The sequence below is a fragment of the Lysobacter hankyongensis genome, from assembly GCF_039543145.1.
Taxonomy (GTDB): Bacteria; Pseudomonadota; Gammaproteobacteria; order Xanthomonadales; family Xanthomonadaceae; genus Lysobacter_I; species Lysobacter_I hankyongensis.
This window is the reverse complement of sequence record NZ_BAABJE010000001.1, coordinates 780,195-834,823: the sequence shown is the minus strand read 5'-3', so window position 1 is coordinate 834,823 and position 54,629 is coordinate 780,195. Positions and strand designations below refer to the sequence as shown.

The following is a 54,629-nucleotide window of genomic DNA, read 5'->3' as shown; positions in this document are numbered from 1 at the left end:
GTCGGTCACGACTACGTCGGCTTTCGTCGGCTGGCGTCCCGCAGCAGCGGCGGCGGGTTCGGCACGCTCGGCACGTCCGGCAGTTGCAATGTCGACGTCGCATGTCCGGAAGGCGACGCCTGGCGCGACCAGATCCGCTCCGTCGCCGCGATCTCGACCGGCGGCAGCCTGTTCTGCACCGGCAGCCTGCTCAACAACACGGCGAACGACCGGAAGATGTATTTCCTCACCGCCAATCACTGCGGCATCACCGCGTCGAACGCGGCCTCGCTGGTGACCTACTGGAACTACCAGCACTCGGTGTGCCGCGTGGTCGGCAGCACCGCCAACGGGCAGAACGGCAACGGCGTGCTCACCCAGAGCCTCACCGGCGCGTTCTTCCGTGCGTCCTACGCCGCCAGCGATTTCACCCTGGTGGAACTCGACGATCCGGCGCCTGCCGCCTACAACCTGTTCTGGAACGGCTGGGACCGCCGCAGCATCGATTTCACCGGCGCCACCGGCATCCATCATCCCAACGGCGGCGAAAAGCGCATCACCCATTCGACCACCGCGACCCGGACCACGAGCTACGGCGGCGCCAGCACCAATCCGACGTCGCCCGGCGACGGTACGCACATCTTCGCGCGCTGGATCCCGGGCATCGGCGTGACCGAGGGCGGTTCGTCGGGCTCGCCCCTGTACAGCCCCGAGAAGCGCGTGATCGGTCAGTTGCATGGCGGCCCGTCGTCCTGCTCGGCGGCCGACAACGCCAAGGCGGACTACTACGGTCGTGTATCGGTGTCGTGGACGGGCGGCGGCACCAATGCCACCCGCTTGAGCAATTGGCTCGATGCCGGCGGCACCGGCGCGCAGACCCTGGACGGCGTCGGCGGCAGCGGAGTCACGTATTCGATCTCCGGCACCGTCACCACCAGCGCGGGCGCCGGCATCGGCGGCGTGACCGTGGGCACCGGCAGCGTCAGCGCCACCACCAACGCCTCGGGCGCCTACACCCTCACCGGCCTGGGCAACGGCACCTACACGCTGACGCCATCGCTCGGCGGCTACACGTTCTCGCCGACCAGCCGCAGCGTGACCGTGAGCGGCGCCAACGTCACCGGCCAGAACTTCACCGGCACGCCGGGCAGCGGCGGCACGCAGACCTACACCAACACCGCCGACTATGCGATCGCCGACAACGCGACCGTCAATAGCCCGATCGTCGTGTCCGGCCGCAGCGGCAACGCGGGCTCGGCCGTGCCGGTCGCGGTGAACATCGTCCACACCTACATCGGCGATCTGAAGGTGGATCTGGTGGCGCCGGACGGCAGCGTGTACGTGCTGCACAACCGTACCGGCGGCAGCGCCGACAACATCGTCACGACGTACACCGTGAACCTGTCGACCGAGGCGCTGAACGGCACGTGGAACCTGCGCGTGAACGACAACGCCAATGCCGACACCGGCTACATCAACAGTTGGAGCGTGACGTTCTGATCCCGGATTGCCGGCGCTGAACCACGGAACCCCGGCATGCGCCGGGGTTCCTGCGATCGGATTCGATCCTCGGAACGCGCGCACCGCGATTGCTGCGGCGCACAAGACCCGCGAGCAGGCCGATCGGCAGCGCATGCCGTCCGTCTCGGAGGCGAATCGAATCAATCACTTCGACAGTATCGATGCGTATCCGCAGGCCGTTGGGCGGGACGCGATTGACGGCAGGGCGCGCTGCCGTATACGTTCGAAGAGTGTCGGCGGAACGGGGGTTCGCCAGCCGACCATCGAAGTCGATCGTATTGCTGCATCTCATGCGCGCGGCCATCCGTGCCGTAGGCGCGTGTTCGTGATGTCTGGTGATTGAATCCAAGGGGAGTTCCGATGAAGTCAACGATGTTCTCCGCTTCCGCGAAAGCGGCGGCGATCCTGCTGCTGGCGCTGCCGTGCATCGCCGCGGCTGCACCGATCAAGGGCAAGCCCGCACCCTCCAGCCGACCGATGGTGGGCAGCCCGGTCACCGCGCACAGCGTCAACGTCGACGTGCGCAATCTGCCGAAGGCGGAGGAGTGGCGCCCGGGCATGCCGATCCGCGAAGCCCATCGCCGCCAGTACACCCCGCTCGGCAGCAAGTTGCCGCACGCGCCGGAGACCAAGGCCACGGCTGTCGACCGTCTGCCCGAACTGCAGCGGATCTTCGACGACAGCATGCCCAGCCGCCTGCGCACCAAGAGTGCGGGCAGCCGCGTCAGCATCAACAATCCGAACACCGGCGTCAGCCCCGGCGATCCGGTGGTCGAAGTCGGCACCAACCACGTGATCTATGCGGTCAACGGCGTCACCACGACCTTCAAGATCTACGACAAGGCAGGCAATCTGGTCGCGGGTCCGACCAACTTCGGCTCGCTGGCCCCGGCCGGCAACGCCTGCACCAGCGATCGCGGCGACCCGCTGGTCTACTTCGATCGTCAGGCCAGCCGCTGGTTCATGCTGACCATGGACGACGGCGGCGTCTGCACCTTCGTCTCCAAGACCTCCGACCCGGTGACCGGCGGCTGGTGGTTCTACCGCTACGCCACGCTGGCCTTCCCGGACTACCCGCACTGCGGCATCTGGAACGACGCCTACGTCTGCACCACCAATGAAGGCAGCATCGCGGGTGCCGACGTTTACGCGTTCGATCGCGCGAACATGCTCAACGGCGCCACCGCGCGTGCGGCCCAGCGCTTCAACAGCGTGCCGACGCTGCCGGGCTACGGATTCCAGATCCTCACGCCGTCGACCTTCTACGGCAGCACCGCCGCGCCGGCGGGCCGCAAGCAGATCCTCGCCCGCCATCGCGACGACGAGGCCCACGATGGCGCCAGCGCCAGCGGCACCCAGGACTTCATCGAACTGTTCGAGATCAACATCGACTGGAACACGCCGGCGAACAGCGGCATCACCGCACTGCCGCGGATTCCGATCACCGAGTTCAACAGCTGGTTCGTCGACTATTCGACCTTCGCCACCGTGCCGCAGCCGACCACCAGTCGTTCCAAGCTCGATCCGATCCGCGAAGTGATCCTCAATCAGCTGAGCTATCGCAACTTCGGCACGCACGAGTCGATCGTCGGCAGTTTCGCGACCAATCAGGATCCCGGCCGTACCCGCCGCAGTCTGGTGAATTCGGGCATCCGCTGGTTCGAACTGCGTCGCGTGGGCAGCGGCAACTGGGCCCTGCATCAGGAAGGCACGTTCGGCCCGGGCGATGCCAATACGCATCATCTGCTGGGCACTCTGGCGATGGACAAGTTCGGCAACATCGGCATGGGTTACAACGTCACCAAGACCAGCAGCCCGACCGTGTTCGCATCGCTGCGCTACACCGGCCGCACCGCGTCCGACCCGCTGGGCGTGATGTCGCTGGCCGAAACCACCGTCGCCGCCGGCGCCGCGGTCGAGGGTTCGGGCCGCTGGGGCGACTACTACCAGACCACGGTCGATCCGGTCGACGATTGCACCTTCTGGTTCGTCGGCATGTACCGTCCGAACGGCAGCTGGCAGACCCGCATCCAGGATTTCAAGTTCCCCGGTTGCTGAGTCGCGCTCGATCGTTTGCGACACCCGGAACCCCGGCTTCGGCCGGGGTTCTTCTTTCGCGGTCACGGGTTTGCTGTAGGCTGTCGGTGCGCCTGCCGTTCGCGGCATCGCGTGCAGTCCCTTCCCCCAGGGCTCGAGTCAGCGATGAATACCCGATTGAAGCGTTCGCCAAGTCGTACGCAGGACCGCATCGCGGTCCGGCCGCTCCAACGCACCATCAGTGCCCAGATCGCGAAACTGGTGCGGCAGCGGATCCTGTCCGGGCACTACGCCGGCGGCGCGCAGTTGCTGCAGGACGCCATCGCCGCCGAATTCGGCGTCAGCAAGATTCCGATCCGCGAAGCCCTGGTGCAGCTCAGCGCCGAAGGGCTGGTCGACATCCAGGCCCATCGCGGCTTCCAGGTGCGTTCGATGTCGCTGGCCGAGGCCGAGGAAGTGCTCGGACTGCGATTGATGATCGAGCCCCAGATCTGCGCCGAGGGCGCGCGTCTGGCGCGCCACGAGGATCGCGTCGAGGCCGAGGCCGCGCTGGACGCGCTCAATCGCCGGGTGACCAGCCGACGGATGGACGAAGCGGGCGAACTGAATCTCGCGTTCCATCTCGCGTTGACGGTGCCGCGGCTGCAGCCGATCGCGACCGAGATCGTCAGCCGCCTGCTCGCGATCTCGCAGCGCTATTCGCAGGTACACATGGCGGTGCCGGGCCGCGCGACCCGTTCGATCGAGGAACACACCGCGATCTTCAAGGCCTGGGAAGCGGGGCGCAGCAAGGATGTCGCGCGCCTGATCCGCATCCACATCGAGGAAACGCGGGACGATCTGGTCGAAATGCTCAAGGACAGCGGTTGATCCACAGTCCGAAGCTTCGCTCCGTACCCGCACGAAAAAACGCCCCGGAGATCCGGGGCGTTTTCGTGTCGGGTACCGCATGCCGCATGCCGCATGCCGCGATCAGCCGAGCACCAGACTCAGGCCGTAGGCGCTCAGCAGCGGATTGATGCGCTGGTAGTAGCTCACCGGATTGGCCACGCCGCAGTTCGAGTACGGCGGCGCCGAACCGTAGAGCTGGCCACCGGAACTGACGCCCTGCGCCTGGTTGCCGGAGATCCACGAGCCGCCGGAATCGCCCTGGGTGAGGCAGGCGTTGGATTGGCGCAGGCCGTACACCGGGCCGGTCGAGTAGTTCACGGTGACGTTGGTCGCGGTGATGGTGCCGCAGCGCCAGCCGGAGGCGTACCCGGAACGGCAGACCGCGGTGCCGACGCCGTATTCGGTGCTGCCGCGCACGGCGACATTCGTGCCGTTGTAGCGGTTCACCCCGCCGACCAGCGTGTCGCTGCTGCGCACGGTCGCCCAGGCGCGATCGTTGGTCGGGAAGCTGCTCGACTGCACCGAACCGACGGTGACGCCGCCGATGCGCACCGTGGTGCCGGCGGCGCCGCAGTGGCCGGCGGTGGCGAAGCCCTTGGTGGCGCCGCGGGTGACCGAGAAGCCGATCGAGCAGGAACCGCCGCCCGACTGGTACTGGTTGCCGCCGACGACGCTGGCGGCCGGCATCGCGGTACCGGCATCGATCTCGAAGCGCACGGCAGCGACATCGGCGCTGCTGACGGCGACGAAATCCGCCGCTTTCAGCATCGCGCCCGGCGAGACCTTCACCACCACGCTGTTGCTCGGCAGGTCGATGTACCAGGACTGCACGCCCTGCAGTTTGCCGGCGTCGCGCGCGCGGGCGCGGACATCGTTGAGGCTGGCCAAGCTGTCTTCCAGCTGATGCAGCGAATGGCGGAACTGGCGGACTTCGGCGCCGGACACCCGGGCCGCCTTCGCGGCGGACGTGGTGGCGACCACCGGACGGAATTCACCGTCCGCGCCGCGCTCCAGCCACGTGCCGGCGTAGTGCGCGCCGAGCGCGCGCTCGGCCTGCGCGGCCTTCGTGCGCGCCTGTTCCTGCGCGCGGAAATAGCCGGGCAGTTGTTCCGCGGAGATGCCGAGATCGCGCTCCATGGCGGCGGCGAGTCTGGCGTCGATGCGGGCGCCGCGCTCCGCGGCGCCGGTGGTGGCGGAGAAGGCGATGGTGGCGAGGGCGACGGCGATCAGCGTCTTGCGACCCACGTATTTCGATGCGGACATTGAATCACTCCCGATGCAATGAAATGGATGAATGGAACGTTCGGATTTCCTGAACGTGTTCCCTGAACTCTTTCCCTGAACTTCTCGATCGAACGCGTGCCCGGTGGTCGTACGCCAGCGGGGGAGCCGGGCGTCGGCATCATGGGTATATCGTATACGTCAATATCTTGAACGCCGTCTAGGAATCCGAATCCAGCGCGCAGCGCGGGTATGACGATGCGGAATATCGGCGACGCCTGCGGAATAAGGCTTTTTGCGCTGCATCAAGTGGGCGGCGTACGGTATCGGGCGGCATGTCCGCGCGATCGGAAGCGCCGATCGAAACGTATACGTCAATGGAGATCAACGCGAAATTCAGATCCTGTGCCGCTGCCGACCCGGGCGGCACGGTCGATCCACCGCGATGCGGCGTATCATCGCGCAGCGACGGACGGGCGCTCCGCGGAAGCGGAGGCGCCACGCCGATGACGCACCGGAGAAACGGCACCGGAGAGACAAGATGATCATGCGCAGACTCGCTTCCATTTTCGCCGTCGGCGTCCTCGCGTTCGCGATGCCCTGCGGCGCGCAGGGCCTGCGCCAGCAGGCGAATCGCGACGCCGCCGACGCGCACGCGAGGCGCCATGCCGAAAGCGATCTGACCTCACTGCGCCTGGAGCGCGACCCGACCGCTGCGGTGCATCTGGTCATGTCGCGTCGCACCTACGAACAGATGCCCGATCTGGTGCGTGGCGGCCTGGCCAAGCGCGACAGCACCGGCGCTGCGCTGATGCTGGTCGAAACCCAGGCACGACAGCTCAGCCGCATCTCCGAACGGATCCACCAGCGCGAGCGGCGCTGCGGCGGTTATTTCGCGTTCGCCAGCCGCGCCGATGCCGAAGCCTTCATCCGTGCCGATCTTTCGCAACAGGCCAAGAACAGCCCGGCGGCGAAGATCCGCTACACCATCGACAACGCGACCACGGTCGCGCCCTGGCTCGATCAGGTGCAGCACGCCAACATCCACGCGACCATCACGCATCTGTCGAACTATCAGAACCGCTATTACGCCAGCAGCTACGGCCGGCAGTCGGCGGAGTGGATCCAGAGCACGTGGATGGCGCTCGCCGCGGGCCGCAGCGACGTGACGTCCGAGCTGTTCGCCTGCGCCACCTGTTCCACCCAGCCTTCGGTGATCCTCACCATCCGCGGTCGCGAGATCCCGAACGAGGTCGTGGTCCTGGGCGGGCATCTGGATTCGATCAACATCAGCGGCGGCGGCGTGGGCCAGCGCGCGCCCGGCGCGGACGACGACGCCTCGGGCATCGCTACGCTCACCGAGATCCTGCGCATCGCCATGGCCAGCGGCTGGAAGCCCAGACGCACGGTGAAATTCATGGGTTACGCGGCCGAAGAAGTGGGCCTGCGCGGCTCCAACGCCATCGCGCAGGCGCACCGCGCCGCGAGCGCGAACGTGGTCGCGGTGCTGCAGTTCGACATGACCAACTACCGGGCGTCGAGCAGCGTCGACATGCGTCTGGTCACGGATTATTCGAACCTGCCGCTGCAGACGTTCCTCAACACGCTGTTCGATACCTATCTCGCGCCGCGCGGCCTGACCCGCGGTCTCGATACCTGCGGATACGCCTGTTCCGATCACGCCTCGTGGACGTCCGCGGGTTATCCGGCGGGCTTCTTCTTCGAGGGCGGCGGTGCCGATGGCCGCGCGTTCCCGCTCATCCACAGCACCAGCGACACGCTCGCGAACATGGGCAATTCCGCGCAGAACAGCGGCAAATTCGCGATGCTGGGGCTGGCCTTCCTCGGCGAAACCGCCAAGACCTCGGGGCTCAACACGCTTCCGGCGCGCGCCGCGGCGAGCGGTCGGTAGAGACCTTCAGACCGCTCTACCGAAACCCCGAGAATTCATTTGCACCAGCCGCAGGCGCGGCCCGGATGGCGTCGTGCTTGATGTGCTGCATGGGCCGGCCTTCAGGCCGCTGCTCTTCGCGAACAATGCAGCGACCTGAAGGTCGCTCTACCAAGGACGGGGGTTCATCATCACCGGCCGCCGGCATGGCCTGATCGTCGCGCTTCTGGTGCTGCGCTCAGCCCGCCGCTTCGAAGCGGTTGGCGGCGACGTTCTTGCGCACTTTCAGCGGATCCCAGATGCGGCCGTTCATCGCGATGTAGACGCCGGGCGGCAGCGACTGCACCGCGCCGACCGCGGTGCCGATGTTGAATTCCGCGTCGGAGCCGCGGAAGCGCGCCGGATTCAGTGCGCCGGTGAGGACGATGGTCTTGTCGGCGATGCTGCTCAGCACCTTCGCGGTGTCGACCATGGTGTCGGTGCCGTGGGTGACCAGCACATGGCGCGTGGGCTGCGCCGCGATCGCGGCGCGCAGCAGCTCGCGATCCTCGGCGGTGATGTGCAGCGAATCCTTGCGGATGATCGGGATCACGTTGAAGCGGAAGGCGACGCCGAGTTCTTCGAGGATGCGGCCGATCTGCGGCTCGCCGACCTGATAGTCCGACTTGTCGTCGAAATAGATCTTGTCGATGGTGCCGCCGGTGGTGACGATGAGCAGCTGTTCCATGGGGCGCCGTGACGGTCGGTTCGTGAGCGCGGAAGTATAGACCCGGCCCCGGTGGCGGTCACCGTACGCTGCGGTCAGCGTCGGTCAGCGGCGTTTCGCGAAGCGTCCGCGCAGTCCCGAAGCGTTCGCGGCGAACACCGTCACGAGGGCCAGCACGACTTCGATCAGCGCGAACGCGCGGGTCTCCGGATGCGTCCAGGCCGACATCACCCCGTGCGAGAACCAGGCCAGCGCGAACACGCCGGCCCAGAACGGCGCCGTGCGCCGGCGCGCCAGCGCGCCCAGCGCCAGCAGCAGCGGCGGCAGCGCGAACACCACCAGCGCCGCGACGCGGTGCCTGTCGTCGTGGAACCAGGCCGCGTACAGCGCGACCAGGCCGAGGAGGGCGCCGATCAGCGCAATCCGCTCGTGGCGGCGGGTGTTGTCTGTCATGGCGGTCGCCTCAGGCCAGTTTCAGCGCGAGCTGGGCGATGCGCCGGCCCAGCGCGCGGGCGAGGGCGGCTTCGTCGTCGGTCAGCTGCGGGTCGTCCTTCGCGCCGGCGACATGGCTGGCGCCGTAGGGCGTGCCGCCGCTGCGGGTGGTGCTCAACTGCGGTTCCGTGAACGGGATGCCGGCGACGACGCAGCCGTGATGCAGCAGCGGGACCAGCATCGTCAGCAGGGTCGACTCCTGACCGCCGTGCTGGGTCGCGGTGGAGGTGAACGCCGCCGCCGGCTTGCCGACCAGGGTGCCGCTGGCCCATTCCGCGCCCAGGGTGTCGAGGAAATGCTTCACCGGCGCGGCCATGTTGCCGAAGCGGGTCGGGCTGCCGAGGATCAGGCCGGCGCATTCGGCCAGATCGCGCGTCTCGACGTAGGGCGCGCCGTCCTCGGGCTCCGGCGGTGCGGTTTCACGCGTGACCGGGGCTACCGGCGGCACCGTGCGCAGGCGTGCGGCCATGCCCTCGACTTCGCCGACGCCGCGCGCGATCTGCCGCGCCAGCCGTGCGACCGAGCCGCCGCGGCTGTAGTACAGAACCAGGATCTCGGGCATGGGCGGTCCGGGCGGCGTCGTGCGGAGAGGGCCGACAGGGTAAGCCAAGCGCCGGCCGGGTGCGAAGGCCGCGATGCCGGCGCCGGGCCTGCTACCCTTGCGCGGCCATGGCATTCATCGAGACATTGCAGCGATGGCGCACGCGCGGCTGGGATCGCGCCCGCGCCGGCACCTTCTTCCGCTTCCTGTGGCTGCGGTTCCTCGACGACCGCCTGCTGCAGGCGGCCGGCGCGCTGGCCTTCACCACCGCGTTCGCGATCGTCCCGCTGAGCATGGTGGTGTTCGGCGTGCTGTCGGCCTTCCCGGTCTACCAGGAATGGAGCCAGCAGCTCAGCACCTACATCTTCTCGAACTTCGTGCCGTCTTCGGCGCGCTCGGTCGAAGCCTATCTGCTCGATTTCTCCGGCAACGCCGGCAAGCTCACCGTGGTCGGCGTGATCGTGCTGGTGGTGTCGCTGCTGATCACGCTCACCAGCATCGAGGCCACCTTCAACCGGATCTGGCGCGTGCCCACCGCGCGGCCGCGGTTCGGCCGGCTGGTCGTGTACTGGACGGTGATGACCTTCGGCGCGCTGCTGGCGGCGGCCAGCCTCGCGATCTCCGCGCGCTTCTTCGCGCTGTCGATCTTCCAGACCGAGCCGGGACAATGGCTGGAGCACTGGCTGCTCAGCGGCAGCCCGATCGTCATCGAGTTCGTGGCGCTGGCGGTGGTCTACCGCGTGGTGCCGCATCGCACGATCCGCTGGCGTCACGTCGCCCCGGGCGCGCTGCTGGCGGTGGTGATGATCGAGGTCGTGAAGATCGCGGTCGGTTCCTATCTCGGCAGTTTCGGCGCCTACGAAAAGATCTACGGCACGCTCGCGCTGATTCCGATCTTCCTCGGCTGGGTGTATTTCAGCTGGGTCTCGATCCTGTTCGGCGCATCGCTGGCGTCGTCGCTGTCGGCGTTCCGCTATCAGCCTGCGGCGCAGCGCCTGCCGGTCGGTTACGAATTCCACGGGTTGCTGCGTTTGATCGGCCGCTTCGACGAATACCGGCAGCGCGGCAAGGGTCTGCATCTGGACGACATCCGCCGGATCGAGCCGGTGCTCACCGACGGACTGGTGCAGCAGATGCTGAGCCAGCTGTGCGAGATCGGGCTGATCGTGCGCGCCGAATCCGGCGAATGGCTGCTGGCCCGCGATCTCGACGATCTCACCCTCGGCGAACTCTACGAGGCCTGCCGGCTGCGCATCCCGGTGGCCGAGGCCTGGCTGCCCGCGCGCGACGATGCGCTGGGCGAAGCCGCGGTCGCCGCGCTGGACGAACTCCGGCTTCCCCTGCGCGATCTGCTGAAACGGCCGGTCGCCTCGATCTATCGCAAGGATTCCTGATGATTCCGAAGTACTGCGTTCTGCCGCTGCTGCTCGCGCTGGCCGCCTGCCAGCCCGCGTCGACCGATGCGGCGTCCACCGACGCCAAGCAGGCGGACTCGAAGCAGGCCGATCCGAAGCAGGCCGATGCGAAGCCTGCCGACGCGACGCCTGCGGCGGACGCCGAAAGGCCGACGCTGAAGATCGCCACGCTCGAAGGTGCGCAGTACGACCTCGCCTCGAAGCGCGGCGGCTGGGTGGTGGTGAACTTCTGGGCGACCTGGTGCGCGCCCTGCATCAAGGAAATGCCCGAACTGGATGCGTTCGACGCCGAGCGCGCGGACGTCGAGGTCATCGGCCTGGCCTACGAGGAAATCGCGGTCGAGGAGATGCGCGCGTTCCTCAAGCAGCGTCCGGTGCGCTATCCGATCGCGCTGGTCGACACCTACGATCCGCCGGCGGATTTCCCGACGCCGCGCGGTCTGCCGATGACCTATGTGATCGCGCCCGACGGCCGCATCGCGAAATCGTTCATGGGGCCGGTCACCGGCACCGAACTCGCCGCGGTCATCGATGCGCCCGCCGGCGCGCCCGCGGCCAAACCGGAAGGCTGATCCGCGATGGTTGCCGCGCGCTTCTTCGTTTCCGGGCGCGTCCAGGGCGTGACCTTCCGCGCCCACACCCGCGCGCAGGCGCTGGCGTTGGGCCTGCACGGCCACGCCCGCAATCTCGACGACGGTCGCGTCGAAGTGCTCGCCGTCGGCGACGGGGCTGCGATCGAACGGCTTGCCGACTGGTTGCAGCACGGCCCGCCGCTGGCGCGGGTGGACGGCGTGGTTCGCGATGCGCCCGACGTGCCCGACATGCCCATGTCATCGCAGGGATTTTCGGTCGGCTGAAGCGGCCCGGTCCGGTCGCTATCAGGATATGACCGCCGGGCATTAGACCCGTTCCCGGGGCTGTGGCATCAATTCCTACGGTTTCGATAGGAATAACGCCGCGACATGCTCTCGATGAAGGCCAAGTACGCACTGCGGGCGATGAGCGAGCTGGCGCGCGCCGGCGAGGCGCGCGTGCAGGCGCACGAACTGGCGCAGCGCTGCCGCGCGCCGGGCAAGTTCCTCGAGACCATCCTGGTCGACCTGCGCATCGCCGGTTTCGTCGACAGCCGCCGCGGCCAGCACGGCGGCCATGCGCTGGCGCGATCGCCGGAGCAGATCATGATCGGCGATCTCATCCGCGTCATCGACGGACCGCTGGCGCCCGTGCGCTGCGCCAGCGTCACCGCCTACGAACCCTGCCGCGACTGCCCCGATCCCGACGCCTGCGCCCTGCGCGCGCTGATGCGCGAATCGCGCGATGCGCTGTCGCGCGTGCTCGACCGGCGCAGCCTGCACGATTTCGCCAACGCCGAAGTCGAGGCTTCGGCGGCCGCGGCCATGTCCCCCGTGGCCGTCCATCCCTGAGGAAGCAGTCATGAACGAACGACGGACCACCGACGACGTTTCCGATTCCGATGCGCCCCGCGAGCGCGACGGCGACGCCCGCAATGTCGCCGGCATTCCGCCGGTGGGCGCGCGTCTGAACGATCACGAGCGCGCGGTGATCGCCGCGCTGCGCGACATCGCGTTCGGCGAGGTCGAGGTCGTGGTCCACAACGCGAAGATCGTGCAGATCACGCGCAGCCAGAAATTCCGATTCGCCGACCGTTGAACGGTCGGTCCCGCCCATCCCATCCCAGCGCAGACCGGACCGCCGGACGCGCGTCAATCCTCACGGAGTCGACGATGTCCAATCATGCCAGGCGCGCTGCGACGCGCCACCGATACACGGCAGCGGTCCCGCTCGCCATCGCGCTTTCGCTCGCGCTGCCTTCCGCCCAAGCGCACGATCCCGATCCGGCCACGCGCGCGCTGATCGAACGTCTCGAAGCGGTCGAACGTCGCCTCGGCGTCGCCGCCGACGGCGAATCCGCGGCGTCCGCCGCCGATCTCGATCAGCGTCTGCGCGTGATCGAACGCAAACTCGAACTGCAGGCCGAAGAGCTCGCCGCGAAGGCGGCGAAGGATCCGGTGATCTCGCTGACGCCCGCGAAGGGCCTGTCGGTGAAATCGCCGGATGGTCTCGAGCTCAAGGTCCGCGGCCTCGTGCAGGCCGACGGTCGTTTCTTCGTCGGCGACGACGCCGCGCCGCAGAACGACACCTTCCTGTTCCGTCGCATCCGGCCCACGCTGGAAGGCACCTGGGGGTCGCTGGTCGGCTTCCGGCTCACCCCGGAGTTCGCCGGCGACAGCGCCACCATCGTCGACGCCTACGTCGACCTGAAATTCGATCCGCGCGCCACCGTGCGCATCGGCAAGGTCAAGGGTCCCGTGGGTCTGGAGCGCCTGCAGTCCGGCGGTTCGATCGCGTTCGTCGAACGCGGCTTTCCGACCGAACTGGCGCCGAACCGCGATCTCGGCGTGCAACTGCAGGGCGAACTGTTCGACACCCGTCTGAGCTACGTGGTGGGCGCCTACAACGGCGCGCCCGACGGTCGCGATGCCGCCACCACCAATCCCGACAACGAGTTCGAGTACGCGGGCCGGGTGTTCTGGGAACCGTTCAAGAACGCGGCGAACGGCTGGTCCGGCCTCGGCATCGGCGTCGCCGCCAGCGTCGGCGACACCTTCGGCACCGGCAACAACTTCCTGCCGCGCTATCGCACCCCCGGGCAGGCGCAGTTCTTCGCCTACAACACGAACGTCGCCGCCGACGGTCTGCACCGCCGCTTCTCGCCGCAGGGTTATTTCTATCGCGGCCGCTACGGCCTGCTCGGCGAATACATCACCTCCGAACAGGAAGTGCGGGTGACCAGCGGCGTCAACGCCGGTCGTCGCGACCATCTCGTCAACGAGGCCTACCAGCTCACCGGCAGCGTCGTGCTTACCGGCGAGGACGCGAGCTATCGCGGTGTCGCCAAGCCCAACAAACCTTTTACGTCCGATGCGGCAGGCTGGGGCGCGTTCGAACTGGTCGGCCGCTTCGGCGAACTGAAGGTCGACGACGAAGCCTTCCCGCTGTTCGCCAACGCCGCGACCTCCGCGCGCTCCGCGAAGGCGTGGACGATCGGTCTCAACTGGTACCTCAACAGCAATCTCAAACTGGTCGCGAATTACACCCAGACCACCTTCGAGGGCGGGGCCGCAGCCGGCGCCGACCGCGAAGACGAGAAATCCTTCTTCACCCGCGCGCAATTGTCCTTCTGACCCGGAGCGAATGCCATGAAACGCCTCCTCAAACCCCTCCTCATCGGCCTGCTCATTGCGCCGATCGTTGCCGGCGTCGCCCACGTGCGTCCGGCGCAGGCCGCCGACGGCGAACTGCTCAATGTCTCCTACGATCCCACCCGCGAGTTCTACGCCGAAGTGAACGAACGCTTCTCCGCGCAGTGGAAGCAGCAGACCGGCGAAACCCTGAAGATCCGCGCGTCGCATGGCGGCTCCGGCAAGCAGGCGCGTTCGGTGATCGACGGCCTCGAAGCCGATGTCGTGACCCTCGCGGTCGCCGTCGACATCGACGCCATCGTGCAGAACGGCAAACTGCTGCCCGCCAACTGGCAGTCGCGGCTGCCGCACAACAGTTCGCCCTACACCTCGACGATCGTGTTCCTGGTGCGCAAGGGCAACCCCAAGAAGATCGCCGACTGGGGCGACCTCGCGAAGCCGGGCGTCGCGGTGATCACGCCCAACCCGAAGACTTCCGGCGGCGCGCGCTGGAACTATCTCGCGGCCTGGGCGTGGGCGTCGAAGGAATACCGCGACGGCGACAAGGTCGTGGGCTTCCTCACCCGGTTGTTCAAGAACGTTCCGGTGCTGGACACCGGTGCGCGCGGATCGACCACCACCTTCGTCGAGCGCGGCATCGGCGACGTGCTGATCGCGTGGGAGAACGAAGCGCTGCTCACGCTCAACCAGGCCGATACCCGCGGCAAGTTCGAGATCGTGGTGCCGAGCCTGAGCATCAAGGCCGAGCCGCCGGTGGCCTGGGTGGACAAGAACGTGGCCAAGCACGGCACCCGCAAACAGGCCGAAGCGTATCTGCGCTTCCTCTACTCGCCTGAAGGGCAGCAGCTGGCGGCGAAGCACTTCTATCGTCCGGCCGAGCCCGACAAGGTGCCGGCCGCCGCGCTCGCGCGGTTCCCGAAGGTGCCGCTGGTGACCGTCGACGCCGCGTTCGGCGGCTGGAAGAAGGCGCAGGCGGATCATTTCGCCGACGGCGCCTTCTTCGACAGCATCTACAAGGCGTCGCGATGACCGCGGACGCCGGCACCGCGGCGACCGCGCCGCGCGCGCGAAGACTGCCGAACCCCTTGCCGGGGTTCGGCATCAGTCTGGGTCTGGGCATGGCCTGGCTCGGCGCGGTGGTGCTGTTGCCGCTGCTGGCGCTGAGCGTGCGTGCGGCCGGCCTCGGAACGGAGGGCTGGCTGCGCGCGCTGCGCGACGAGCGTGTGCAGGAAGCCCTGAAACTCAGCTTCGGCGCCGCGCTGGTCGCGGCGCTGATCGCGTTGCTGGTCGGCGGTCTCATCGCCTGGGTGCTGGTGCGTTACCGTTTTCCCGGCCGGCGTCTGGTGGATGCGCTGGTCGATCTGCCGTTCGCGCTGCCGACCGCGGTCGCCGGCATCGCGCTGACCGCGATCTACTCGAAGAACGGCTGGGTCGGGCGGGTCATCGAGCCGATGGGCCTGCAGATCGCTTACACCTCGATCGGCATCGTGCTGGCGCTGGTGTTCATCGGCCTGCCGTTCGCGGTACGCACGGTGCAGCCGCTGCTCGAAACCCTGGGGCGCGAGCCGGAAGAAGCCGCGGCCTCGCTCGGCGCATCGCGCTGGACCGCGCTGCGGCGCGTGGTGTTCCCGGAATTGCTGCCGGGCCTGCTGACCGGGTTCTCGCTGGCGTTCGCGCGCGGACTCGGCGAATACGGCTCGGTGATCTTCATCGCCGGCAACCTGCCGTACAAGACCGAGATCGCGCCGCTGTTGGTGACGATCCGTCTGGAGGAATACGACTACAACGGCGCGATCGCGATCGCCGCGCTGCTGCTGGCCGCGTCGTTCGCGTGCCTGCTCGCCATCAATGCGATTCCGCTGCTGTTCGCGCACGAGCGCAAGGGAGGCCGTCGTGGCTGAGGGTGCGAAGATCGACGATGCCGTGCGCGAGCCGGCCTGGCTGCGCTGGCTGCTGATCGCGTTGGCGGTGCTGGCGATGCTCGGCCTGGTGGTGTTGCCGCTGCTGATGGTGCTGGTCGCGGCCTTCGGCGACGGCTTCGTCGGCTGGATCAAGGCGCTGTCCGAGCCGGATGCGCTGGCGGCGCTGAAACTCACCCTGTTCACGGTCGCCATCGTGCTGCCGATCAACGCCGTGTTCGGCCTGTTGATGGCGTGGGCGGTGACCCGTTTCGAATTCCGCGGCAAGCGCGTGCTGCTGTCGCTGCTGGACCTGCCGTTCGCGGTGTCGCCGGTGGTGGCCGGCCTGTGCCTGGTGCTGCTGTTCGGCACCCACGGCTGGTTCGCGGAATGGCTGGCCGAAAACGATATCAAGATCCTGTTCGCGCGCCCGGGCATCGTGCTGGCGACGCTGTTCATCACGTTTCCGTTCGTGGTCCGCGAACTGATTCCGCTGATGCAGCAGCAGGGCGCGGACGAAGAGCTGGCGGCGCGCTCGCTGGGCGCCGGCGCCTGGTCGATGTTCTTCCGGGTCACGCTGCCGAACATCCGCTGGGGCCTGCTCTACGGCGTGCTGCTGTGCGGCGCGCGCGCGATGGGCGAATTCGGCGCGGTGTCGGTGGTGTCCGGACATATCCGCGGCCTCACCAACACGCTGCCGCTGCACATCGAGATCCTCTACAACGAGTTCGACACCACCGCGGCGTTCGCCGCCGCGTCGCTGTTGTCGGGGTTGGCGCTGGTGACGCTGGTCTTGAAGTTTTGGTTGGAATCCAAGCACGGCGACGCGCTGGCCGCATCGCACAGGAAGCATTGACATGAAGCGCTGCCTTTTTCTGCGTTCGTCGCCCGGTGCGCCGGTGACAGTCGCGCCGCACTCCTGGGGCGTCCGGGCGCGGCTCGAATCCAAACACGGCGACGCGCTGGCCGCATCGCACAGGAAGCATTGACATGCAGTTGCGCATTCTCGAATTGAACAAACGTTATCCCGGCGTCGCCGCCCTCGATGGCGTCGATCTGACGATCGCCTCGGGCGAGCTGATCGCGCTGCTCGGACCGTCCGGCTCCGGCAAGACCACGCTGCTGCGGGTCATCGCCGGCCTGTTGTCGCCCGACAGCGGCCGGGTGCTGTTCGGCGAACGCGACGCCACCCGCCTGAGCCTGCGCGAACGCAATGTCGGCTTCGTGTTCCAGCATTACGCGCTGTTCCGGCACATGACCGTGGCCGAGAACATCGCCTTCGGCCTGCGCAGCCGTCCGCGCGCGCGCCGCCCCGCGAAGGCGGACATCGCGAAGCGGGTGGAGGAACTGCTGGGCCTGATCCAGTTGCCCGAACTCGGCGGACGTTATCCCGACCAGTTGTCGGGCGGGCAGAAGCAGCGCGTGGCGCTGGCGCGCGCGCTGGCGATCGATCCGAGCGTGCTGCTGCTGGACGAACCCTTCGGTGCGCTCGATGCGAAGGTGCGGGTGGAACTGCGCCGCTGGCTGCGCCGCCTGCACGACCAGACCGGGCAGACCACGGTGTTCGTCACCCACGATCAGGAAGAGGCGCTGGAACTCGCCGATCGCGTGGTGGTGATGCGCGCGGGCCGGATCGAGCAGGTCGGTACCCCGGCCGAGATCTACGAAACGCCGGCCTCGGCCTACGTCTTCGATTTCATCGGTCGCGGCAATGCGCTCGATGGCGCGGTGCGCGACGGCGTGTTTTCGACCGCCGATGGCGTGGCCGTGTTCGCCGCCCCCGGCTGCGCCGATGGCCCGGTGGTCGCGCATCTGCGGCCGCACGAACTGGAAGCGCAGGGCGACGACGGTGCGGCGAGAGAGGGCATCCGCGCGCGCGTGCTCGCTTCGCATCGACGTGCGGACCGCATCACCATCGATCTCGCGATCGGCGAACACCCGAAGCCGTTCGAGTGGGACATGATCGCGACACCCGGCCTCGTGCCGCCGGTGCCCGGGCAGGCGCTGCGCCTGCAGCCGTCGCGGGTGCGTTTCTATCCGCGGGACTGACGATCGCAGACGGCTCACTGCACGATCAGTTCGCGCTCCGACACGATCTCGCCGTGCCCGAAATCGTGCGCGGCCTTCAGCCGGTAACGACCCGGCGCGGGCGCGGTCACGAGCGCAAGCAACTGCTCCGGTTGCTGGCTGAGCAGGATGCCCCGTTCGTTGCGCTGCCCGGTACGCGCTTCGCCCTGCACGATCCGGCGACCACCCGCATCCTCGATCCAGACGCGGATCGCACGGACGTTCGACAGCGGCGCGCCGTTGTCGGTCGCCAGGACTTCGATGACGGCGCGTTCGTGCGCGCGCATCGGCACGGGCGACATCGGCAGCAGCAGTTCGAATCTTGGGCGTAGCGAGTAGGCGCCGACGATGCGACCGCGCCTGCCTGCGACCGGGACGAAGCGCAGGCGCCACGTCCCGGCGGTCGCTTGACGAACTTCGTCCAGCCGGTACACGTCGCCGCGCTCCGGATGCGCGGCTTCTTCGGCGGGCAGCAACTTCAGTGCGTCGCCGCGCTCGTGCCACGCGATGCGGCCTGCGGGATCGATGAGCTCCACGCGCGCGAGCGGTACGGTGGATCGCAGCGACGAGAACACGATGCGTGTCGATCCGCCTGTGGGCACCTCGATGCGGGTTTCCACCGCCTGTGCCGGCGCCGTCAGCGTGAAGGCACGCGTCGTCGCCTGCGCGCCCGCGTGTCCTGCGGTCAACACGCCTGCGATGAGCAGGGCCGCAATCCGCAGCGGATGGCCGTAAAGGCGCTGCCGGGCGAGCGCGGGTCGTTGTGGCGTGTCGTGGCCGTGCATGTCGATCCTTCCTGGTTGTCGTCCGTGCGCTCGTCTCAGCCTGGCCCCGGTGTCGCGACCCAGCGGCCATGTCGCCACTCGCGTTCGCCGGATGTCAGCCCCGCGCTGTCGAGCCATTCGAGAATCGAACGCACCGTCACCACCGGGTAGTCGCCGCCGAGCCGGGTCGCGACCGGATGATCGGTGAACACCAGATGCGCGCCGAACAGTCCGCCGACGATCCGCTGCGTGTAGGGAATGTGGATGCGGCCGGGACTGAAACCGTGGCCGACGGCGAGCGTATAGGCCTGCGCGCGGGTGCGTACGGACGTCTTCGGCGGCAGCGAAGCGGCGATGTGTTCGAGCACCCACGCGGTCGAGTTCTGGTATTTCGCGCTGCCGGGGCGGGCGATCAGGTTGTATCGTGGCGTGTACAGCGCATCGCGCGGCAGCGCGATCAGTCGTGCGGCCAGACGCGTCGCGACCTCCTGCGGCAACCAGGTGATGCGCGCATCCTGATTGATCAGATCGTCGGCGAAGAAATTCACCAGGCCCTGCGCATACAGGCCGGAGCCGTCGCTGCTGCAGTCGTTGAGCAGATGGACCACCGTCCAGCGGCCGTCGGGGTGGTCGCGCACCGCGAATCCCGCGTGGCTGTAGCGCAGACCGTGTTTCGACAGATCGGTGCCGACGCGCGACACCAGCGCCACCGGCGCATCGGCCGCGTCCAGCGCGGAGGCGACGGCCAGTGCGGTGGCCGCGGCATCGGCGATCGCGTGCGGCGGCATCGGCCGGGCGTCGCAGTCGGTGCCGGCGCGCGCCGCGGGCGCGACGGTGAGCAGCAGCGCGGTCAGCGCGGCCAGCATCAGCCCCAGCAGACCGCCCGCGATCCGCGCGCTGCGTCGGCGCTGGCAGTGTCCGGGCGGATGCCGGCAGGCCGTGCGTGGGGTCGTGCGTGGATTCATGTGTCGATCTCGCGCGAATGCACGTGCGCGCGGGCGTGTTCGTCGGCGACGAAACACAGCGCCTCGCCCGCGGCCATCAACAGCCAGCCTCCGCTGACCGCGACCGCTTCCACCGCCGTGCCGCTGGCGATCGCCAGCGATTTGGCCGCTTCCGCGGTGAGATGGACCACGAACGAGGCGCCGAGCCCCACCACGGAGACCGTCACCGCCACCGCGCCGCCGCTGACGGCGACGCCGGTGACCAAGAATTTCCCGCCCGCGACCAGCGCGCCCACCACCGCCACCGGCACTTCCACCGACGCCATCACGCTCGCTTCCGAATGCCGGCCCGATGCGTCGGACTGCGCGTCCGCCGGCGGCACCAGCAGGCAGGCCAGGGCGACGGTGAGCGCGGCGAAGCGGAAGGACAGGCGGGAGGGGGAAGCGGGCATCGATGGCGTCGGCGACATGGCGTGGACTCGGTGGGCGATGGCTCGCGGGGGCTGCGGCGAAGAGACACCCGCGGCGCCCGGCGTTGCAATCCGCGTCGACCGAGTGTAGATAACGGGCATCCTCCGGTATTGGAAAAATAGACCCATGGCCGTTTCCGTCGAGCTGATCGATGCGCTCAAACGTCTGCTGCGCGGTCAGGGACTGACCTACCGTGAGCTGGCCTCACGCCTGAAGATGAGCGAGGCCGCGGTGAAGCGGATGTTCTCGCTGCGCGCGATGAGCCTGCAGCGGCTGGAGCAGATCTGCGACGTGCTGGATGTCGGCCTCTCCGAACTGGCCGCCGAGGCGTCGCGCGGCCGCGAAAGCATGGCCGCACTCACCGAGGCGCAGGAAAAGGCGCTGGTGTCCGAGCCGGCGCTGCTGCTGGCGCTGTTCCTCAGTCTGAATCGCTGGCGCCAGCAGGACGTGCTGGCGCAGTTCGCCTTCACCGAGGCGCAGTGGACCGGGTTGCTGGTGAAGCTCGATCGCCTGGGCATCATCGAACTGCTGCCCGGCAATCGCGCGCGTGCGCTCACCGCGCGCAATTTCCGCTGGCGTCGCGGCGGGCCGATGGAACGTTACTTCCGCGAGAAGCTGCTCACCGACTATTTCGCAGACGCCTTCGACGGCGAACAGGACGGCCTGTTCCTGCTCAGCGGCAGTCTCAGCGTCGACGGCGTGCGCCAGATGCGTCAGCGCCTGGAGGACGTGGTGCGCGAATTCGATGCGCTGCTGATCCGCGACGCGACCCTGTCGCCGAAGGAGCGCATCGGCATGAGTCTCGTGCTCGCGCAGAAACCGTGGCTGCTGCAACTGTTCCAGGGCTATCGGCGGGCGCTGGACAAGAGTTGATGCGTGCGCTGCGCGGCGTGCGCATACGGTGGCGCATGTCGGCATGCACGGTCTGGCCGCACGCCGGCGTATGTTGACTGCATACTCGTGCGAATGGTCAAAACCACTTGAAAACAAGTCGTTTCCATACGCATGCGAATGCGGAAAACGATCTCTCGCGTTCACGGTCGAGGACATTTTTCCGGCGATAATGATGGGCTCCGCCGCCGTGAGCGTTCCGCATGTCGCTGCCTGCTTCGTTCGATCATTCGCAATTGCTCGTCTGCGCCGATGGCGCGATGTTCGGTCCCGGGAACGCGCGGTTGCCCGCGCCGCCGATGTTGATGTTCGATCGCATCACCCATGTCGACGACACCGGCGGCGCATACGGCAAGGGCCAACTGGTGGCGGAACTGGAGATCCGTCCGGACCTGTGGTTCTTCGATTGCCACTTCGAGAACGATCCGGTGATGCCCGGGTGTCTCGGCCTCGATGCGATGTGGCAACTCGCGGGTTTCTTCCTGCCCTGGCTGGGCGAACCGGGGCGCGGGCGCGCGCTCGGCGTCGGCCAGGTCAAGTTCAGCGGCCAGGTGTTGCCGACCGCGAAGCTCGTGCGCTACGAAATCGACGTGCGCCGGGTGATGCGCGGCAAGCTCGCGCTGGTGATCGCGGACGGTCGCACCTACGTCGACGATCGTCTGATCTACGAAGCCGAGCATCTGCGCGTGGGCCTGTTCCGCTCGACGGAGGGCTTCTGATGCGTCGCGTCGTCGTTACCGGCTTCGGCATCGTCTCGCCCATCGGCAACGATGCGCAGACCGTCTCCGACGCGCTGCGCAACGGCACCAGCGGCGTGTCGGCGGTGCCCGAATACGCCGAGAAAGGCTTCCGCAGCCAGGTCGCAGGCGTGCCGCGGATCGATCTGGAAGCGATGGTGGATCGCAAGTTGAAGCGCTTCATGGGTGATGCCGCGGCCTACGCCTACGTGTCGATGCGCGACGCCATCGCCGACGCCGGATTGGACGACGCACAGGTGCGCAGTCCGCGCACCGGCGTGATCGCCGGCTCGGGCGGTGCCTCGGCGCAGTGGCAGATCGAGACCGGCGATCTCATGCGCAACAAGGGCGCGCGCAAGGTCGGCGCGTTCATGGTGCCGCGCACGATGTGCTCGACGGTGTCGGCTTCGCTGGCGACCGCGTTCGGCATCCAGGGCGTGAGCTATTCGATCTCCGCCGCCTGCGCGACCTCCGCGCACTGCATCGGCGCCGCGGCCGATCTCATCCGCTACGGCGCGCAGGACATCGTCATCGCCGGCGGCGGCGAAGAACTGCACTGGGGCATGTCGGTGCAGTTCGACGGCATGGGCGCGCTGTCCAGCGCATGGAACGACACGCCGGAGCGCGCCTCGCGTCCGTACGACGAAGGCCGCGACGGCTTCGTGATCGGCGCCGGCGGCGGCATGCTGGTGCTGGAGGATTACGATCACGCGGTCGCGCGCGGCGCACGCATCCACGCCGAACTCGTCGGCTACGGCGTGACCTCCGACGGCGCCGACATGGTCGCGCCCACCGGCGAAGGCGCGGTGCGCTGCATGCGCATGGCGCTGGCCGGTTTCGCGGCCGATGGCACGCCGGTCGGCGAGATCGATTACCTCAATACCCACGGCACCGCGACGCCGCTGGGCGACATCGTCGAATTGAAAGCGGTGCGCGAAGTCTTCGGCGACGCGATGCCGCCGCTGTCGTCGACCAAGGGCCTGACCGGGCATTCGCTCGGCGCGGCCAGCGTGCACGAAGCGATCTACAGCCTGCTGATGCTGCGCGACGGGTTCATGGCCGCTTCGGCGAACATCGACACGCTCGATCCCCGCGTCGGCGATGCGCCGATTCTGCGCGAAACGCGCGAGGCGCCGCTGCGCACGGTGATGTCGAACAGCTTCGGTTTCGGCGGCACCAATGCGGCGCTGGTGTTCAGGGCGGTGTGAGGCCAACCGTCATCGGGTGCGCTGAAGCGCACCGATGGGTTTCACATGGATCGAACACGGTGCGCTGAAGCGTGCCCCATGCGCTCCGCGATGGTTTCATGGCCGCGACATCTTCGGCCATACGCCGGCACGTCGCGCGCATCGTGCCGATTGCACGATGCCGAGCAAAAAAAGCCGCATCGCATGCGATCCCCACGGCGACATGCCGCGAATCGCTGTCCAAACTGAATTCCGCCTTGCCCGCAGCCGTCCGATGCAGGCCGCTCCGCGGGCCACCGTGGTTTCGGGATTACCGTGGTCGCACGCAGCGAAAGGCTGCGCGACGCGTTTGCACGGAGAACGACATGGCGACTGCGAAAAAATCGAAAGCGGGAAAGGGCAGTGCGGGCAAAGCCGATCCGAAAAACCGCACGACGCGCATCCCCGGTGATGCTGTCGGCAGCGGTGGCGAATTCCAGCAGCAGGCCGGCGGCGCGCATCCGATGCTCACCACCGCGCAGGGCATCGCGATCGCCGACAACCAGAATTCGCTGACGTCGACCCCGCGCGGTCCGACGTTGCTGGAAGATTTCATCCTTCGCGAGAAGATCACCCACTTCGATCACGAGCGCATCCCGGAGCGGATCGTGCATGCGCGCGGCAGCGCGGCGCACGGTTACTTCGAGCTGACGCATTCGCTGCAGCGCCAGACCACCGCGGCGATACTCAGTCGAAAGGGCGTCAGGACACCGGTGTTCGCCCGGTTCTCGACGGTCGCCGGCGGCGCCGGCTCGGTCGACACGCCGCGCGATGTGCGCGGTTTCGCGGTGAAGTTCTACACCGAGGAAGGCAACTGGGACCTGGTGGGCAACAACATCCCGGTGTTCTTCATCCAGGACGCGATGAAATTTCCCGATCTCATCCATGCGGTCAAGATGGAGCCCGATCGCGGCTTCCCGCAGGCCGGAAGCGCGCACGACACCTTCTGGGATTTCGTGTCGCTGATGCCCGAGAGCATGCACATGATCATGTGGGCGATGAGCGACCGCACGATTCCGCGCAGCCTGCGGACGATGGAAGGCTTCGGCATCCACAGCTTCCGCCTGTTGAACGCCGAGGGTCGCAGCACCTTCGCCAAATTCCACTGGCGCCCGACGCTGGGCATCCAGTCCACGGTGTGGGACGAAGCCGTCAAGTTGCAGTCGGCGGACAACGACTTCCATCGCCGCGATCTGTGGGAATCGATCGACGCCGGTCAATTCCCGGCCTGGGAGCTGGCGGTGCAACTGTTCACCGAGGAGGACGCCGCGGCGTTTCCGTTCGATCATCTCGATCCCACCAAGCTGATCCCCGAGGAATTGGTGCCGTTGCAGGTGATCGGCCGCATGGTCCTCGACCGCAACGTCGACAATCTGTTCGCCGAAACCGAACAGGTGGCGTTCTGTCCGGCGAATGTCGTGCCGGGCATCGACTTCAGCAACGACCCGCTGCTGCAGGGGCGGCTGCATTCCTATCTCGATACCCAGCTGTCGCGATTGGGCGGGCCGAATTTCCATCAGATTCCGATCAATGCCCCGAAGTGTCCGTTCGCCAATCACCAGCGCGACGGACACATGCAGATGGCGGTGCCGAAGGGGCGGGTGGCCTACGAGCCGTCCAGCCTGGATCCGGAATCGCCGCGCGCGAGCCGCGAACGCGGTTTCCGCCATTTCGCCGAGACGCCCGACGACGGCGCGAAAGGCCGTGTCCGGCCAGAGAGTTTCGCCGACCACTACAGCCAGGCGCGGATGTTCTTCCGCAGCCAGAGCGCGCTGGAACAGGCGCACATGGCCTCGGCGCTCGTGTTCGAGCTGTCGAAAGTGGCGACTGCGCACGTGCGCGAAAGCGTCGTCGGGCATATGCGCAATATCGACGAAACCCTCGCCGCGCGGGTCGCCGAGGGCCTGGGCATGGAGACCTTGCCGGATGCGCCGGCACCGGCGGCGCCGGTGCAGGATCTGCCGTCCTCGCCGGCGCTGCGGATCATCGATCGCATGCGCGACACGCTGGAAGGACGCTGCATCGGCATCCTGGTCGCCGACGGCTCCAACGCCAAGTCGATCGATGCGATCCGCTCGGCGGCGATCAAGGCCGGCGCGCGGGTCAAGATCGTCGCGCCGAAGCTGTCGGTACTGTTGTCGAACGGGAAGCGACTGGATGCGGACGGCCAACTGGCGGGCACCTCGTCGACCGTGTTCGATGCGGTCGCCAGCGTGCTCGATCCGGCGCAAGCGGAAACGTTGGCGAAAGACAGCGCCGCGACCGACTGGTTCCGCGATGCGTTCGGTCATCTCAAGGCGATCGCGGCCTGCAAGGGCACGCACATCATCCTGAAGGCTGCCGGCATCAAGCCCGATGCAGGCGTGGTGCCGCCCGAGGACGTCGATGCATTCCTCGCGCTCGCGCGCACGCGTCAGTGGGCGCGGGAGCCGAAGGTCCGCATGTTGGCCTGACGGACGGTTTCTGTCTGGCCTCTCGACGCTCTGGGCTGCACGAATGCGTAGCCCGGGTAGCGCGCAGCGATACCCGGGGCTTTTCAAGATTCATGGAACTGCCGTTTTTCAGGCGAAAATCCCCGGGTATCGCTGCGCGCTACCCGGGCTACGGGTTACGGTGATGCCTGGAAGTCGTCGATCGGCTTCACCACCGAATACTTCTCCTTCGCCGGCTTGCCCAGCAGCGGGGGGAAGTCGATCGGTTCGGGTTTGATCTCGGTGTCCGGCAGGCGGTCGAGCAGGTCGCGGATCAGGGTGAGGCGGCCGCGTTTCTGGTCGTTGAAGTCGACGAGGGTCCAGGGCGCGTGTTCCGTGTGCGTGGCCTTGAGCATCGCTTCGCGGGCCTTCGTGTACTCGCCGTATTTCGCGCGGGCTTCGATGTCGATCGGCGAGAGCTTCCAGCCTTTCAACGGGTCTTCGCGGCGTTCGGCGAAGCGCTTTTCCTGCTGCTCCTGGTCGCAGCACAGCCAGTACTTGAACAACTGGATGCCGTCGTCGACGAGCATCCGTTCGAACACCGGCGTCTGTTTCAGGAATGCCTTCACCTGTTTGTCGTCGGCGAAGCCCATCACCTTCTCGACGCCGGCGCGGTTGTACCAGCTGCGGTCGAACAGCACGATCTCGCCGGCCGCGGGCAGGTGGGCAGCGTAGCGCTGGAAGTACCATTGGGTTTTTTCGCGATCGTTCGGTTTGGGCAGGGCGACCACGCGGCACTGGCGCGGGTTGATGTGGGCGCGGATCGCGTCGATCGCGCCGCCCTTGCCGGCGGTGTCGCGGCCTTCCAGCAACACCAGGATGCGTTGCCCGGTCGTCGAGGCCCAGCGCGCCATCATCGCCAGCTCGCGCTGCAGGGGTTCGAGCAGGGCTTCGTACTCTTTGCTTTTGAGTTTTTCTGGACGTTTCATCGAGAACTCCGTCACTCCGGAATGTATTGTTGTGCGGACCACATGTCGCCGAGATCTTCCATCGTGCCATCGAATTCGAACGGCTCGAGGAAGTCGTTCATTGCGCTCGGCGGTTCGCCCCGGAGCATGCTGGCACGCATTTCGAGCAGGCGTGCCAGGCATGCGCCAGAGTGATGGGTCTTGTCCCAGATCTGCGGAGGTCCGTAGGCGTCGATGCGCCTTCGCAGATCGTTCTCCGCGGCACTCCAGAACGCTTCCCGGTCCTCGGGAACCAGCCCGCGCATGTCAAATCCATCGAAGATCGCGTATCCATGCTCACACTTGTCCTCCAGCCACCGTGCGAGTTTCGCCCCGGAGGGTGGTAGTTGCTCGGCGATCTTCTCCAACATCCCGGTCATGCCGAGATTGGATCCCCACAGAACCCGTCCATCCTCCAGCACGAGGGTCATGCTCACGGGGGACGCTCATGCGGAGGTCTTGCGTGCGCGCTTCGCGGCAGCGCGCTTTCGTGTGGACCGCGCCGGTGCGTCGTCTTCGTCGCGGGCGCCGGCGGCCATGCTGCGGGCGACTTCCAGCAGCGCGCCCTGCTGCTTCGTGTTGAGCGCGCGGTAGGCGGCGAGCAGGCTGTGTTCGCCCTTGGTACGGGTGGGGTCGAGGGTGCTGGCGACTTCCGAGAGCAGCGCGCCCGCGGGCACGCCGAAGGTGCGGGCGAGGGCGTCGATCTGGTCGCGCCCGGGCATCTTCTCGTCCTTCAGCCAAGCGCTGACGGTGTTGACGCCGGCGCGCGGGATCGCGGTCGCCAGGTCGGTCACGCTCAGGCCGGTGGCCTTGGTGAGCAGGCGCAACGTATTGCCGATGGACATCGAATCACTCCTTGAGCCGCGGACGCAGCGTGGCGAGATTGCAGGGGCGGGTGCGCGCGTCGAGCTGTGCGCGGACGATCTTCTCCCAGGCGGTGCGGCACGCGGAGGTGGAGCCGGGGAGGGCGAACAGGAAGGTGCCGTTGGCGAGACCGGCGAACGCGCGCGACTGCAGCGTCGACGTGCCGATCTCCTCGAAGCTCAGCGCGCGGAACAACTCGCCGAAGCCGGGCATCTCCTTGTCGAGCAGCGGCAGCAGGGCTTCGGGCGTGGAGTCGCGGCCGGTGAAGCCGGTGCCGCCGGTGACGAGGATGCCGTCGACGCCGGGATCGGCGATCCACTGCGAGACCTGCGCGCGCAGCCGGTATTTGTCGTCGGGCAGCAGGGCGCGGTCGTGGAGGCGATGGCCGGCGTCGGCGAGGGCGGTGGCGAGATAGTCGCCGGAGCTGTCTTCGGCGAGGCTGCGCGTGTCGGACACGGTCAGCACGCACAGCGAGAGGGGGATGAACTGTAGGGCTGCGGTCATGGGCCGCAGGGTAACGCTTTCGTCCGCGACGGGCGATGCCCCGCGGTGCGACTCAGGCCAGCGGCAGGCGGAAGCGCAGGGTCTCGTCGTACGGGCGCCAGCCGTGGCCGCGATACAGGGCCTGGGCGTCGTGGTTGTCGGGCATGGTTTCGAGTTCCAGCCGGATCGCACCCTCGCGCTGGCCGTACTCGGCCGCCGCCGACAGCAGCGCCAGCGCCACGCCGCGACGGCGGGCGCGTTCGGCGACGTAGAGGTCGTTGAGGACGAACACCTTCGCCGCGCGCACCGAAGAGAACATCGGATAGAGCTGGGTGAAACCGGCCGGCGCGGTGTCCATCACGCCGTCGAGATGGGCGAGGAAGATCGTCGATTCGTTGCGGCTCAACCGCTCGTGCAGGAAGCGCCGCGCGGTGTCGGGGTCCTGCCGCTGTTCGTAGAAGCTGCGGTAATCGGAGAACAGCGGGACGAGGTCGCCCAGGTCCCCGAGGGTCGCGCGGCGAACGACGACGGTCAAGGCACTTCGCTCAGTTCGACCAGATAGGTCGTGGTGCCGCCGCCGATGTCGATGCGCCAGCCCTTGGTGAATTCGCTGGCATCCGTGGTGTTCCAGTTGCGCAGCGTGATGGTGGCGTTGGCAGGCTCCAGCACGCGCACACGCAGGCGGCCGGCGGTGACGGTGCTGCCGCTGACCGTGGGCTGCACCGGCACCTGCACCTGGAAGAAGGCGGTGGTGCCCGCGGCCAGGACGAAGTTGTCGCGCACGGTGAGCTTGCGGTTGGCGAAGTCGAGGTTGCGCGTCCAGCGGGTCAGCGCGGGATTGCCGCGGTAGGCGGGCGTGAGATCGGAGGCGACCGTCAGCGCGCCGTTCGCGCCGGGGGTGACGGTCATCGTCGAGGTGCTCGGCTCGCACTGGTGGACGATGCGGTCGTTCGCGGGGCTGCCGCACTGCTGCGCGCTGGTGTTGCTGCGTTCGAAGCGCAGCATGTTGTGCACTTCGGTGCCCTGCTGGATGCCGCTGCGGCTCCAGATGTTTTCGGTGACGGCCAGCCAGTCGTTCGCGAACAGGGTGAACGCACCCTGGTCCTGGTGGGCGTGGCTTTCGTTGTATTTGCCGGCGACGTAGGCCATCCACATCGCGTTGGCGTCCCAGCCGGTGCGTGCGAACAAGTGGCCGGTGCCGGTGCCGTTGTAGTACAGCTCGCTCGGCGGCGCGCCGTTGCTGCCGACCGGCAGCAGGTCGTAGCGAAAATTCGCGCCCTGGCCCATCTGCTGCACCGGAATGCCGGTCAGCCACCAGGTCGCGATGCGCTGGGCGGTGGCGTCGTTGGTCAGGTGGCGCGCTTCGAGGATCAGGCGGCGGTGGTAGTCGTAGATCTCGGGCACCGAGTTGCGCGACTGGTCGCCGATCGGCGCGAAATGGGTGCGCGTCGGCACGGTGCCGTGCACCCACCACTTGATGGTGTTGGTGGCGTGCGGATTGGCGTTCGCCAGATCGATGCCGGTGGCGTCCTTCCACATCCGGTACAGCTCGAACAGGCGCATCTGCGCGGTGCCGTAGCCGGTGCCTTCGAGGCTGCCGCCGGTGGGCATGGCGCGGTAATAGGCTTCGAGCTTCGGCAGCTTGTCGCTCTGCAGCAGGCTCATCCAGGTGGCGCTGCGCGAGGCCAGCGCCCACGACATCGTCGCTTCGATGAAGCTGTAGTGATAGTTGTTGCCGGGGTTGTCGACCGACCAGCCGCTCCACGGATGCGAGACCGCGCCCCAGCGGGCGTTCTGGTAGTTCCAGACGTTCCAGATCGCCTGTTCGGCGTATGCGGCCCAGCGCTGACGCTGGCCGGCGGTGAGGCGCGCGCTGCAGGTGTCGTAGGTCATCGCCAGGTCGGCGATCATCGGGCCGACTTCGAGATACGAATCGGCGGCGATCTCGGGGCGCTGCCCGGCCGCGATCGCGGTCTCGGCCTGCGCGACCTGCTGTTCGACCATCGTGACCGCGTGGTTGCAGTACTTCACGTCGCGGGTGATGCGGAACATCAGCGCGGAGTCGCGGGCTTCGTAGGCGTAGCCCGGGCTGCCGTTCACCGCGTTGTCGACCCAGGTGCGGAACCGCGTGTACGGCGTGCGCGCGGTGTCGACGTAAGTCAGGTTCATGGGAATGTGCAGCACTTGAGACGCCGACAGGCGTCCGGTGGTGCGGTGGGGCGCTGCGGTGCGCACGCCCGGGAGACGACCCGCGATGCGTTCGACGCCGGCCAGCGGCGTGCGCTCGGCTTCGGCGAATCGCGCGCGGAGCTCGCGCATCAGCGTCATCGGCCCGGCGATGGCGATGCCGGCGGTCGCGACCGCGACGGCGAGAAGCGCCAGCCTGCCGAGTCGGCGGGAGGCGGCAGGGCGGGCGACGGCATCGGGGGAGGGGCGGCGGTTGGGCATGGCGTGGGCTCGAATCTCGCATCCGTGGCGATCGTGTGTCGTTCGCGCCCCCTGATGCACCCGGTCCTGTCCTGTCGCGACCGGGGTGCAGCGCGTCCTGCGGAACGGCCGGCGGACCGGACGTTCCGGCAACCGCTCCGATCCGGCTGCGGCAACCTGAATCGAGTATGGCGATGCGTTCTGCGCCGAAGTGTGACGGGCCGGACTGTTGCGACAGCCTCCGACAGAAAGTGTGAATTCTGTCTCAGGCGAAAGTCAGGCCGTGTTCAGTTTGAGCTGTCTTCTTCGAGCTCGACGACGTAAGTGTCCGTCCCGCCTGCGATATCCAGCCGCCAGCCACTGCGGAATTCGGCACTGTCGACGCTGCGCCAGTCCATGGCGGTGAGGGTGGCCCCGGCCGGGGCGACGACCCGGACCCGTAGCCGGCCGGCGACGGCGGTCTGCCCGTCGATCCGGGGTTCGGACGGCAACTGCAGCTGGAACACCGCGCGGGTCCCGGCTTCCAGCGCGAACCGGTCTTCCACCCGCAGCCGGCGGCCGCCGAAATCGAGACGCCGGGTCCAGCGCCGCACCGGCGATTCCGACCCGTAGGCCGCGGCGAGGTCCGCGTCCACGCGCAGGCCGCCGTCGGCAGCGGGCGTGACGGTCATCGTCGACCGCGTGGGTTCGCACTGGTAGACCACGCGGTCGTCCGGCGGCGCGTGGCACTGCCGGGCGATCGGCGTCGCCCGTTCGAAGCGCAGCACGTTGTGGGTTTCGGTGCCCTGCTGGATGCCGCTGTGGCTCCAGATGTTCTCGCTGACCGTGAGCCAGTCGCGCGCGAACAGGGTGAAGCCGCCCTGTTCCTGGTGCGCGTGGCTTTCGTTGTAGGGGCCGGCGACGAACGCCAGCCACATCGCGTCGCGGTCCCAGCCGCTGCGCGCGAACAGATGCCCGGTGCCCGCGGCCTGATGGAACAGGGTCTCGGGCGCAGGCGCCTTCGCATCGCCCGCGGGAAGCAGATCGTGCGCGGTGTTGAAGCCGTTGCTCATCTGCGGTATCGAGATCCGCTGCAACCACCACGACGCCAGCGCCTGCGACGATGCATCCCGGCTCAGCGCGCGCGCTTCCAGCACCAGGCGGCGATGGTAGTCGTACAGCTCCGGCACCGAGTTGCGCGATTGATCGCCGATCGGCGCGAAGCGATCCAGGGTCGGCACCGTGGCGTGGACCCAGTAGGCGATGGTGTCGTTGGCGTGCGCGCTGGCGTTGGCGATGTCCTCGCCGGTGGCGTCGCGCCACAGCCGGTACAGCGCGAACAGGCGCATGTGCGCGGCGCCGTAGCCGGTGCCTTCGAGACTGCCGCCGCCGGGCAATCCTGCGAAGTAATCGATCAGCGGCGGAATCTTCTCTTCGTTGAGGAAGGTCATCCATTCGTCGTTGCCGCCGGCCAGCGCCCAGTACAGCGTCGCCTCGACGAAGCTGTAGTAGTAGTTGTTGCCGGGATTGTCGACGGACCAACCGGTCCACGGCCGCGGACGGCCGCCCCAGTGCGCGCGCAGGTGGTGCCACACGTTCCACACCGTCTGTTCGGCGAACGCCGACCAGCGCTTGCGCTGCGCCTCGTCGATGCTCGCCTTGCACGTATCCAGCGTCATCGACAGCGCGGCGATGCGCGGGCCGACTTCCAGATACGAATCGCCGGCGATCTCCGGCGCGCGGCCGTCGGCGATCGCGGCTTCGGCGTCGGCGACTTCCTTTTCCACCATCCGGATCGCGAGTTCGCAGTACTTCGGTTTCGGATCGAGCCGGTAGAGCAGCGCCGCGTCGTAGGCGGAGAAGGCGTAGCCGGGCTGGCCGGCCACCGCACTGTCGACCCAGCGCCGGAAGCGATCGTAGGCCGGCGAGGTTCTGTCGACATACGCCAGATCCAGCGGGATGCCGGGTTCGATCGGCGGCAGCGGTTTGCGCGCGGCGGATGCAGTGATGGCGGAGGCCGCAGCGGCGCCCGCCGCGTGCGCATCGCCGACCGCGGCGTTCGCGCCGGTTCGCGGGTTGCAGGCGGCCGCGAGCGCGCCGATCGCGAGCGCCGACAGCAACCGCAGCGCGAGCGTCGCCGAAGGGAACCAAGGGTCTGCGCGCATGGTCAGCGGTTGCTGTAGCTGAAGGTGAGGTTGAACACGTTCTGATCCGCATCCTGGCCGCTGGCGGTGCTGCTGCGCTCGTAGCGGCCGAGGTTGAGCATCGCGCTCCAGTGACGGGTCCAGTCGAGACGCGCGAACACGCCGTAGCGACGGGTTTCGTCTTCGCGCGACAGACGGATGTATTCGTTGTGATCGAGCGCGGCCGACACGCCGAGCATCAGGTTGCGGCGCGCGCGCCACGACGCTTCGAAGCCGCTGCCGTAGCCGTTCTGGTCGAACTGGTCGGTGTCCTCGTAGCGGATCCGGTCGAGATACGGCGAGACGTTCACGGTCCAGCGCGTGGCGGTCCACGTGTATTCGGTGTCGAGCCTGCGTTCGAGATAGGGCGAGGCGTTGACCACGGTGTCGCCGGCGACCACGCCCGCCGGCGGTCCGGTGTCTTCGCCGATCTCGGCGAGACTGTCGGCGGCCACGTCGGAGAACTGACTGGTGAGACTCGCCTCGAATCGATGCAGATCGCTCGGCCGCCAGGTCAGCGACGTGCGCAGCAACGGGTCGCTGCGCGCATCGGCGAAGCCCGGCAGCGGGCTGCGGTAGCGCAAACGTGAATAACCGGCGTCCACCGCCAGATCCACGCGGTTGAGGGTGCGCGACCAGCGCACGAACAGCTCCGAACGGGTGTAGTCGCGGGCCACGGTCTCGCGCTCGAAATCCACGCGTTGATGCTGCGCGTTGAAGGCCAGCCGGCTGGTCGGACTCAGTCGCTTGATCGCGCGCAGCGCGATTTCGTTGCGCTCGGAATTGAATTCGTCGGTGATCTCGGCTTCGCTGCGGATGTGGCGCAGTTCGCCGACGCCGCGCCAGCCGTCGCCCCACTCGAAGTTGAGCGTCGGCCCGGCCGACAACACGTTCACCTGCTGCCGGTTGCCCGGCGAATCCGGCGCGAGCGTGTCCACCGGCTGCAGGGTGAGATTGTCGACCACGGAGAAACTCAGGCGCTCGGGGATCGCCACCCAGTTGACGCGGCCGACGAGCGTGGCGTCGACGCTGTCGTCGAAGCGATCGTCGCCGTAGCGCCGATATTCGGTGCGGCCGGTGACCCGCGCCTGCAGCACCGAAGTGTCGTGCACGATTTCGAAGCCGAGCCCCGGGCGCAGCAGGGTGATCGCGATCGGATCGGCGGGCGCGAGCAGCAGGTTGTCGTTGCGTTCGATCGCGAGATCGACGATGTAGTCGACGCGCAGCGCCAGTGCGGCGTTCGGTGCGGCGCCGGCGGCGACGGCGAGCATCGCGATGCAGAGGCGTTGGCGATGCATGCGGCCTCCGTATGCGCCTCAGGGGCGCCGGTTGAACACCACGCCGGCGAATTTCTCCGGCGGGAAACTGGCGACGGCCTTGTCGATGGCCTCGGTGCCGACCTGGCCGTAACCCACGACCAGCACCACCAGATCGGCGAGATCGGACAGGATCCGCGCGTCCGGCGAGCCCTGCACCGGCGAACCGTCGAGGATGAGGTGGCGGTTGCCCTGGTGCGCGCGCAGCGAATCGATCATCGCGCGCATGCGGAACGCGCTGAAACTTTCGCCCGGCGTTTCGCGGATGCGGCCGGCGGGAATCAGCTTCAGTCGCGGCACGCCGGTGGGATAGACCACGTCGTCGAGCGACAACGCGTCGTTCTCGAGATAGTCGATCAGTCCACCGCGCTCGGCCGAGACCTGCAACGCATCGCCCTGCGCCGGATGGGTGGCGTCGCAGTCGATCAGCAGCGCCTGCTTGGTGTCGTCGAAGGCGAAGGCCGCGGCGAGATTGCGCGCGACGTAACTGCCGCCGCAGCCGTGGCGCACCGGCGCCACCAGGGTGACGAAATTCCGGCTCTCGCCCTGCGGGCCGCCGGCGAGCGCGATCAGCCGCGTGCGCAGTTCGCGGAAGGCGTCCGCGTGCGTGCGCACCGATTCGTGGCGATGGATCAGGCGGCGCTCTTCGAGCTGGCGCGTGGTCAGCGCCTGCTCCTGCCGCGCGCCCGCCAGGGGAAGGCGGCGCTCGTGCCGGTCGTCGCGGTCGTGGTCGTTCATGCGTGTATCTGCTTGAAAAGGTAGACCAGTCCGTAGGCGACGATCACCGATCCGAGGATCGAGGCGCTGAGCGACATCCGTGCGAATTCGCGGCGACGGTCGCGCGGGGTGCGATAGCCCGGGACCACGGTGAGCACCGGGTAGTTGCCCTGGCGTTCGATCTGGCCGGGTGCGCGCACGCGCGGGTCGAAGCGCACCAGCAGGAACAGCAGGCCCAGCGGCACCGCCACCGCGGCCGCCAGCCCACCCAGCGCGAAATGCATGAAGCGCAGGCCGCTGGGACGCAGCGGCATCTGCGCCGGATCCTGGATGCGCATGGTCAGGCCGCGGCGTTCGCGATCCAGCTCCATCGACACCCGGGCGTTTTCGCGCCGACGCAGCATGTCCTGGTAGATGTCGCGGTTCACTTCGTAATCGCGGGTGAGTTCGGCCAGCGTGCTCTCGGACGCGGCGATGCGCCGGCTGCGGCCGAGTTCGCCGTCGAGCAGACCCTCGGACGCGGACATCCGCGACTGGATCGCGGCGATCTCGCGCCGGGTTTCGGCGAGACGGCTGCGCAGTTCCTGGTACATCGGGTTGACCCGCGCTTCGGCCTCGTTGCGCGTGCCCGGCTGCTGGCGACGGTTCTGGTCCTCCGCCATCGCGGTCTGGATGTCGGCCATCTGGTGACGGATGCGCACCACGTCGGGATGCTTGTCGGTATAGCTCAGCAGCAGCGTATCGAGCTGGTTCTGCAGTTCCAGCAACTGCGTGCGGTACAGCGTTTCGCGGGTCTGCACCGAGGTCACCGCCGATTCGCCGGACAGCTGCGACGCCAGCGCGTCCTCGCGCGAGCGCAGTTCCATCAGGCTCATGCGGGTCTGCTCGACCTGGGTGCGCAGCGCGCCGATCCGGGTCGTGACGTCGGTGGCGCTGCCCGGCTGCGCGTCCGCGTTGGCGGAGCGATAGTCCTGCAGGTTCGCTTCGGCCTCGGTGAGCTTGCGGTGGTAGTCCGCCACCTGCTTGTCGATGAATTCGTAGGCTTCGCGGCTCTCGCGTTCCTTGCTGGCGAGGCTTTCCTCGATCAGCAGATTCGCCATCGCGTCGGCGACCTTGAATGCGCGTTCCGCATCGTTGTCGTGGTAGGTGATCTGGACCAGATTCTCGCGGGCGTTGGTGATCTGGGTGCGGTCGCGGATCTGTTCGATCAGTTTGTCCTGCACCGCCGCCGACGGCCGGTCGGCCATCCAGCCTCCAGCCTCCAGCACCTGGCTCATCACCCTGCGCCCGAACACCACGGTCCGCGCCAGACCGGCGCGGTCCACGGCGCGGGTGGCATGGGCGCGGTTTTCGAGCAGCGGCTGGATGATGTCGCTTTCCTGCGCCAGCACCGAGGTCGAAGCCACGTACTTGCGCGGCAGCAGGAACAGCCCGGCGAGCAGCGCGAGCAGCGCGATCACGGCGAAGATCGACACCAGTACCAGCTGGTAACGCCGCGCTTCGTGCAGCAGCGCCGGAATCAGCTCGTTCGGCGCGAGTGCGGACGAGGCGCCCTGCGCGCCCGCGCGGGCGGCCGGCGTGCGCCGGAGCGGAAGCATCGGGGCGCTCATCAGAACGTCCGCTCCGGCACCGTGATCACGTCTCCGGGGGCGACCGGATAATTGGTCGCGAGATCGCCGCGATTGAGGATGCGGTCCAGCTTCACCTCGAACGTGCGCGAGGCGTCCCCGGTCCGGCGATGCAGTTCAGAGCGGTCCGGCGCGGCGAATTCGGTGAGACCGCCCGCGGCGAGCACCGCGTCGAGCACGGTCATGCCGGGGCGATAGGGCACCGACACCGGCTGTCGCACGGCGCCGGTCACGCGCACCCGCGACAGGTATTCGTGGCTGCGCAGTTCGGTCAGGATCACCGCCACCTGCGGGTCGCGGACATAGGCCGCGAGCTTCTCCTGAATGTCCTTCGCCACTTCGGGCGGGGTGCGGCCGCCGGCGAGCACGTCGCCGATCAGCGGCACCGAAATCATGCCGTCGGGCCGCACCGGCACGGTGATCCCCAGCTCGGGATTGCGCCACACCGCCACCTGGACCTGATCGTCGACACCGATCCGATAGGCATCCACCGCCTGGGTCTGCACCGCATCCATCGGTGGCGCGCCGGCGGGGGTATTCCCGGTGGTCGCGCAGCTGGCAAGGATGAGCGACAGGCACAGGGCCCAGACGCATCGGATCATGGACATTCGTTCCCCCCGGATATTCGCTTGAATTGTAACGGGATTCGGGAAAGTTTGAGGCCAGTCACAAAATTGCGCGCAGCCATGGGTCGTCTCCCGCCCGAACAGGCCGAGGGAAACCAGCAGGCGTCATGCCAGCCTTGTGCCGACCGACCCCCCAGGGCCGCGAGTGGCGGAAGCGCATGGCTTGACAGTCGCGAAGCGCAATGGGAAGTTAATTAGGAAATTACTTAACTGGCGAATTCCTCATGGACCGCGTTTTCGAAGCCCTGTCGTCCACCCCGCGCCGCAGGATCCTCGCCTATCTCAATGGCGGAGAGTTGACCGCCGGGGACATCGCCTCCCGGTTCGATTTCAGCAAGCCCGCACTGTCCGCGCATCTGCGGATCCTCGAAGACGCCGGCCTGATCACCCGCGAGAAGCGCGGCCAGTACGTGTACTTCCAGCTGGTCCCCGACCGCCTCGCCAACACCGTCTTCGCCTGGGTGTCCGAGCTCTGCCCGCAGGGGCGGCCGCTCAAGCGCGAGAGCCGCGCGCGTGCGAAGGCCGCGAACACGCCGCCGGTCGCCGGCGAGCCGACAGACGATATGCATGCCCCCGACAAGCATGCCCCCGACATGGAGGAACCCGCATGACGCCGACCGCCCGCCGTCTCCACACGTTCCCGACGGCGCACCTGCCGTCGCTCTCCGGCGGCCTGCCGGTGGAGGTGGTGCTGGTCGCGCAGATCGGCATCGGCGCGGGGACCGCGCTGATCGGCCACACCGCCGCCCTGCAGCGCGGACACGACGCCTTCGTCGATGCGCTCGACGAGCCTTCGGCCCGGATCGGTGGCGCCGATTTCGCCCGCGGCGACGCGACCTCGCTCTACAGCTTCGTGGTCGGGGCCGAAGGGCATCCCTTCCATCGTCACGCCGGGCACCGGGTGTTCACGGCGATCTCCGGCAGCGGCGGTGCGCTGCTGCGCTTCTCCACCGCGTCGCAGGCGCAGATCGAGCGCGATCCGCAGGCCTTCGTCGACGCGCTGCGCCACGTCGAGATTCCGCCGGACTGCCTGTTCACGGTGCGGTTCGGCGGCGGCACCTGGCACCAGTTCCTGCCGCGCGATCCCGATGCCGGCCACCCGGCGCTGTTCGCGCTGTCCTGCCATACCAACGAACTCGGCGGCGACCTCGACGCCCGCCAGCGCGAGACCGTGCTGGCCAACGCCGCGGACATTCCCACCCTGACCGAACTCTTGCCCGAGCGCGTCGCCGCGCGCCTGGCGATGCTGGATCCGGCGGCCGTGCCGACCATCGCGCTGTCGTTGACCGCAGCCACCTCATCGTTGCGCGGGCGCGCCTGCGCGCGGATCCGACGCGTGCTGGGCCATGCGCGTCGCCGGCTCGGCGCATGGCGGCGTCCGGCGGGTTTTCTGGACGATGCCCGCGGCCGTGTCGTGACGGCGCTCGATGCGCCGCCGCCGCATTCGCTGCTGCGCGCGCAGTTCGCCGATGGTTTCGATCACGAGGACAGCTTCGCGATGGAGATTCCGATCGCCGAGCTGCCGTCGGCGTCTGCGACCGTGCTGCTGTCCGGTCTGCTCGACGGGTTCGTGCGCAATCCGCCAAGCGGCGTCGCCCGGCTGATGCGCCTGCGCAACGTGCTGGTGAAGCCGCTGGGCCTGCGCACCTCACCGTTGGGTTGCCCGGTGTCGTCGCTGTTGAACGATGCGCCGCAGCGTTTCGCCGGCCGCCATCCGGTGCTCGCGCAGTCGGTCGATGCCGGCGATCGCTATGCCCAGGTCGTCTTGGGTGCCGACGACAAGCATCTCTCGTTCCGGTCCTGCGTCGGGGTCGAACTGCTGCCCGGCGGCACCGCGCGCGTTTCGCTCGGCACCCGCGTGCGCAACCGCAATCTCTTCGGCGCCTTCTACATGCGCGCGATCGATCGCACCCACCGCGGTTATGTCGCACCGGCGATGCTGCGGATGGCGGCGTCGCATCTGCGCATGACGGCCGCGCGGCCGCAGCCGATGTTCCTGCGCGATGCCGTGAGCTTGGGATGAGCACGATCGAAGCCGGCAAGGTTGCGGTGTACTACAACAGCGCCTGCCCGGTGTGCCGCGCCGGCGTCGAATGGGAACAGGGTCGGGCGTCGTCGTGCGAGATCGAATGGATCGATGTGCACCACGCACCCGATGCCGTCGCAGACGTGGGCGCCGGGCTTGAGGACGTGCGCGAGCGTTTGCACGTCCGCGATGCGGAAGGTCGTGTGCTGGTTGGCGCGGACGCGGTGGCGTTCGTGATGGGGACCCGGCCCGGGCAACGCTGGCTGGGCCGATTGTCGGCGCTTCCCGGGGTGCGGTCGGTGATGCGATGGGCCTACGACGCCTTCGCGCGCGTCCTGTATCGATGGAATCGCGGCAGGGGGCGGTGGTAACCCCCTGCCGCTCCGGAGAAAGACAGCGGCCTGAAGGCCGCTCGACCGGTGCGTCCGCTCGAAAGTCTGGGCAGCCTTTCAGCCTTCCCAGGCCGGCAGTTTCTTCTTCACCGCCACGTTCTTCAGCGTGACGTACTTCGGAAGTCCGTCGCGGCCGTACGGCGGCGGGGCTTCGCCGCGGATCAGCGGTTCGAGATAGGCGCGCGCGGCGGCGGTGATCCCGTAGCCGTCCTTGCGCAGGAAATTCGCCGGCATCGTCTTCTCGTGGTTCGCCACCTTCTCCAGCGGCGCCGCTTCGATCTTCCACTTGTACGGCGCGTTCGACGTGCGCTTGATCACCGGCATCGTCGAGTTCAGGCCCTTCAGCGCGAACTGCACGGCGGCCTTGCCGGCGGCCATGGCCTGGTCGAGGTCGGTCTTCGAGGCGATGTGCCGCGCCGAGCGCTGCAGGTAGTCGGGCAGGGTCCAGTGGACCTTGTAGCCGAGTTCGTCCTTGACCTTGCCGGCGAGATACGAGGCCACGCCGCCGAGCTGGGTGTGGCCGAAGGCGTCCTTGCCGCCGCCGGCGTCGGCGACGAAGGTGCCATCGGCGGTGCGGATGCCTTCCGACGCCACCACCACGCAATAGCCGACCTTCGCGACCACCTTCTTCACGTTGGCGAGGAAGTCGGCCTCGTCGTAGGCGCGTTCGGGGAACAGGATCAGATGCGGCGCTTCGTCCGGGCCGTTGCCGGCCAGACCCGCGGCGGCGGCCAGCCAGCCGGCGTGGCGGCCCATGGCTTCGTAGACGAAGACCTTGGTCGAGGTCTCGGCCATCGCCGCGACATCGAAGGCGGCCTCGCGCACGGAGACCGCGGTGTACTTGGCGGCCGAGCCGAAGCCCGGGCAGCAGTCGGTCACGGCCAGGTCGTTGTCGATGGTCTTGGGCACGCCGATGCAGGTCAGCGGATAGCCGAATTCGGCGGCCAGCTTCGACACCTTCAGCGCGGTATCGGCGGAATCGTTGCCGCCGTTGTAGAGGAAGTAGCGGACGTCGTGGGCCTTCAGCACATCGAGCAGGCGCTCGTACTTCGCCCGGTCCTGTTCCAGCGACTTCAGCTTGAAGCGGCAGGAGCCGAAGGCGCCGCCCGGGGTGTGGGCGAGGGCGCGGATGGCCGCGGCCGATTCCTTCGAGGTGTCGATCAGGTCCTCGCGCAGTGCGCCGAGGATGCCGTTGCGGGCGGCCAGGACCTTGATCTTGCGGGCGCGGGCCTCGGCGATGACGGCGGAAGCGGAGGCGTTGATGACGGCGGTGACGCCGCCGGACTGGGCGTAGAGGAGTTTTCCGGATGCCATGGGAGTCTGTCGATGGGGACGGGGCGGCGCCGGTCGCGCGACGGATCGGGCGGGCGCATCCGGACCAGTCTAGCCGCGTTTGTGCAGGTCGCCGACCCCGCGGACACCGTTCTCCCGGTGTCCCTCGCTTTTGGTCGTAGACGGGTTGGGCCCGCGGCGGCGAGCGGTTAAGCTGGGGAGGTTGCGGCCCAGCGGCAGCCTCCCGGCGCCGGGGCCCGGTTCTTCTTATTTCTATGGAGCATGCGATGCGACTGGTTCTCCTCGGCGCCCCGGGATCGGGCAAGGGTACTCAAGCGGCACGACTGAAGGATCATCTGCAGGTGCCGCATATTTCGACCGGCGACCTGCTCCGCGCGGAAGTCGCGGCCGGCTCGGCCCTCGGCCTGCAGGCCAAGGCGGTGATGGATCGCGGCGATCTGGTGTCCGACGAGATCCTGCTCGGCATGCTCGAAGACCGCCTCTCGCGCCCGGACGTGTCCGGCGGCTTCATCCTCGACGGCTACCCGCGCAACCTCGCCCAGGCCGATGCCCTCGGCCAGTTGCTCGCCCGCATCGGCCAGCCGATGGACCACGCCGTGCAGCTCGATGTCGATACCGACCTGCTGGTGGAACGCATCGCCGGCCGCGCCAAGGAACAGGGCCGCGTCGACGACAGCCCCGAATCGGTCCGCAACCGTCTCAACGTCTACAACCAGGTCACCGCCCCGGTGGTCGACTACTACCGCCAGCGCGGCATGCTCAAGGTGGTCCATGGCGAAGGTTCGATGGACGATGTGTTCAATCGGATCCTCGAAGCCGTCGCAGTGGGGACCGAGGTCGGCTGAGCCCCTGCTCAAGCAGCGGACCACCGGCATTCTGGTGGTCCTGCTGGTCGCATGCTGCGCCCTGCTCTTTCTGCCAACGATCCGCGCACGCGGGCCTGCCCACGATGCGTGCCGCGAGGCCGGGGCCTCGCTCGAGTACTTCCCGGAATCGAATTCCCGCGCGCAGCACGAATCGGGTCATCGATACGCCTCATACCTGTCGGGCTTCGGGGAACCATCGCTTTCCTGTGCCACGCGGGCGCCGGTCTATCGCTTCCTCTGGGTCCGTTCGTTCCATGGGCCGCTCATCGTGCGCGTCGATCGCCGTGGCGACACATGGCATCTCGTCGCCGTGGAACGGGTGTCGTCGGATGGCAAGCGCTTCGACACCCGGCGCGTGGCGCGCATGCTGACTCGCGACGAAGGCCGGAGACTTGAGCTCGCGCTCGCTCGAGCGAACCTGTTCGAAACGCCCTCGCGTGCGAGGCTGGATGGCCTGGACGGTGCGGAGTGGGTCGTGGAAGCCCGCGATGCCGATCGCTATCGCCTCCATGAAGAATGGTCTCCGCGAGAAGGTCCCGTCCGCGAGATCGGGGAAGCGCTGCTGTCGCTGACGGGCTGGCGTTTCGGGCCGCGTGACATCTACTGATCCTCGCCGCCCGGTTTCGCCTCCCGCCGATTTCGATCCATGCGGTAGGATGCGCCGGAAAGTCACCTTCCATCGAGACGCTAGACCTTGAAACTCCACATCCTCGGCATCTGCGGCACCTTCATGGGCGGCGTCGCCGCGTTGGCGCGCGAGCGCGGCAACGTGGTCGAAGGCAGCGACCAGTCGGTGTACCCGCCGATGTCCACGCAGTTGGAACAGCTCGGCATCGCGCTGCGACAGGGCTATCGGCCCGAGAACATTTCCGCCGACTGCGACGAGATCGTGATCGGGAATGCGCTGTCGCGCGGCAATCCGGCGGTCGAAGACGTGCTGGATCGCGGCCTGCACTACACCTCGGGCGCCGCGTGGCTGCGCGAACACGTGCTGCCGGGCCGCGACACGCTGGCGGTGGCGGGCACCCACGGCAAGACCACGACCACGACCATCCTGAGTTTCCTGCTGGACCGCGCCGGCCGCGATCCCGGCTTCCTGATCGGCGGGGTCGCCGAGGATTTCGGCGTCTCCGCGCGCCTCGGCGGCGGCCGTGAGTTCGTGGTCGAGGCCGACGAATACGACACCGCGTTCTTCGACAAGCGCAGCAAGTTCGTGCACTACCGGCCGCTGGTGGCGATCCTCAACAATCTGGAATACGACCACGCCGACATCTTTCCGGACGTCGCCGCGATCCAGCGCCAGTTCCACCATCTGGTGCGCACCGTGCCCGGGCGCGGGCGCCTGATCGTCAACGGCGACGATGCGCGTCTGGACGAAGTGCTGGCGATGGGTTGCTGGACGCCGATCGAACGCTTCGGCCTGCTGCGCGAGGGCATGGCCGACGATGCATTCCACTGGGGCGCGCGGTTGATCGTGGCCGACGGCAGCGCGTTCGCGGTGTATCGCAACGGCGAAGCGGTGGGCGAGGTGCGCTGGCCGATGCTCGGCCTGCACAACGTCCTCAACGGCCTCGCGGCGCTGGCCGCATGCAACGCGGTGGGCGTCGAGCCGTCGACGGTCATCCCGGCGCTGGCCGAATTCCGCAGCGTGAAGCGTCGGCTGGAAGTGCTGGGCGAGGCGCGGGGCGTGACCGTCTACGACGATTTCGCGCATCACCCGACCGCGATCCGCACCACGCTGGAAGGCCTGCGCGCGAAGGTCGGCGCGGCGCGCATCGTGGTCGCGATGGAACCGCGCAGCAATTCGATGCGGCTCGGTGCGCATGCCGATGCGTTGGCGCCGTCGCTCGACATCGCCGACGCGGTGGTGTTCCTGCATCGCCCCGAATTGACCTGGGACGCGGCGAAGGTCGTCGCCGCCATCCGCGGCGACGCGCGCACCGTGCCCGATGCCGACGCGCTGATCGAAGCGTTGCGCGGACTCGCACGCGATGGCGACCACGTCGTGTTCATGTCCAATGGCGGTTTCGACGGCGCGCCGCGGCGCTTCCTGGCCGCACTGGGCTGATCCGCGCATGGCCGATTCGCTGCCGCTGTTTCCGCTGCGAACCGTGCTGGTGCCGGGCGGTTCGCTGGGCCTGCGCATTTTCGAAACCCGCTACCTCGATCTGGTCCGCGACTGCGGTCGCAGCGGCACCGGTTTCGGCGTGTGCCTGATCCTGGACGGCGGCGAAGCGGGACAGCCGGCGACGCCCGCGATGGTCGGTACCGAGGCGCGGATCGAGGATTTCGGCAAGAGCGATGACGGCCTGCTCACCCTGCTGGTGCGCGGCACGCGCCGTTTCCGGGTGCGCGAGACCCACGTGCGCGACAACGGGCTGCTGGTGGGCCAGGTGGATTGGCTCGATCCCGACCCCGACGACGAGCTGCGTCCGCAGCATGGCCTGCTCGGCAGCCTGTTGCGGCAGGCGATCGATCAGGTCGGCGGCGAACATGCGGATGCGCCGCCGGCGCGTTTCGACGAAGCCGCGTGGGTGGGCTGGCGGCTGGCGGAACTACTGTCGGTCACGCATGCGCAGCAGCAGGCGCTGCTGGAGGAAGACGACCCGCACGCGCGTCTGGACCGGTTGCTCGCGCTGATTGCCTGAGCCGCCGGCGACGGTTCAGTTCGCGGTCTTCGTCCTGCCGGTGCGCAGGCGCAACACCTGCAGTTCGCCCTGCGGATGCGTGCCTTCGGCGCTGTCGAACCCGGCCAGCGCACTGCGCACCCGCGCATGCGCCATGCCGTCGTCGGCGACCGGCATCCACAGTCCGAACGCGGGAATCGGGCGGCTCCAGCGCAGCGTCTGGGTGCTGCCCACCCACAGCGGTTCGCCTTCGTCCAGCAAGACCGGCGCGCGCCAGATGCGCAGCACGTGGATTTCGCCGGGTCGCGCACCGGGGCGTCGCAGCAGCAGACTTTCGGCCTCCGCGTCCAGCGTCGCCGGCAGCACCGGTTGCCGCGGCAGCGGGCGCTTGGGATCCAGCAGGCCCAGCGTGGCGACCCAGTTCGCCTGCGGTTGCACCTGCCATCCGTCCGTTTCGAGCCGCGCGCGGATCGGCGCCAGGGGGCCGGCGATCTGCAGATCCAGCGGCCAGCGCCGGCTTTCGTCGCGCTCGTCGCGGCGCGCGGGCAACGTGGCCCAGTCGGCACGCCACCAGGCATCCGTGGCGAGCGAGCGCGTCGGTGTCGGCGGCACGAACTGGGCCAGCACGCCGTCGATGGCGCGCGGCGCATGCCACAGCACCGCCACCGCGAAACTGAGATAGAAGACCGTGGCCACCGGGCGCATCCAGAAGGAACGGCCGATATGCCGGCGGTAGGCGATGCCCAGCACCAGCAGCCAGAGAATGCCGAACAGCGCGCCGCCGACGATGTCGCTCAACCAGTGCGCACCGAAATACAGGCGCGCGAATCCGAGCAGCGCCACCGCGGCGCCGGCTACCAGATACGGCCAGACGCGCTGGCGCCCGGGCAACTCGCGTGCGATCAGCACCGCGAAGAAGCCGAACACGATGGTGAGCATCGTCACCGGGAACGACGGAAACCCGAAGCCGCTGACCGCGGTGGGCGGTCGCGGCATGTCCACCGACAGTCCGAGGAAGGCGGTGAACACGACCCCGAACGCCACCGCCGCGACCCAGTGCAGCGCGGCGGAGAACCTGCGGCGCCACAGCAGCCAGCCGAGGGTCAGGCCCAGCGCCGGCAACAGCACCTGCAGATCGCCGATCGAGGCCACCGCCGCCAGGAAGCGGTCGGCCAGCGGATTGCGCAGGGTGGCCATGGCGGTATGGACCTGATGATCCAGCGCCAGCGGCCCGCCCTTGGCCATCACCACCGCCAGCAGCGCGAACCAGCCCCAGCCGATCGCGGTGAGGCACATCGCCAGCATCGCCAGCGCCGCCGATTCCGGGCGGTTCTGCTGGATCAGCGGCGCGGCGTAGCGGGCCAGACGCGGGTGCGCGCGGGTCCATTTCAGTGCGCGCGCCAGCAGCCGGTCGGCATGGCCGACGAACCAGCGATACGTATAGAGCACCACGGCCCAGACCAGCGCCAGCACCGCGACCAGCGCCAGCAGCACCAGCGCCAGGCGGTCCGCGACTGCGGCCACCGCATCGTAGGAGGCGCCGAAGACCCAGCCGGGGGCGAGGAAACAGGCGGCCCACAGCACCGCGGCGACCAGGCTGGCCGGGACGTAACGCTTCAGCGGCATCCGCAGCATGCCGGCCACCGCGGGCACGAACGGCCGCACCGCGCCGACGAAGCGGGCGATCACGATGCCCTTGCTGCCGTGCTTGCGGAACATGCGTTCGCCGCGATCGATCAACTGCGGATAGCGCCGGAACAGCCAGTGCTCGCGCATCGACGGGCCCCAGCGGTGACCCAGCCAGTAACTGAAGGCGTCGCCGGCGAAGGCGCCCAGCGCGGCGCAGGCCAGGGCGTAGGGGCCGTCGAGGTGGCCCAGGCCGATGAGCGTGCCGACCGCGAACAGCAGTGGCAGCGCGGGGATCACGATGCCCACGACCGCCAGCGCATCGCAGAACGCGATCAGGAAGATCACGCCGCCGGCGGCGACGGGATGCGCCCCGATCCATTGGGTGATGTTCTCAAGCCATGCGCTCGTCATCCGGCCATTATGGCAGGCGACCACCATCGACCGCCCGCAGGCCCGGCTGCGGGCGGCGCGGCCTTACAATCCGGTCATGTCTCCCGACGCCATCGAATTGCAGGCCCTCAAGGCCGACAGCTTCGGCCGGATCGCGCTGATGCGCGGTGCCGCCGGGCTGTTCGTGCGTCGCGATCTGGCGCATGTGCCGCTGTGGCTGCGATTGCCGGCGTGGTGGCTGGCCCGGCGCGAGGCGCGCGGGTTGCGGCAGGTGCTGGGTGCCGAGGCCGTGCCGCAACTGCTCGGCTGGGACGGTCGCCGGCTCGATCGCAGCTATCTCGACGGCGCGGCGATGTACCAGCGACCGCCGCGCGGCGACCGCGCCTATTTCCGGCTGGCCCGCCGCCGTCTGCAGTCGCTGCACCGGCGCGGCCTGGCCCACAACGATCTGGCCAAGGAAGCGAACTGGCTCGTGCTCGCCGACGGCACCCCGGCGATCATCGATTTCCAGCTCGCGGTCTGCGGTCGCCCGCGTTCGCGCTGGATGCGCCTGCTGGCGCGCGAGGACCTGCGCCATCTGCTCAAGCACAAGCGCACGTACTGCCCCGAGGCGCTCACCCCGGTCGAACGCCGGCTGCTGAAACGGCACTCGTGGGTGCGCGACCTGTGGTTCCGTACCGGCAAGCCCATGTACCGTTTCGTGACCCGGCGGCTGCTGAAATGGGAAGACAATGAAGGCCAGGGGCCCAAACCATGACCCCCAACCATGACAACCACCGAGTTGAGAATCCATCCATGACCACGCTCGCCGGCAAGACCCTCTTCATCACCGGCGCCTCGCGCGGCATCGGCCTGGCCATCGCCCTGCGCGCTGCGCGCGACGGCGCCAACGTCGCCATCGCCGCGAAATCCGCGGTCCCCAATCCCAAGCTGCCCGGTACCATCCACAGCGCCGCGGCGGCGGTGGAAGCCGCGGGCGGAGCCGCGCTCGCGCTGAAATGCGACATCCGCGAGGAGGACGAGGTCCGTGCCGCGGTCGCCGCCACCGTCGACGCCTTCGGCGGCATCGACATCCTGATCAACAACGCCAGCGCGATCTGGCTGCGCGGCACGCTCGATACGCCGATGAAGCGTTTCGACCTGATGCAGCAGGTCAATGCCCGCGGCAGTTTCCTCTGCGCCCAGGCCTGCCTGCCGCACCTGCTGCAGGCGCCGAACCCGCACATCCTCACGCTTGCGCCGCCGCCGAGCCTGGCGCCGCGCTGGTGGGGGCCGCACACCGGCTACACCCTCGCGAAGATGGGCATGAGCTTCGTCACCCTCGGACTGGCCGCGGAATTCGGCCCGCAGGGCGTCGCGGTCAACGCCCTGTGGCCGCGCACGGTCATCGCCACCGACGCCATCAACATGATTCCCGGGGTCGATGTGGCGCAGTGCCGCCGGCCCGAGATCATGGCCGACGCCGCGCAGGCGGTGCTGACCCGACCTGCCGCCGGCTTCCACGGCCGCTTCCTGATCGACGACGAGGTGCTGGCCGAGGCCGGCGTCACCGATCTCTCGGTCTATGCCGTCGACCCGTCGCAGCCGCTGCTGCCGGATCTGTTCCTCGATTGAGCGACTCGACTGAGCGCGCCTCGACCGATCGTTTCCTCCCCCCGGAATCCCCGATGAAATATCTGCACACGATGATCCGCGTCCGAGACCTCGACGCGACCCTGCGCTTTTTCTGCGAAGGCCTGGGCCTGAAGGAAACCCGGCGCATGGAGAACGCGGCCGGCAAGTTCACGCTGGTGTTCCTCGCCGCCGACGAAACCCCGAACGCCGAGGTCGAGCTGACCTACAACTGGGGCTCGGAAGAAGACTACGGCTCCGCCCGCAACTTCGGCCATCTCGCCTTCCGGGTGGAGAACATCTACGACACCTGCGCGCGCCTGCAGGCGATGGGCTACACCATCAACCGTCCGCCGCGCGACGGTCACATGGCCTTCGTGCGCTCGCCGGACCTGATTTCGGTGGAGCTGCTGCAGGACGGCCACCTGCCGCCGCAGGAGCCGTGGGCGTCGATGCCGAACACCGGCGTCTGGTGATGGCGATGCATGACGACACCACGACGCTGGTCGAGAAGGGCCAGCGCTATTACCTGCCGGTCTACAAGCCGCGCCATCTGATTCTCGAACGCGGGCAGGGCAGCCGGCTCTGGGACATCGACGGTCGCGAGTACATCGATCTGGCCGGTGGCATCGCGGTCTGCGGCCTCGGCCACTGCGATCCCGATCTGGTCGCCGCGCTGACCGCACAAGCCGGCAGGCTCTGGCATACCAGCAACGTGTTCTACAGCGAACCGCCGGTGCGCCTCGCCGAAGAACTCGTCGTCGCGTCGCGTTTCGCCGAGCGCGCCTTCCTCTGCAACTCCGGCGCCGAGGCCAACGAGGCCGCGATCAAGCTCGCGCGCAAATGGGCCAGCGCCCAAGGCCGACCGCCGGAGCGCCGCGTCATCGTCACCTGCCACGGCAGTTTCCACGGCCGCACCCTGGCCACGGTCACCGCGACCGCACAGCCGAAATATCAGGCCGGCTACGAGCCGCTGCCCGGCGGGTTCCGCCACGTCGACTTCAACGACCTCGATGCGCTCGACGCGGCGATGGCTGCCGGCGACGTGTGCGCGGTGATGCTGGAACCGGTGCAGGGCGAGGGTGGGGTGATGCCGGCGCGCGACGGGTATCTGGCCGGCGTGCGCGCGCTCTGCGACCGTCACGACGCCTTGCTGGTGCTCGACGAAATCCAGTGCGGCATGGGCCGCACCGGCCCGCTGTTCGCGCATTGGGGCGATGGCATCGTCCCGGATATCGTCACCCTCGCCAAGGCGCTGGGCGGCGGGATGCCGATCGGCGCGATGCTGGCCGGCCCGAAGGTCGCCGAGGCGATGCAGTTCGGCGCCCACGGCACCACCTTCGGCGGCAACGCGCTGGCGGCGGCGGTCGCGCGCGTGGTCCTGCGCAAGCTGCAATCGCCGCAGATCGTCGCCAACGTCGAGGCGCAGAGTCGCGCGCTGCGCGATGGCCTCGCCGCGATCGATCGCGAGCTGGGGCTGTTCGCCGAGGTCCGAGGCCGCGGACTGATGCTCGGCGCGGTGCTTGCGCCTGTTTATGCAGGGCGTGCCGGCGAGATCCTCGATCTCGCCGCGGCCGAAGGCCTGCTGATGCTGCAGGCCGGCCCGGACGTGCTGCGTTTCGTGCCGGCGCTGAACATCGCCGACGACGAGATCGCCGAAGGCCTGACGCGGCTGGCCCGGGCGCTGCGGGTCTTCGCTGGCGTCGAGGCCTGACTATCTGTCGGAGGGCGGCGACGCCGGCACATCGAAGGCTTCCTGGTCGATGGCGGGTTCATCGAGGGCTTCGAGCATCAGCATCAGTTGCGACCGAAGTTCCTCGATGGTATCGCCGTAAACGTAGGTCGGCATTTCGTGTCGCGATACGGGATTTCCGTCTGCGTCGTAGTACACGTCATGGATGCGAAGACCCGCATCCCCGCGAACGACACGGTAGTTCCATGTCATGAGGCGCTCCATTCCGGTCAGGCCAACGCCTGTCGCAGGTCCTCGATCAGATCGTCGACATGCTCCAGGCCTACCGACATCCGCAGGAGATTCTGCGGTGAGCGCGGGTTCGGGCCTTCCACCGAGGCGCGATGCTCGATCAGCGATTCGCAGCCGCCCAGGGACGTGGCGAGCGTGAAGATGCGGACCTTCGACGCCAGCGCCAGCGCGGCCTCGCGGCCGCCATGCACTTCGATGCTGAGCATGCCGCCGAAATCGCGCATCTGCCGCGCGGCGACGGCGTGGCCCGGATGCGACGCCAGACCGGGATAGTTCACGCGCTCGACCTGCGGTTGTTCGGCGAGGAAGGCGGCGACCGCGCGTGCATTCGCGCAGTGCATCGCCATCCGCGCACCCAGCGAGCGGCAGCCGCGCAGGATCAGCCAGGCGCTGAACGGCGCCAGGGTCGCGCCGGTGATGTGCAGCCGGTGCGCGACCTTCGCGCTCAGCGCGCCCTGTTCGGCGAACACCAATGCGCCGCCGAGCACGTCGCTGTGGCCGCCGAAATACTTCGTGGTCGAGTGCATGACGACATCCGCGCCCAGCGCCAGCGGGCGCTGCAGCAGCGGGGTGGCGAAGGTGTTGTCGGCGACGACGACGGCGCCGGCCGCGTGGCCGATCCGCGCCAGCGCGGCGATGTCGCTGATCTTCATCCGCGGGTTGGACGGCGTTTCGATCCACACCATCGCCGTCGGCTGCGCGCAGGCCGCGCGCACTGCGTCCAGGTCGCCCATGTCGACCATCACCGCCTCGATGCCGCGTTCCGGCAGATACTCGGCGCACAGCATGCGCAGGCCGGTGTAGCAGTCGTCGGGGATCAGCACGCGCGCGCCGTTCGGCAGGCATTCCAGCAGGGTCGTCATCGCCGCCATGCCCGAGGCGAACGTCGCCGCCTCCGCGCCGCCTTCCAGCGCGGCCAGCGCCTCGCGCAGGCGATCGTTGGTTGGATTGCCCTCGCGCTGATACTCGTAACCTGCGACGCGCTCGCCCGCTGGACCATGGCGGAAGGTGGTGGCCAGATGGATCGGCGGCGCCACCGCGCCGGTGGCGGGGTCGGCTTCGTTGCCGGTATGGACCGAGACGGTTTCGGGACGCAGCGCGCTCATGCCCGCAGCTCCGCGAACGACCCCTTCGCGGCCTCGATCGTCGCTGCGATCACCGCGTCATCGTGGGCCATCGACAGGAAGCCGGCCTCGAACGCCGACGGCGCCAGATACACGCCGTGTTCCAGCATCGCGTGGAAGAAGCGGTTGAATGCAGCGGTATCGCCCGCGGTGGCCTGGGCGTAGGTTTCGACTTTCTCCGCCGTGAAGAACAGGCCGAACATGCTGCCGACGCGGTTGGTGCTGAAAGGCACGCCGGCGTCCTGCGCCGCCGCTTCGAGACCCGCGCACAGGGTCGCGGTGCGCGCGTCCAGGGTCTCGTAGAAACCCGGCGCCTGGATCAGTTCCAGCATCGCCAGACCGGCGGCCATCGCCACCGGATTGCCGCTGAGCGTGCCGGCCTGGTAGATCGGGCCGCTCGGCGCGATCTGGCGCATCAGGTCGGCGCGGCCGCCGTACGCGCCCACCGGCATGCCGCCGCCGATGATCTTGCCGAAGGTGCTCAGGTCCGGGGTGATGCCGTACACCGCCTGCGCGCCGCCCAGGGCGACGCGGAAGCCGGTCATGACTTCGTCGAAGATCAGCAGCGCGCCGTGCTGCGTGCACAGGTCGCGCAGATGCTGCAGATAGCCGGCGCGCGGCGGGATGCAGTTGGCGTTGCCGACGACAGGTTCGATGATCACCGCCGCCACTTCGCCGCCGATCTCGTCGAACAGGCGGGTCGCGCCCTCGAAATCGTTGTAGCTGAGCGTTGCGGTCAGCTCGCTCAGGCCCGCGGGCACGCCGGGCGAGGTCGGCACGCCGAGGGTCAACATGCCCGAACCGGCCTTCACCAGGAACGAATCGCCGTGGCCGTGGTAGCAGCCCTCGAACTTCACGATCCGATTGCGCCCGGTGGCGCCGCGCGCCAGCCGGATCGCCGACAGCGTGGCCTCGGTGCCGGAATTGACCATGCGCACCATCTCGCAACTCGGAATCAGCCGCGTGATGGTCTCGGCCATCGTCACTTCCAGCGGATTCGGAGTGCCGAAGCTCAAGCCGTTGCGGGCGGTGCCGATCACCGCCTCCAATACTTTGGGGTGATTGTGGCCGGCGATCATCGGCCCCCACGAACCGACGTAATCGATGTAACGGTTGCCGTCGGCGTCGAACAGATACGCACCGTCCGCGCGTTCGACGAAGAACGGTTCGCCGCCCACCGATTTGAAAGCGCGCACCGGCGAATTGACGCCGCCGGGCATCAGGTTCTGGGCGCGGGTGAACAGATCGTGGGAACGCTCGGTCTTCATCAGGATCTCGTCGGTCAGGTGGGGAATTCGGGGGCGGTGGATTCGAACGCGGCACGGTAGGCGCGCGCGGCAGCCGGAGGGTCGGGGGCGTCGAAGACCCCGCTGATCACGGCCAGCAGGTCGGCACCGGATGCGACCAGACCACGCGCATTGTCCGGGGTGATGCCGCCGATGGCCACTCGTGGCAGCCGGAGTTCTGCGCTATCGCGCAGCAGATCGAGCGACGCGCGGCGGGCGTTCGGCTTGGTCGAGGAGGGGAAGAAGGCGCCGAAAGCGATGTAGCTCGCACCCGCCGCCGCGGCCGCCCGCGCCAGTGCGAGGTCGTCGTAGCAGGAGACGCCGATGATCGCGTTCGCACCCAGCCGTGCGCGGACCGCGGCCGGGTCGCCATCGTCCTCGCCCAGATGCACGCCGTCCGCGCCGATGGCGATCGCCAGGTCGGCATAGTCGTTCGCGATCAGCGGCACGCCTGCTGCGCGACATAGCGGCAGCAGTGCCGCCATCTGGCGGTGCCGCAACGCGGCGTCGGCGGTCTTGTTGCGGTACTGCAGCAGTGCCGCATGGCCCAGCACGGCGCGCACGCGATCGAGCAGCCGCTCGGTGTCAGGCTCGTCGGGGGTGATCAGGTACAGCCCGCGCAGCGGCGGGACGGGAAGCGGGGACGGGGTCATCTGGAGGATCTGCCGCACAACCGGCAGAATACGCATTCTGGATACAAGGACATTATCCGATGAACGCCGCCGATGAGGCCTCACGCCGCTACCGCTGCACCACCTGTCACCACATCTACGACCCGGCCGAGGGCGATCCGGACGCCGGCATCCCGCCGGGTACGCCCTTTTCCGCGCTGCCGGACGACTGGTTCTGCCCGCAATGCGGCGCCACCAAGGCAGACTTCGAACCGTTGCCCTGAGGCCGTCGGCGCGCTTCCGGCGCGGCGCACGGGATGGGACAATCGTTGTTTCCCTCGAACCCGAGACTTTCCCCGATGAGCGATGTTGCAAGCCCTGTTGTCTATCGCACCTGGATGTGCGTCGTCTGCGGTTTCATCTACGACGAGGCCAAGGGACTGCCGGATGAGGGCCTCGCACCGGGCACCCGCTGGGAAGACATCCCCGACACCTGGACCTGCCCCGACTGCGGCGTGACCAAGAGCGACTTCGAGATGGAAACGATCTGAGCCGCCCGGCAGACTGCTGAACAAGCGCGTCAGGACGATCCCGGCCGGCAGCTTCGGCCGGAATCGGCGCGCAAGCGATTGATTCGTCGAGAGTGAGTCCAAGTCTGCGCAGGATTCCCCGCATCACGTTTTTCCGTTGATTGAGCCGGTTCTCTCGGATCAACCCGTCAGGCCTGAATACGGTTCAGTGCAGGGGCTGTCGACGGACGCCCTGTTCCACCAGCCGATGGCGGATCGCCTCGGCGTCTTCCGCTTCCGGATTCGTCTGCAGATACCGGGCCAGATCGCGGGCCGCGCCGATCGAGTGGCCCAGCTCCGAATATCCCAGTCCCCGGTCGCGCAGGGCGTCGGCGTTGTCCGGCAGCAGCCTCAGGATGCGGTCGGCGCAGCGTACCGATCGCGCCCAGTCGCCATTCTCCGCATACAGCGCATGCAGGTTGCGCAGCATCCGCACCAGGATCGCTCGCGGCGGGGCGGGGTCGAGGATCTGCATCAGGGCCTCGTCCGGTACGTCTTCGCCGAAATGCGGCCGGGCCCGCTGCCGGAGCTCGTCCGCGTTCAGCGGGCGCCCGCGATTGAATGGGTCCATCACCAGCACGCCGTCATCCACCGGCAGCCGGACCAGGAAATGCCCGGGGAAGGAGATGCCGTCCAACGGCACCCCAAGCCGGCGCGCCACTTCCATCTGTACGACTGCCAGGGAGATCGGATTGCCCAGACGCCGGGCCAGTACCTCGTTCAGGTAGCTGTTCCGGGGGTCGTAGTACTCGTCGTGATTGCCGGCATAGCCCAGCTCGTCGAACAGCCGATGGTTGATCGCCTGCATCTTCAGGGGGGCGCTGTCGATCGTCGTGACTTCCTCGCGCAACGAGGCGACATGGGCCTCGACCATCGCATTGCAGGCGGCCGGGTCCAGTTCCGGGTACTCGTCGTGCGCGATGAGCAGCGCGCTGCCGAGCAGCGGAATCTGGTCGTCGTCGAGGCCGGCCAATGCCGACCAGTCGGGGAGGGTGAACAGCGTGGTCATGGTTCAAGACTGCGGTCTGCCCCGTCGCGGTACAAGGCCCACCAGCCGCCGATTCAGCGTGCGGGCGGAATGTCCGGACCGAAGGTCAGCGTCGCCCCATCCTTCAACCCCAGCTTGGCCGCTTGCCCGGCGTTGAGCTCGAGCACATACAGAGCGGGCGCATTGCTGGGATAGGGCGGGCAACGATTGCCGAGCGAACACGGGGGCACGTCGCGCTGTTGCGCGACCAGCTTCCGATCCTTGTCGAAGTACAGGATGTCGAGAGGAATCTTGGTGTTCTTCATCCAGTACGCCTGCGGCGATTGATGATCGTGGATGAAAAGCATGCCGCGATCGTCCTCCATCGACTCGCGGAACATCAGTCCACGCGCGCGCTCTTCATTGTCGTCGGCGATTTCAACCTCGAATCGCTGCCCCTGCAGCTCCACCCAATGTTCCTGCGCGTTGCCGCAGCCGCTCGCGAAAATGCTTAAAAACAGGACTGCGACGCCAGAGATACGCATGGACGAACTCCCTCGGTTGGAATTGCGATTGTTGTTGCGACCATTCCGGAGTGCGCGTCCGGCGTCAAGATGTACCGATCATCGACCGCCTCTTCCCAAACGCTTTGTTGCCGTGCACAATGCGCGCCCTCGCAACGGTGTCCGCAGGATTC

General features: G+C 68.1%; 56 protein-coding genes and 1 pseudogene (1 of these 57 only partly in view). 31 read left to right on the top strand and 26 right to left on the bottom strand.

Translation table 11 applies throughout. The annotated features are described in order from the left end of the window. The 3 genes from ABD974_RS03815 to ABD974_RS03805 all read left to right on the top strand — a co-directional run. Positions 1–1,479 carry the 3' portion of a proprotein convertase P-domain-containing protein gene (locus ABD974_RS03815; protein ID WP_345301914.1) on the top strand. Its footprint begins 540 nt before the window's first position, so the window shows 1,479 of its 2,019 coding nt (coding positions 541–2,019); the start codon falls outside the window, past its left edge; its stop codon occupies positions 1,477–1,479. 393 nt (positions 1,480–1,872) lie between these two features. After that, entirely contained in the window at positions 1,873–3,558 is a 1,686-nt protein-coding gene (locus tag ABD974_RS03810) for a hypothetical protein (protein WP_345301913.1), read from the top strand. A 144-nt stretch (positions 3,559–3,702) separates the two neighbouring features. Further along, positions 3,703–4,407, top strand: coding sequence for a GntR family transcriptional regulator (locus tag ABD974_RS03805; protein ID WP_345301912.1), 705 nt, complete (start codon positions 3,703–3,705; stop codon positions 4,405–4,407). A 102-nt stretch (positions 4,408–4,509) separates the two neighbouring features. Here the strand turns inward: ABD974_RS03805 and ABD974_RS03800 are convergent, their stop codons facing one another. Next, positions 4,510–5,691: a S1 family peptidase gene (locus ABD974_RS03800; RefSeq protein WP_345301911.1), complete on the bottom strand. Its 1,182-nt coding sequence runs from the start codon at positions 5,689–5,691 to the stop codon at positions 4,510–4,512. Positions 5,692–6,196: 505 nt separating this feature from the next. On the opposite strand from ABD974_RS03800, the gene ABD974_RS03795 reads away from it, so the two are divergent. Continuing rightward, positions 6,197–7,561 carry a M20/M25/M40 family metallo-hydrolase gene (locus tag ABD974_RS03795; RefSeq protein WP_345301910.1) on the top strand — a complete coding sequence of 455 codons (1,365 nt, stop codon included), beginning with the start codon at positions 6,197–6,199 and terminating at the stop codon, positions 7,559–7,561. Between the two features lie 217 nt (positions 7,562–7,778). Here the strand turns inward: ABD974_RS03795 and ABD974_RS03790 are convergent, their stop codons facing one another. From ABD974_RS03790 to wrbA, 3 genes are all read right to left on the bottom strand, one after another. Next, positions 7,779–8,267, bottom strand: coding sequence for an asparaginase domain-containing protein (locus tag ABD974_RS03790; protein WP_345301909.1), 489 nt, complete (start codon positions 8,265–8,267; stop codon positions 7,779–7,781). A gap of 84 nt (positions 8,268–8,351) precedes the next feature. Then, entirely contained in the window at positions 8,352–8,699 is a 348-nt protein-coding gene (locus ABD974_RS03785) for a DUF2069 domain-containing protein (RefSeq protein ID WP_345301908.1), read from the bottom strand. 10 nt (positions 8,700–8,709) lie between these two features. Beyond that, positions 8,710–9,300 carry an NAD(P)H:quinone oxidoreductase gene (gene wrbA, locus ABD974_RS03780; RefSeq protein ID WP_345301907.1) on the bottom strand — a complete coding sequence of 197 codons (591 nt, stop codon included), beginning with the start codon at positions 9,298–9,300 and terminating at the stop codon, positions 8,710–8,712. 107 nt (positions 9,301–9,407) lie between these two features. On the opposite strand from wrbA, the gene ABD974_RS03775 reads away from it, so the two are divergent. The 10 genes from ABD974_RS03775 to ABD974_RS03730 all read left to right on the top strand — a co-directional run bounded on the left by ABD974_RS03775 (position 9,408) and on the right by ABD974_RS03730 (position 17,865). Then, on the top strand, positions 9,408–10,673 hold the full coding sequence (locus ABD974_RS03775; protein WP_345301906.1) for a YihY family inner membrane protein: 1,266 nt from the start codon (positions 9,408–9,410) through the stop codon (positions 10,671–10,673). Next, a complete protein-coding gene (locus ABD974_RS03770) occupies positions 10,673–11,266 on the top strand; it encodes a TlpA family protein disulfide reductase (protein WP_345301905.1) in 594 nt (197 codons plus the stop codon). Before ABD974_RS03775 ends, ABD974_RS03770 begins: the two co-directional genes overlap by 1 nt. Before the next feature lie 6 nt (positions 11,267–11,272). Beyond that, complete coding sequence (locus ABD974_RS03765; protein WP_345301904.1) at positions 11,273–11,551, top strand: acylphosphatase; 279 nt, start codon at positions 11,273–11,275, stop codon at positions 11,549–11,551. Between the two features lie 105 nt (positions 11,552–11,656). Next, positions 11,657–12,118 carry an RrF2 family transcriptional regulator gene (locus ABD974_RS03760; RefSeq protein ID WP_345301903.1) on the top strand — a complete coding sequence of 154 codons (462 nt, stop codon included), beginning with the start codon at positions 11,657–11,659 and terminating at the stop codon, positions 12,116–12,118. A gap of 10 nt (positions 12,119–12,128) precedes the next feature. Next, positions 12,129–12,365 (top strand): YezD family protein, encoded by a 237-nt coding sequence (locus ABD974_RS03755; RefSeq protein WP_345301902.1) that lies wholly within the window; start codon positions 12,129–12,131, stop codon positions 12,363–12,365. Positions 12,366–12,439: 74 nt separating this feature from the next. Further along, positions 12,440–13,900, top strand: coding sequence for an OprO/OprP family phosphate-selective porin (locus ABD974_RS03750; protein WP_345301901.1), 1,461 nt, complete (start codon positions 12,440–12,442; stop codon positions 13,898–13,900). 15 nt (positions 13,901–13,915) lie between these two features. Next, complete coding sequence (locus ABD974_RS03745; protein ID WP_345301900.1) at positions 13,916–14,947, top strand: sulfate ABC transporter substrate-binding protein; 1,032 nt, start codon at positions 13,916–13,918, stop codon at positions 14,945–14,947. Next, entirely contained in the window at positions 14,944–15,819 is an 876-nt protein-coding gene (cysT, locus tag ABD974_RS03740) for a sulfate ABC transporter permease subunit CysT (protein WP_345301899.1), read from the top strand. Before ABD974_RS03745 ends, cysT begins: the two co-directional genes overlap by 4 nt. Further along, the gene (cysW, locus tag ABD974_RS03735; RefSeq protein WP_345301898.1) at positions 15,812–16,672 is read left to right on the top strand and encodes a sulfate ABC transporter permease subunit CysW; all 861 of its coding nucleotides are present in this window, start codon (positions 15,812–15,814) and stop codon (positions 16,670–16,672) included. The genes cysT and cysW overlap by 8 nt, the downstream gene beginning before the upstream one ends. 134 nt (positions 16,673–16,806) lie before the next feature. Continuing rightward, complete coding sequence (locus ABD974_RS03730; protein ID WP_425562623.1) at positions 16,807–17,865, top strand: sulfate/molybdate ABC transporter ATP-binding protein; 1,059 nt, start codon at positions 16,807–16,809, stop codon at positions 17,863–17,865. A 14-nt stretch (positions 17,866–17,879) separates the two neighbouring features. Here ABD974_RS03730 and ABD974_RS03725 read toward each other — a convergent pair whose 3' ends face one another. Genes ABD974_RS03725 through ABD974_RS03715 form a run of 3 tightly spaced genes read right to left on the bottom strand, consistent with a single transcriptional unit; the run spans position 17,880 to position 20,043 of the window. After that, positions 17,880–18,668 (bottom strand): hypothetical protein, encoded by a 789-nt coding sequence (locus tag ABD974_RS03725; protein ID WP_345301897.1) that lies wholly within the window; start codon positions 18,666–18,668, stop codon positions 17,880–17,882. Between the two features lie 35 nt (positions 18,669–18,703). Then, positions 18,704–19,612, bottom strand: coding sequence for a DUF2145 domain-containing protein (locus ABD974_RS03720; protein WP_345301896.1), 909 nt, complete (start codon positions 19,610–19,612; stop codon positions 18,704–18,706). Further along, complete coding sequence (locus tag ABD974_RS03715) at positions 19,609–20,043, bottom strand: hypothetical protein (protein WP_345301895.1); 435 nt, start codon at positions 20,041–20,043, stop codon at positions 19,609–19,611. Before ABD974_RS03715 ends, ABD974_RS03720 begins: the two co-directional genes overlap by 4 nt. Before the next feature lie 145 nt (positions 20,044–20,188). On the opposite strand from ABD974_RS03715, the gene ABD974_RS03710 reads away from it, so the two are divergent. The 4 genes from ABD974_RS03710 to ABD974_RS03695 all read left to right on the top strand — a co-directional run bounded on the left by ABD974_RS03710 (position 20,189) and on the right by ABD974_RS03695 (position 25,369). Next, positions 20,189–20,935, top strand: a complete 747-nt coding sequence (locus ABD974_RS03710; RefSeq protein WP_345301894.1) for a helix-turn-helix domain-containing protein — start codon at positions 20,189–20,191, stop codon at positions 20,933–20,935. A gap of 221 nt (positions 20,936–21,156) precedes the next feature. After that, positions 21,157–21,672 (top strand): 3-hydroxyacyl-[acyl-carrier-protein] dehydratase FabA, encoded by a 516-nt coding sequence (gene fabA / locus ABD974_RS03705; RefSeq protein WP_345301893.1) that lies wholly within the window; start codon positions 21,157–21,159, stop codon positions 21,670–21,672. Further along, positions 21,672–22,898: a beta-ketoacyl synthase N-terminal-like domain-containing protein gene (locus ABD974_RS03700; RefSeq protein WP_345301892.1), complete on the top strand. Its 1,227-nt coding sequence runs from the start codon at positions 21,672–21,674 to the stop codon at positions 22,896–22,898. Before fabA ends, ABD974_RS03700 begins: the two co-directional genes overlap by 1 nt. A 482-nt stretch (positions 22,899–23,380) precedes the next feature. After that, positions 23,381–25,369 (top strand): catalase, encoded by a 1,989-nt coding sequence (locus tag ABD974_RS03695; RefSeq protein ID WP_345301969.1) that lies wholly within the window; start codon positions 23,381–23,383, stop codon positions 25,367–25,369. Positions 25,370–25,524: 155 nt separating this feature from the next. Here the strand turns inward: ABD974_RS03695 and ppk2 are convergent, their stop codons facing one another. The 11 genes from ppk2 to ABD974_RS03640 form a co-directional block, all read right to left on the bottom strand. Then, positions 25,525–26,316, bottom strand: a complete 792-nt coding sequence (gene ppk2, locus ABD974_RS03690; protein ID WP_345301891.1) for a polyphosphate kinase 2 — start codon at positions 26,314–26,316, stop codon at positions 25,525–25,527. 11 nt (positions 26,317–26,327) lie between these two features. Then, positions 26,328–26,771 (bottom strand): hypothetical protein, encoded by a 444-nt coding sequence (locus ABD974_RS03685; RefSeq protein WP_345301890.1) that lies wholly within the window; start codon positions 26,769–26,771, stop codon positions 26,328–26,330. Positions 26,772–26,780: 9 nt separating this feature from the next. Next, positions 26,781–27,179, bottom strand: a complete 399-nt coding sequence (locus ABD974_RS03680; RefSeq protein WP_345301889.1) for a helix-turn-helix domain-containing protein — start codon at positions 27,177–27,179, stop codon at positions 26,781–26,783. Between the two features lie 4 nt (positions 27,180–27,183). Further along, positions 27,184–27,702: a molybdenum cofactor biosynthesis protein B gene (gene moaB, locus ABD974_RS03675; protein ID WP_345301888.1), complete on the bottom strand. Its 519-nt coding sequence runs from the start codon at positions 27,700–27,702 to the stop codon at positions 27,184–27,186. 52 nt (positions 27,703–27,754) lie between these two features. Next, positions 27,755–28,216 (bottom strand): GNAT family N-acetyltransferase, encoded by a 462-nt coding sequence (locus tag ABD974_RS03670; RefSeq protein ID WP_345301887.1) that lies wholly within the window; start codon positions 28,214–28,216, stop codon positions 27,755–27,757. Further along, positions 28,213–30,129, bottom strand: coding sequence for a hypothetical protein (locus ABD974_RS03665; protein ID WP_345301886.1), 1,917 nt, complete (start codon positions 30,127–30,129; stop codon positions 28,213–28,215). Before ABD974_RS03665 ends, ABD974_RS03670 begins: the two co-directional genes overlap by 4 nt. A gap of 266 nt (positions 30,130–30,395) precedes the next feature. Further along, positions 30,396–32,252, bottom strand: a complete 1,857-nt coding sequence (locus ABD974_RS03660; RefSeq protein ID WP_345301885.1) for a hypothetical protein — start codon at positions 32,250–32,252, stop codon at positions 30,396–30,398. 2 nt (positions 32,253–32,254) lie between these two features. Further along, the gene (locus ABD974_RS03655) at positions 32,255–33,568 is read right to left on the bottom strand and encodes a hypothetical protein (RefSeq protein ID WP_345301884.1); all 1,314 of its coding nucleotides are present in this window, start codon (positions 33,566–33,568) and stop codon (positions 32,255–32,257) included. An 18-nt stretch (positions 33,569–33,586) separates the two neighbouring features. Then, positions 33,587–34,324, bottom strand: coding sequence for a P-loop NTPase family protein (locus ABD974_RS03650; protein WP_345301883.1), 738 nt, complete (start codon positions 34,322–34,324; stop codon positions 33,587–33,589). Next, positions 34,321–35,913, bottom strand: coding sequence for an XrtA system polysaccharide chain length determinant (locus tag ABD974_RS03645; protein ID WP_345301882.1), 1,593 nt, complete (start codon positions 35,911–35,913; stop codon positions 34,321–34,323). The genes ABD974_RS03650 and ABD974_RS03645 overlap by 4 nt, the downstream gene beginning before the upstream one ends. Further along, on the bottom strand, positions 35,913–36,533 hold the full coding sequence (locus tag ABD974_RS03640) for an XrtA/PEP-CTERM system exopolysaccharide export protein (RefSeq protein WP_345301881.1): 621 nt from the start codon (positions 36,531–36,533) through the stop codon (positions 35,913–35,915). Before ABD974_RS03640 ends, ABD974_RS03645 begins: the two co-directional genes overlap by 1 nt. A gap of 248 nt (positions 36,534–36,781) precedes the next feature. Between ABD974_RS03640 and ABD974_RS03635 the strand changes: the two are divergent. The 3 genes and pseudogenes from ABD974_RS03635 to ABD974_RS03625 all read left to right on the top strand — a co-directional run. Next, a pseudogene (locus ABD974_RS03635) lies at positions 36,782–37,078 on the top strand (metalloregulator ArsR/SmtB family transcription factor); the annotation flags it as partial. Positions 37,079–37,164: 86 nt separating this feature from the next. Next, entirely contained in the window at positions 37,165–38,580 is a 1,416-nt protein-coding gene (locus tag ABD974_RS03630) for a DUF2867 domain-containing protein (protein ID WP_345301880.1), read from the top strand. Continuing rightward, positions 38,577–38,954: a thiol-disulfide oxidoreductase DCC family protein gene (locus ABD974_RS03625; protein ID WP_345301879.1), complete on the top strand. Its 378-nt coding sequence runs from the start codon at positions 38,577–38,579 to the stop codon at positions 38,952–38,954. Before ABD974_RS03630 ends, ABD974_RS03625 begins: the two co-directional genes overlap by 4 nt. A gap of 78 nt (positions 38,955–39,032) precedes the next feature. On the opposite strand, the gene ABD974_RS03620 is transcribed toward ABD974_RS03625, so the two are convergent. After that, positions 39,033–40,289 carry a 6-phosphofructokinase gene (locus ABD974_RS03620; protein ID WP_345301878.1) on the bottom strand — a complete coding sequence of 419 codons (1,257 nt, stop codon included), beginning with the start codon at positions 40,287–40,289 and terminating at the stop codon, positions 39,033–39,035. Positions 40,290–40,534: 245 nt separating this feature from the next. Between ABD974_RS03620 and ABD974_RS03615 the strand changes: the two genes are divergently transcribed. The 4 genes from ABD974_RS03615 (at position 40,535) to ABD974_RS03600 (ending at position 43,782) form a co-directional block, all read left to right on the top strand. Next, positions 40,535–41,113: an adenylate kinase gene (locus ABD974_RS03615; RefSeq protein WP_345301877.1), complete on the top strand. Its 579-nt coding sequence runs from the start codon at positions 40,535–40,537 to the stop codon at positions 41,111–41,113. 34 nt (positions 41,114–41,147) lie between these two features. Further along, positions 41,148–41,741 (top strand): hypothetical protein, encoded by a 594-nt coding sequence (locus ABD974_RS03610; protein ID WP_345301876.1) that lies wholly within the window; start codon positions 41,148–41,150, stop codon positions 41,739–41,741. An 87-nt stretch (positions 41,742–41,828) separates the two neighbouring features. Next, positions 41,829–43,202, top strand: coding sequence for a UDP-N-acetylmuramate:L-alanyl-gamma-D-glutamyl-meso-diaminopimelate ligase (gene mpl, locus ABD974_RS03605; RefSeq protein ID WP_345301875.1), 1,374 nt, complete (start codon positions 41,829–41,831; stop codon positions 43,200–43,202). A gap of 7 nt (positions 43,203–43,209) precedes the next feature. Beyond that, complete coding sequence (locus tag ABD974_RS03600; RefSeq protein WP_345301874.1) at positions 43,210–43,782, top strand: LON peptidase substrate-binding domain-containing protein; 573 nt, start codon at positions 43,210–43,212, stop codon at positions 43,780–43,782. A 15-nt stretch (positions 43,783–43,797) separates the two neighbouring features. Here the strand turns inward: ABD974_RS03600 and ABD974_RS03595 are convergent, their stop codons facing one another. After that, positions 43,798–45,801 carry a bifunctional DedA family/phosphatase PAP2 family protein gene (locus tag ABD974_RS03595; protein WP_345301873.1) on the bottom strand — a complete coding sequence of 668 codons (2,004 nt, stop codon included), beginning with the start codon at positions 45,799–45,801 and terminating at the stop codon, positions 43,798–43,800. 76 nt (positions 45,802–45,877) lie between these two features. On the opposite strand from ABD974_RS03595, the gene ABD974_RS03590 reads away from it, so the two are divergent. From ABD974_RS03590 to ABD974_RS03575, 4 genes are read left to right on the top strand one after another with little or no spacing between them, the layout of a single operon-like run. Next, positions 45,878–46,537: a protein kinase family protein gene (locus ABD974_RS03590; RefSeq protein WP_345301872.1), complete on the top strand. Its 660-nt coding sequence runs from the start codon at positions 45,878–45,880 to the stop codon at positions 46,535–46,537. A 38-nt stretch (positions 46,538–46,575) separates the two neighbouring features. Beyond that, positions 46,576–47,394: an SDR family oxidoreductase gene (locus ABD974_RS03585; protein WP_345301871.1), complete on the top strand. Its 819-nt coding sequence runs from the start codon at positions 46,576–46,578 to the stop codon at positions 47,392–47,394. Positions 47,395–47,447: 53 nt separating this feature from the next. After that, positions 47,448–47,867 carry a VOC family protein gene (locus ABD974_RS03580; RefSeq protein ID WP_345301870.1) on the top strand — a complete coding sequence of 140 codons (420 nt, stop codon included), beginning with the start codon at positions 47,448–47,450 and terminating at the stop codon, positions 47,865–47,867. 5 nt (positions 47,868–47,872) lie between these two features. Further along, entirely contained in the window at positions 47,873–49,105 is a 1,233-nt protein-coding gene (locus tag ABD974_RS03575; protein ID WP_345301968.1) for an acetylornithine transaminase, read from the top strand. Here ABD974_RS03575 and ABD974_RS03570 read toward each other — a convergent pair whose 3' ends face one another. From ABD974_RS03570 to thiE, 4 genes are read right to left on the bottom strand one after another with little or no spacing between them, the layout of a single operon-like run. Next, positions 49,106–49,348, bottom strand: a complete 243-nt coding sequence (locus tag ABD974_RS03570) for a hypothetical protein (RefSeq protein ID WP_345301869.1) — start codon at positions 49,346–49,348, stop codon at positions 49,106–49,108. It abuts the gene before it with no gap. A 5-nt stretch (positions 49,349–49,353) separates the two neighbouring features. Continuing rightward, complete coding sequence (locus ABD974_RS03565; protein ID WP_345301868.1) at positions 49,354–50,481, bottom strand: trans-sulfuration enzyme family protein; 1,128 nt, start codon at positions 50,479–50,481, stop codon at positions 49,354–49,356. Then, positions 50,478–51,767, bottom strand: coding sequence for a glutamate-1-semialdehyde 2,1-aminomutase (gene hemL, locus ABD974_RS03560; protein ID WP_345301867.1), 1,290 nt, complete (start codon positions 51,765–51,767; stop codon positions 50,478–50,480). Before hemL ends, ABD974_RS03565 begins: the two co-directional genes overlap by 4 nt. A 14-nt stretch (positions 51,768–51,781) precedes the next feature. Next, positions 51,782–52,438, bottom strand: coding sequence for a thiamine phosphate synthase (gene thiE, locus ABD974_RS03555; RefSeq protein WP_345301967.1), 657 nt, complete (start codon positions 52,436–52,438; stop codon positions 51,782–51,784). 59 nt (positions 52,439–52,497) lie between these two features. On the opposite strand from thiE, the gene rd reads away from it, so the two are divergent. After that, positions 52,498–52,680, top strand: coding sequence for a rubredoxin (gene rd / locus ABD974_RS03550; protein ID WP_345301866.1), 183 nt, complete (start codon positions 52,498–52,500; stop codon positions 52,678–52,680). A 75-nt stretch (positions 52,681–52,755) separates the two neighbouring features. Continuing rightward, positions 52,756–52,947: a rubredoxin gene (locus tag ABD974_RS03545; protein WP_345301865.1), complete on the top strand. Its 192-nt coding sequence runs from the start codon at positions 52,756–52,758 to the stop codon at positions 52,945–52,947. 184 nt (positions 52,948–53,131) lie between these two features. On the opposite strand, the gene ABD974_RS03540 is transcribed toward ABD974_RS03545, so the two are convergent. Beyond that, entirely contained in the window at positions 53,132–53,974 is an 843-nt protein-coding gene (locus ABD974_RS03540; RefSeq protein ID WP_345301864.1) for a SirB1 family protein, read from the bottom strand. Between the two features lie 53 nt (positions 53,975–54,027). Then, positions 54,028–54,477: a DUF192 domain-containing protein gene (locus ABD974_RS03535; RefSeq protein WP_345301863.1), complete on the bottom strand. Its 450-nt coding sequence runs from the start codon at positions 54,475–54,477 to the stop codon at positions 54,028–54,030. Positions 54,478–54,629: the final 152 nt, after the last annotated feature.

Excerpts from the sequence above, each read along its gene's own strand:
- ABD974_RS03790 (WP_345301909.1), bottom strand. The coding sequence starts at position 8,267 with ATGGAACAGCTGCTCATCGTCACCACCGGCGGCACCATCGACAAGATC.
- ABD974_RS03730 (WP_425562623.1), top strand. The coding sequence starts at position 16,807 with ATGCAGTTGCGCATTCTCGAATTGAACAAACGTTATCCCGGCGTCGCC.
- ABD974_RS03570 (WP_345301869.1), bottom strand. The coding sequence starts at position 49,348 with ATGGAGCGCCTCATGACATGGAACTACCGTGTCGTTCGCGGGGATGCG.
- ABD974_RS03630 (WP_345301880.1), top strand. The coding sequence starts at position 37,165 with ATGACGCCGACCGCCCGCCGTCTCCACACGTTCCCGACGGCGCACCTG.
- ABD974_RS03720 (WP_345301896.1), bottom strand. The coding sequence starts at position 19,612 with ATGAATCCACGCACGACCCCACGCACGGCCTGCCGGCATCCGCCCGGA.
- ABD974_RS03770 (WP_345301905.1), top strand. The coding sequence starts at position 10,673 with ATGATTCCGAAGTACTGCGTTCTGCCGCTGCTGCTCGCGCTGGCCGCC.
- ABD974_RS03760 (WP_345301903.1), top strand. The coding sequence starts at position 11,657 with ATGCTCTCGATGAAGGCCAAGTACGCACTGCGGGCGATGAGCGAGCTG.
- ABD974_RS03700 (WP_345301892.1), top strand. The coding sequence starts at position 21,672 with ATGCGTCGCGTCGTCGTTACCGGCTTCGGCATCGTCTCGCCCATCGGC.
- ABD974_RS03785 (WP_345301908.1), bottom strand. The coding sequence starts at position 8,699 with ATGACAGACAACACCCGCCGCCACGAGCGGATTGCGCTGATCGGCGCC.
- ABD974_RS03715 (WP_345301895.1), bottom strand. The coding sequence starts at position 20,043 with ATGCCCGCTTCCCCCTCCCGCCTGTCCTTCCGCTTCGCCGCGCTCACC.
- ABD974_RS03810 (WP_345301913.1), top strand. The coding sequence starts at position 1,873 with ATGTTCTCCGCTTCCGCGAAAGCGGCGGCGATCCTGCTGCTGGCGCTG.
- ABD974_RS03755 (WP_345301902.1), top strand. The coding sequence starts at position 12,129 with ATGAACGAACGACGGACCACCGACGACGTTTCCGATTCCGATGCGCCC.
- cysT (WP_345301899.1), top strand. The coding sequence starts at position 14,944 with ATGACCGCGGACGCCGGCACCGCGGCGACCGCGCCGCGCGCGCGAAGA.
- ABD974_RS03645 (WP_345301882.1), bottom strand. The coding sequence starts at position 35,913 with ATGAGCGCCCCGATGCTTCCGCTCCGGCGCACGCCGGCCGCCCGCGCG.
- ABD974_RS03585 (WP_345301871.1), top strand. The coding sequence starts at position 46,576 with ATGACCACGCTCGCCGGCAAGACCCTCTTCATCACCGGCGCCTCGCGC.
- ABD974_RS03745 (WP_345301900.1), top strand. The coding sequence starts at position 13,916 with ATGAAACGCCTCCTCAAACCCCTCCTCATCGGCCTGCTCATTGCGCCG.
- ABD974_RS03565 (WP_345301868.1), bottom strand. The coding sequence starts at position 50,481 with ATGAGCGCGCTGCGTCCCGAAACCGTCTCGGTCCATACCGGCAACGAA.
- ABD974_RS03680 (WP_345301889.1), bottom strand. The coding sequence starts at position 27,179 with ATGTCCATCGGCAATACGTTGCGCCTGCTCACCAAGGCCACCGGCCTG.
- ABD974_RS03600 (WP_345301874.1), top strand. The coding sequence starts at position 43,210 with ATGGCCGATTCGCTGCCGCTGTTTCCGCTGCGAACCGTGCTGGTGCCG.
- ABD974_RS03765 (WP_345301904.1), top strand. The coding sequence starts at position 11,273 with ATGGTTGCCGCGCGCTTCTTCGTTTCCGGGCGCGTCCAGGGCGTGACC.
- wrbA (WP_345301907.1), bottom strand. The coding sequence starts at position 9,300 with ATGCCCGAGATCCTGGTTCTGTACTACAGCCGCGGCGGCTCGGTCGCA.
- fabA (WP_345301893.1), top strand. The coding sequence starts at position 21,157 with ATGTCGCTGCCTGCTTCGTTCGATCATTCGCAATTGCTCGTCTGCGCC.
- moaB (WP_345301888.1), bottom strand. The coding sequence starts at position 27,702 with ATGACCGCAGCCCTACAGTTCATCCCCCTCTCGCTGTGCGTGCTGACC.
- ABD974_RS03665 (WP_345301886.1), bottom strand. The coding sequence starts at position 30,129 with ATGCCCAACCGCCGCCCCTCCCCCGATGCCGTCGCCCGCCCTGCCGCC.
- ABD974_RS03575 (WP_345301968.1), top strand. The coding sequence starts at position 47,873 with ATGCATGACGACACCACGACGCTGGTCGAGAAGGGCCAGCGCTATTAC.
- ABD974_RS03725 (WP_345301897.1), bottom strand. The coding sequence starts at position 18,668 with ATGCACGGCCACGACACGCCACAACGACCCGCGCTCGCCCGGCAGCGC.
- ABD974_RS03595 (WP_345301873.1), bottom strand. The coding sequence starts at position 45,801 with ATGACGAGCGCATGGCTTGAGAACATCACCCAATGGATCGGGGCGCAT.
- ABD974_RS03710 (WP_345301894.1), top strand. The coding sequence starts at position 20,189 with ATGGCCGTTTCCGTCGAGCTGATCGATGCGCTCAAACGTCTGCTGCGC.
- ABD974_RS03660 (WP_345301885.1), bottom strand. The coding sequence starts at position 32,252 with ATGCGCGCAGACCCTTGGTTCCCTTCGGCGACGCTCGCGCTGCGGTTG.
- ABD974_RS03625 (WP_345301879.1), top strand. The coding sequence starts at position 38,577 with ATGAGCACGATCGAAGCCGGCAAGGTTGCGGTGTACTACAACAGCGCC.
- ABD974_RS03800 (WP_345301911.1), bottom strand. The coding sequence starts at position 5,691 with ATGTCCGCATCGAAATACGTGGGTCGCAAGACGCTGATCGCCGTCGCC.
- thiE (WP_345301967.1), bottom strand. The coding sequence starts at position 52,438 with ATGACCCCGTCCCCGCTTCCCGTCCCGCCGCTGCGCGGGCTGTACCTG.
- ABD974_RS03615 (WP_345301877.1), top strand. The coding sequence starts at position 40,535 with ATGCGACTGGTTCTCCTCGGCGCCCCGGGATCGGGCAAGGGTACTCAA.
- ABD974_RS03580 (WP_345301870.1), top strand. The coding sequence starts at position 47,448 with ATGAAATATCTGCACACGATGATCCGCGTCCGAGACCTCGACGCGACC.
- ABD974_RS03590 (WP_345301872.1), top strand. The coding sequence starts at position 45,878 with ATGTCTCCCGACGCCATCGAATTGCAGGCCCTCAAGGCCGACAGCTTC.
- ABD974_RS03540 (WP_345301864.1), bottom strand. The coding sequence starts at position 53,974 with ATGACCACGCTGTTCACCCTCCCCGACTGGTCGGCATTGGCCGGCCTC.
- ABD974_RS03750 (WP_345301901.1), top strand. The coding sequence starts at position 12,440 with ATGTCCAATCATGCCAGGCGCGCTGCGACGCGCCACCGATACACGGCA.
- ABD974_RS03805 (WP_345301912.1), top strand. The coding sequence starts at position 3,703 with ATGAATACCCGATTGAAGCGTTCGCCAAGTCGTACGCAGGACCGCATC.
- ppk2 (WP_345301891.1), bottom strand. The coding sequence starts at position 26,316 with ATGAAACGTCCAGAAAAACTCAAAAGCAAAGAGTACGAAGCCCTGCTC.
- ABD974_RS03620 (WP_345301878.1), bottom strand. The coding sequence starts at position 40,289 with ATGGCATCCGGAAAACTCCTCTACGCCCAGTCCGGCGGCGTCACCGCC.
- ABD974_RS03655 (WP_345301884.1), bottom strand. The coding sequence starts at position 33,568 with ATGCATCGCCAACGCCTCTGCATCGCGATGCTCGCCGTCGCCGCCGGC.
- rd (WP_345301866.1), top strand. The coding sequence starts at position 52,498 with ATGAACGCCGCCGATGAGGCCTCACGCCGCTACCGCTGCACCACCTGT.
- hemL (WP_345301867.1), bottom strand. The coding sequence starts at position 51,767 with ATGAAGACCGAGCGTTCCCACGATCTGTTCACCCGCGCCCAGAACCTG.
- ABD974_RS03545 (WP_345301865.1), top strand. The coding sequence starts at position 52,756 with ATGAGCGATGTTGCAAGCCCTGTTGTCTATCGCACCTGGATGTGCGTC.
- ABD974_RS03640 (WP_345301881.1), bottom strand. The coding sequence starts at position 36,533 with ATGATCCGATGCGTCTGGGCCCTGTGCCTGTCGCTCATCCTTGCCAGC.
- ABD974_RS03535 (WP_345301863.1), bottom strand. The coding sequence starts at position 54,477 with ATGCGTATCTCTGGCGTCGCAGTCCTGTTTTTAAGCATTTTCGCGAGC.
- ABD974_RS03650 (WP_345301883.1), bottom strand. The coding sequence starts at position 34,324 with ATGAACGACCACGACCGCGACGACCGGCACGAGCGCCGCCTTCCCCTG.
- ABD974_RS03795 (WP_345301910.1), top strand. The coding sequence starts at position 6,197 with ATGCGCAGACTCGCTTCCATTTTCGCCGTCGGCGTCCTCGCGTTCGCG.
- ABD974_RS03695 (WP_345301969.1), top strand. The coding sequence starts at position 23,381 with ATGCTCACCACCGCGCAGGGCATCGCGATCGCCGACAACCAGAATTCG.
- ABD974_RS03775 (WP_345301906.1), top strand. The coding sequence starts at position 9,408 with ATGGCATTCATCGAGACATTGCAGCGATGGCGCACGCGCGGCTGGGAT.